Origin of the sequence: Mucilaginibacter sp., assembly GCF_028288225.1 — a bacterium.
Lineage (GTDB): Bacteria > Bacteroidota > Bacteroidia > Sphingobacteriales > Sphingobacteriaceae > Mucilaginibacter.
In genome coordinates this window covers 57,672-115,342 of record NZ_JAQBOC010000007.1, presented here as the reverse complement: position 1 = coordinate 115,342, position 57,671 = coordinate 57,672, and the positions used below count along the sequence as shown (strand labels likewise).

51 protein-coding genes and 1 pseudogene (2 of these 52 cut by a window edge) are annotated in these 57,671 nt (G+C 41.4%); 31 read left to right on the top strand and 21 right to left on the bottom strand.

Annotated features, from left to right (window positions below):
* The 3 genes in view from JWQ54_RS02300 to JWQ54_RS02290 are tightly spaced (at most 13 nt apart) and all read right to left on the bottom strand, a layout consistent with a single transcriptional unit that may run on beyond the window.
* Nucleotides 1-1,182, bottom strand: the 5' portion of a protein-coding gene (locus JWQ54_RS02300; RefSeq protein WP_299579583.1) for an ATP-binding protein. 345 nt of this gene lie to the left of the window's left edge; the window shows 1,182 of its 1,527 coding nt (coding positions 1-1,182); it begins with the start codon at nt 1,180-1,182; its stop codon lies off the left edge, out of view.
* 13 nt (nt 1,183-1,195) lie between these two features.
* Entirely contained in the window at nt 1,196-1,633 is a 438-nt protein-coding gene (locus JWQ54_RS02295; protein WP_299579580.1) for a response regulator, read from the bottom strand.
* A 3-nt stretch (nt 1,634-1,636) separates the two neighbouring features.
* Entirely contained in the window at nt 1,637-3,445 is a 1,809-nt protein-coding gene (locus JWQ54_RS02290) for an ATP-binding protein (RefSeq protein ID WP_299579577.1), read from the bottom strand.
* Between the two features lie 558 nt (nt 3,446-4,003).
* On the opposite strand from JWQ54_RS02290, the gene JWQ54_RS02285 reads away from it, so the two are divergent.
* From JWQ54_RS02285 to JWQ54_RS02275, 3 genes are all read left to right on the top strand, one after another.
* Nucleotides 4,004-4,189 (top strand): hypothetical protein, encoded by a 186-nt coding sequence (locus JWQ54_RS02285; protein ID WP_299579574.1) that lies wholly within the window; start codon nt 4,004-4,006, stop codon nt 4,187-4,189.
* Nucleotides 4,190-4,499: 310 nt separating this feature from the next.
* Nucleotides 4,500-5,906 (top strand): DUF4403 family protein, encoded by a 1,407-nt coding sequence (locus tag JWQ54_RS02280; RefSeq protein ID WP_299579570.1) that lies wholly within the window; start codon nt 4,500-4,502, stop codon nt 5,904-5,906.
* Nucleotides 5,907-6,072: 166 nt separating this feature from the next.
* On the top strand, nt 6,073-6,465 hold the full coding sequence (locus tag JWQ54_RS02275) for a hypothetical protein (RefSeq protein ID WP_299579567.1): 393 nt from the start codon (nt 6,073-6,075) through the stop codon (nt 6,463-6,465).
* 28 nt (nt 6,466-6,493) lie between these two features.
* On the opposite strand, the gene JWQ54_RS02270 is transcribed toward JWQ54_RS02275, so the two are convergent.
* From JWQ54_RS02270 to JWQ54_RS02260, 3 genes are all read right to left on the bottom strand, one after another.
* Nucleotides 6,494-7,774 (bottom strand): MFS transporter, encoded by a 1,281-nt coding sequence (locus tag JWQ54_RS02270; RefSeq protein WP_299579564.1) that lies wholly within the window; start codon nt 7,772-7,774, stop codon nt 6,494-6,496.
* A 222-nt stretch (nt 7,775-7,996) separates the two neighbouring features.
* A complete protein-coding gene (locus JWQ54_RS02265) occupies nt 7,997-8,434 on the bottom strand; it encodes a MarR family transcriptional regulator (protein ID WP_299579561.1) in 438 nt (145 codons plus the stop codon).
* Nucleotides 8,435-8,658: 224 nt separating this feature from the next.
* Nucleotides 8,659-11,196: a DUF3857 domain-containing protein gene (locus JWQ54_RS02260; RefSeq protein WP_299579558.1), complete on the bottom strand. Its 2,538-nt coding sequence runs from the start codon at nt 11,194-11,196 to the stop codon at nt 8,659-8,661.
* A gap of 310 nt (nt 11,197-11,506) precedes the next feature.
* Here JWQ54_RS02260 and JWQ54_RS02255 point away from each other — a divergent pair, with 310 nt between their 5' ends.
* The 4 genes from JWQ54_RS02255 (at nt 11,507) to JWQ54_RS02240 (ending at nt 16,402) form a co-directional block, all read left to right on the top strand.
* The gene (locus tag JWQ54_RS02255) at nt 11,507-14,851 is read left to right on the top strand and encodes a DUF4175 family protein (RefSeq protein ID WP_299579555.1); all 3,345 of its coding nucleotides are present in this window, start codon (nt 11,507-11,509) and stop codon (nt 14,849-14,851) included.
* A 1-nt stretch (nt 14,852) separates the two neighbouring features.
* A complete protein-coding gene (locus JWQ54_RS02250) occupies nt 14,853-15,275 on the top strand; it encodes an ATP-binding protein (RefSeq protein ID WP_299579552.1) in 423 nt (140 codons plus the stop codon).
* Entirely contained in the window at nt 15,275-15,706 is a 432-nt protein-coding gene (ybeY, locus tag JWQ54_RS02245; RefSeq protein ID WP_299579549.1) for an rRNA maturation RNase YbeY, read from the top strand. The genes JWQ54_RS02250 and ybeY overlap by 1 nt, the downstream gene beginning before the upstream one ends.
* A gap of 183 nt (nt 15,707-15,889) precedes the next feature.
* Nucleotides 15,890-16,402, top strand: a complete 513-nt coding sequence (locus JWQ54_RS02240; RefSeq protein WP_299579546.1) for a glutathione peroxidase — start codon at nt 15,890-15,892, stop codon at nt 16,400-16,402.
* Between the two features lie 604 nt (nt 16,403-17,006).
* Here JWQ54_RS02240 and JWQ54_RS02235 read toward each other — a convergent pair.
* The 5 genes from JWQ54_RS02235 to JWQ54_RS02215 form a co-directional block, all read right to left on the bottom strand.
* Nucleotides 17,007-17,141 carry a hypothetical protein gene (locus tag JWQ54_RS02235; protein WP_299579543.1) on the bottom strand — a complete coding sequence of 45 codons (135 nt, stop codon included), beginning with the start codon at nt 17,139-17,141 and terminating at the stop codon, nt 17,007-17,009.
* Nucleotides 17,142-17,612: 471 nt separating this feature from the next.
* Nucleotides 17,613-18,719 (bottom strand): DGQHR domain-containing protein, encoded by a 1,107-nt coding sequence (locus JWQ54_RS02230; RefSeq protein ID WP_299579540.1) that lies wholly within the window; start codon nt 18,717-18,719, stop codon nt 17,613-17,615.
* A 4-nt stretch (nt 18,720-18,723) separates the two neighbouring features.
* Complete coding sequence (locus tag JWQ54_RS02225) at nt 18,724-19,230, bottom strand: hypothetical protein (protein ID WP_299579537.1); 507 nt, start codon at nt 19,228-19,230, stop codon at nt 18,724-18,726.
* A 215-nt stretch (nt 19,231-19,445) separates the two neighbouring features.
* Nucleotides 19,446-21,746: a DGQHR domain-containing protein gene (locus JWQ54_RS02220; protein ID WP_299579534.1), complete on the bottom strand. Its 2,301-nt coding sequence runs from the start codon at nt 21,744-21,746 to the stop codon at nt 19,446-19,448.
* A complete protein-coding gene (locus JWQ54_RS02215) occupies nt 21,743-22,597 on the bottom strand; it encodes a Dam family site-specific DNA-(adenine-N6)-methyltransferase (RefSeq protein WP_299579531.1) in 855 nt (284 codons plus the stop codon). Before JWQ54_RS02215 ends, JWQ54_RS02220 begins: the two co-directional genes overlap by 4 nt.
* Nucleotides 22,598-23,481: 884 nt before the next feature.
* On the opposite strand from JWQ54_RS02215, the gene JWQ54_RS02210 reads away from it, so the two are divergent.
* The 3 genes from JWQ54_RS02210 (at nt 23,482) to JWQ54_RS02200 (ending at nt 28,730) form a co-directional block, all read left to right on the top strand.
* On the top strand, nt 23,482-24,129 hold the full coding sequence (locus tag JWQ54_RS02210; protein ID WP_299579528.1) for a hypothetical protein: 648 nt from the start codon (nt 23,482-23,484) through the stop codon (nt 24,127-24,129).
* Nucleotides 24,130-24,560: 431 nt separating this feature from the next.
* Complete coding sequence (locus tag JWQ54_RS02205; RefSeq protein ID WP_299579525.1) at nt 24,561-26,336, top strand: thiamine pyrophosphate-dependent enzyme; 1,776 nt, start codon at nt 24,561-24,563, stop codon at nt 26,334-26,336.
* A 387-nt stretch (nt 26,337-26,723) separates the two neighbouring features.
* Nucleotides 26,724-28,730 carry a hypothetical protein gene (locus JWQ54_RS02200; RefSeq protein ID WP_299579522.1) on the top strand — a complete coding sequence of 669 codons (2,007 nt, stop codon included), beginning with the start codon at nt 26,724-26,726 and terminating at the stop codon, nt 28,728-28,730.
* A gap of 163 nt (nt 28,731-28,893) precedes the next feature.
* Here JWQ54_RS02200 and JWQ54_RS02195 read toward each other — a convergent pair whose 3' ends face one another.
* The 3 genes from JWQ54_RS02195 to rsfS form a co-directional block, all read right to left on the bottom strand.
* Entirely contained in the window at nt 28,894-29,532 is a 639-nt protein-coding gene (locus JWQ54_RS02195; protein ID WP_299579519.1) for a lactate utilization protein, read from the bottom strand.
* Nucleotides 29,533-29,620: 88 nt separating this feature from the next.
* Complete coding sequence (gene ftsH, locus JWQ54_RS02190; protein WP_299579516.1) at nt 29,621-31,741, bottom strand: ATP-dependent zinc metalloprotease FtsH; 2,121 nt, start codon at nt 31,739-31,741, stop codon at nt 29,621-29,623.
* An 89-nt stretch (nt 31,742-31,830) separates the two neighbouring features.
* Complete coding sequence (gene rsfS, locus JWQ54_RS02185; RefSeq protein ID WP_299579512.1) at nt 31,831-32,205, bottom strand: ribosome silencing factor; 375 nt, start codon at nt 32,203-32,205, stop codon at nt 31,831-31,833.
* 47 nt (nt 32,206-32,252) lie between these two features.
* On the opposite strand from rsfS, the gene JWQ54_RS02180 reads away from it, so the two are divergent.
* The 4 genes from JWQ54_RS02180 (at nt 32,253) to pfkA (ending at nt 36,587) form a co-directional block, all read left to right on the top strand.
* Nucleotides 32,253-33,035 (top strand): biotin--[acetyl-CoA-carboxylase] ligase, encoded by a 783-nt coding sequence (locus JWQ54_RS02180; protein ID WP_299579509.1) that lies wholly within the window; start codon nt 32,253-32,255, stop codon nt 33,033-33,035.
* Between the two features lie 102 nt (nt 33,036-33,137).
* Entirely contained in the window at nt 33,138-33,590 is a 453-nt protein-coding gene (locus JWQ54_RS02175) for a protein-disulfide reductase DsbD N-terminal domain-containing protein (RefSeq protein WP_299579506.1), read from the top strand.
* A gap of 15 nt (nt 33,591-33,605) precedes the next feature.
* A complete protein-coding gene (locus JWQ54_RS02170) occupies nt 33,606-35,324 on the top strand; it encodes a thioredoxin family protein (RefSeq protein ID WP_299579503.1) in 1,719 nt (572 codons plus the stop codon).
* 285 nt (nt 35,325-35,609) lie between these two features.
* Nucleotides 35,610-36,587 (top strand): 6-phosphofructokinase, encoded by a 978-nt coding sequence (gene pfkA, locus JWQ54_RS02165; RefSeq protein WP_299579500.1) that lies wholly within the window; start codon nt 35,610-35,612, stop codon nt 36,585-36,587.
* Between the two features lie 181 nt (nt 36,588-36,768).
* Here pfkA and JWQ54_RS02160 read toward each other — a convergent pair whose 3' ends face one another.
* Nucleotides 36,769-37,815 (bottom strand): PAS domain S-box protein, encoded by a 1,047-nt coding sequence (locus JWQ54_RS02160; protein ID WP_299579497.1) that lies wholly within the window; start codon nt 37,813-37,815, stop codon nt 36,769-36,771.
* Nucleotides 37,816-38,191: 376 nt separating this feature from the next.
* Here JWQ54_RS02160 and JWQ54_RS02155 point away from each other — a divergent pair, with 376 nt between their 5' ends.
* The 9 genes from JWQ54_RS02155 to recQ all read left to right on the top strand — a co-directional run bounded on the left by JWQ54_RS02155 (nt 38,192) and on the right by recQ (nt 44,799).
* Nucleotides 38,192-38,737 (top strand): 30S ribosomal protein S16, encoded by a 546-nt coding sequence (locus tag JWQ54_RS02155; RefSeq protein WP_299579494.1) that lies wholly within the window; start codon nt 38,192-38,194, stop codon nt 38,735-38,737.
* A 363-nt stretch (nt 38,738-39,100) separates the two neighbouring features.
* A complete protein-coding gene (gene rimM, locus JWQ54_RS02150) occupies nt 39,101-39,625 on the top strand; it encodes a ribosome maturation factor RimM (RefSeq protein WP_299579491.1) in 525 nt (174 codons plus the stop codon).
* Nucleotides 39,626-39,689: 64 nt separating this feature from the next.
* The gene (locus JWQ54_RS02145; RefSeq protein ID WP_299579488.1) at nt 39,690-39,890 is read left to right on the top strand and encodes a hypothetical protein; all 201 of its coding nucleotides are present in this window, start codon (nt 39,690-39,692) and stop codon (nt 39,888-39,890) included.
* Nucleotides 39,891-39,953: 63 nt separating this feature from the next.
* Nucleotides 39,954-40,403, top strand: coding sequence for a hypothetical protein (locus tag JWQ54_RS02140; protein ID WP_299579485.1), 450 nt, complete (start codon nt 39,954-39,956; stop codon nt 40,401-40,403).
* The gene (locus JWQ54_RS02135; RefSeq protein ID WP_367187074.1) at nt 40,397-40,600 is read left to right on the top strand and encodes a helix-turn-helix transcriptional regulator; all 204 of its coding nucleotides are present in this window, start codon (nt 40,397-40,399) and stop codon (nt 40,598-40,600) included. Before JWQ54_RS02140 ends, JWQ54_RS02135 begins: the two co-directional genes overlap by 7 nt.
* A 55-nt stretch (nt 40,601-40,655) precedes the next feature.
* On the top strand, nt 40,656-41,081 hold the full coding sequence (locus JWQ54_RS02130) for a VOC family protein (RefSeq protein WP_299579478.1): 426 nt from the start codon (nt 40,656-40,658) through the stop codon (nt 41,079-41,081).
* Entirely contained in the window at nt 41,071-41,472 is a 402-nt protein-coding gene (locus JWQ54_RS02125) for a VOC family protein (RefSeq protein ID WP_299579475.1), read from the top strand. The genes JWQ54_RS02130 and JWQ54_RS02125 overlap by 11 nt, the downstream gene beginning before the upstream one ends.
* A 157-nt stretch (nt 41,473-41,629) precedes the next feature.
* Nucleotides 41,630-42,307 (top strand): tRNA (guanosine(37)-N1)-methyltransferase TrmD, encoded by a 678-nt coding sequence (trmD, locus tag JWQ54_RS02120; protein ID WP_299579472.1) that lies wholly within the window; start codon nt 41,630-41,632, stop codon nt 42,305-42,307.
* Between the two features lie 326 nt (nt 42,308-42,633).
* Nucleotides 42,634-44,799, top strand: coding sequence for a DNA helicase RecQ (gene recQ, locus JWQ54_RS02115; RefSeq protein WP_299579469.1), 2,166 nt, complete (start codon nt 42,634-42,636; stop codon nt 44,797-44,799).
* Between the two features lie 50 nt (nt 44,800-44,849).
* Here recQ and JWQ54_RS02110 read toward each other — a convergent pair whose 3' ends face one another.
* The 3 genes from JWQ54_RS02110 to JWQ54_RS02100 all read right to left on the bottom strand — a co-directional run bounded on the left by JWQ54_RS02110 (nt 44,850) and on the right by JWQ54_RS02100 (nt 46,773).
* Entirely contained in the window at nt 44,850-45,044 is a 195-nt protein-coding gene (locus tag JWQ54_RS02110; RefSeq protein WP_299579466.1) for a hypothetical protein, read from the bottom strand.
* A 326-nt stretch (nt 45,045-45,370) separates the two neighbouring features.
* Nucleotides 45,371-45,589: a hypothetical protein gene (locus JWQ54_RS02105; RefSeq protein ID WP_299579464.1), complete on the bottom strand. Its 219-nt coding sequence runs from the start codon at nt 45,587-45,589 to the stop codon at nt 45,371-45,373.
* Nucleotides 45,590-45,630: 41 nt separating this feature from the next.
* Nucleotides 45,631-46,773 (bottom strand): FAD-binding oxidoreductase, encoded by a 1,143-nt coding sequence (locus tag JWQ54_RS02100; protein ID WP_299579461.1) that lies wholly within the window; start codon nt 46,771-46,773, stop codon nt 45,631-45,633.
* Nucleotides 46,774-46,897: 124 nt separating this feature from the next.
* Between JWQ54_RS02100 and JWQ54_RS02095 the strand changes: the two genes are divergently transcribed.
* The 3 genes from JWQ54_RS02095 (at nt 46,898) to JWQ54_RS02085 (ending at nt 50,346) form a co-directional block, all read left to right on the top strand.
* Nucleotides 46,898-47,626, top strand: a complete 729-nt coding sequence (locus tag JWQ54_RS02095) for a zinc metallopeptidase (protein ID WP_299579458.1) — start codon at nt 46,898-46,900, stop codon at nt 47,624-47,626.
* Nucleotides 47,627-47,824: 198 nt separating this feature from the next.
* The gene (locus JWQ54_RS02090; RefSeq protein ID WP_299579455.1) at nt 47,825-48,841 is read left to right on the top strand and encodes a YXWGXW repeat-containing protein; all 1,017 of its coding nucleotides are present in this window, start codon (nt 47,825-47,827) and stop codon (nt 48,839-48,841) included.
* 440 nt (nt 48,842-49,281) lie between these two features.
* Nucleotides 49,282-50,346, top strand: a complete 1,065-nt coding sequence (locus JWQ54_RS02085; protein WP_299579452.1) for a hypothetical protein — start codon at nt 49,282-49,284, stop codon at nt 50,344-50,346.
* Between the two features lie 69 nt (nt 50,347-50,415).
* Here JWQ54_RS02085 and apaG read toward each other — a convergent pair whose 3' ends face one another.
* Nucleotides 50,416-50,802 (bottom strand): Co2+/Mg2+ efflux protein ApaG, encoded by a 387-nt coding sequence (gene apaG / locus JWQ54_RS02080; protein WP_299579450.1) that lies wholly within the window; start codon nt 50,800-50,802, stop codon nt 50,416-50,418.
* Between the two features lie 199 nt (nt 50,803-51,001).
* Nucleotides 51,002-52,009 (bottom strand): tRNA dihydrouridine synthase DusB, encoded by a 1,008-nt coding sequence (dusB, locus tag JWQ54_RS02075; protein WP_299579659.1) that lies wholly within the window; start codon nt 52,007-52,009, stop codon nt 51,002-51,004.
* A 38-nt stretch (nt 52,010-52,047) separates the two neighbouring features.
* On the opposite strand from dusB, the gene JWQ54_RS02070 reads away from it, so the two are divergent.
* The 5 genes and pseudogenes from JWQ54_RS02070 (at nt 52,048) to JWQ54_RS02050 (ending at nt 55,654) form a co-directional block, all read left to right on the top strand.
* The gene (locus JWQ54_RS02070; RefSeq protein ID WP_299579447.1) at nt 52,048-52,983 is read left to right on the top strand and encodes a type II CAAX endopeptidase family protein; all 936 of its coding nucleotides are present in this window, start codon (nt 52,048-52,050) and stop codon (nt 52,981-52,983) included.
* Nucleotides 52,983-53,195, top strand: coding sequence for a DUF2007 domain-containing protein (locus tag JWQ54_RS02065; RefSeq protein ID WP_299579444.1), 213 nt, complete (start codon nt 52,983-52,985; stop codon nt 53,193-53,195). The genes JWQ54_RS02070 and JWQ54_RS02065 overlap by 1 nt, the downstream gene beginning before the upstream one ends.
* Nucleotides 53,192-53,995 carry a phosphatidate cytidylyltransferase gene (locus JWQ54_RS02060; RefSeq protein ID WP_299579441.1) on the top strand — a complete coding sequence of 268 codons (804 nt, stop codon included), beginning with the start codon at nt 53,192-53,194 and terminating at the stop codon, nt 53,993-53,995. The genes JWQ54_RS02065 and JWQ54_RS02060 overlap by 4 nt, the downstream gene beginning before the upstream one ends.
* A 28-nt stretch (nt 53,996-54,023) precedes the next feature.
* Nucleotides 54,024-54,677: pseudogene (locus JWQ54_RS02055) on the top strand (phosphatidylserine decarboxylase family protein); the annotation flags it as partial.
* A gap of 503 nt (nt 54,678-55,180) precedes the next feature.
* Entirely contained in the window at nt 55,181-55,654 is a 474-nt protein-coding gene (locus JWQ54_RS02050; RefSeq protein ID WP_299579438.1) for a hypothetical protein, read from the top strand.
* Nucleotides 55,655-55,706: 52 nt separating this feature from the next.
* Here the strand turns inward: JWQ54_RS02050 and JWQ54_RS02045 are convergent, their stop codons facing one another.
* On the bottom strand, nt 55,707-57,671 hold the 3' portion of the coding sequence (locus tag JWQ54_RS02045) for a PAS domain S-box protein (RefSeq protein ID WP_299579435.1). 45 nt of this gene lie beyond the right edge of the window; only the last 1,965 of its 2,010 coding nucleotides appear in the window; the start codon falls outside the window, past its right edge; the stop codon is at nt 55,707-55,709.

Sequence of the window (57,671 nt, the reverse complement as noted above, 5' to 3'; positions counted from 1 at the left end):
GACCATGTTATTGGCTGCTGCAAAATCAAAAGTTATGGTAACGTTTCCTTTTTGGATCACACCATCCAGCCCCTCTATTATATCCTCAACCAGGTGTTGGAATGACACCGCTTCGTTCTTCTCATTTATTTGGGTAGTTATTTGTAAGATGTGGTTTAAGTCTATTACGGTCTGGTCTAATATACCAACAGAGGTAGCAAGCGCCGATTTAATTTCCTGTTCTTCTTCAAAACCCTCATCAGGGCTATTCAGCATATTTGAAAGCCCAATAATATTGGCCACAGGGGCTCTTAAGTTATGCGAAACGATATAAGTAAATTGTTCAAGGTCATTATTGCGCTTTACCAGGTCAATAGTGATCTTGTTCAGCTCTTCAATGTTTGTTTGGATCTCTAATTGCGCAAGCTTTGAACGGGTTATATCCTGGTTAAATCCGTTAATATATGCCGCTTCTCCCTTCGCATTCAATTCAAACTCAAACTGAGTGCGCATGTACATAATGGTACCATCTTTGTTTATTACCCGGCACTCCGCTTCTGTTGAATGCGCCGTACTAAGGGCATTTCTAAAGCATATTTCAACTTCCTTTTTATCGTCAGGGTGGATATTTCTTAAAAAATTGTCATAAGAAGGTTCAACTTCTTCCTGTTTATACCCCAGCAGCAAAAAAGTGCCTGCCGACCAATTGGTAATATTATTAGCCAGGTCAATTCGCCATGTGCCAAATTCAGCAATTAATTCCGCTTTGGTAAACAAAGCCTCGCTGGCAACTATTTTGTCCAGGTAAACTTGTTTGTCGGCTGTTGATCTGTGTTTGTCGAATGAATTGTTGATTGCAGTGGGCAAACGCTGAAGCCGGTCTTTTAAGATATAATCAGACGCGCCCTCTTTCATTACATTTACGGCAAACTCTTCTGAAATTGTAGAAGTTATAAGAATGAACGGAATATCTGCCCCGGTTTGTTTTAGGATTCTTAATGCCTCAAGCGAGTTGAACGTGGGCAAAGAATGATCAGAAAGGATAACATCCGGGTGAAATTCAGCCAGTGCGTGGATGTATTCAGCCCTGGTATCAATAACCAGCATGTCAAACACCATGCCTGCTTGTTTTAATGTTCTTTCAATCAGTTCAGCATCACTTGGAACATCCTCAATATGTAATATTTTTAACCTGTGGCTCATGTAAGTAAATTTATCAGGTAACCTGGTTGGTAATGAGCCAGTAAAACCCAAGCTCAGATACAGCTTTTGCGAACCCCTCAAATTCAACCGGCTTTACTACGTAACTATTCACGCCAAGGTTGTAGCTTGTAATAAGGTTCTGTTCTTCTTTTGAGGACGTCATAATTACCACCGGAATCGTACGCGTTGTTTCATTCGATTTTATTTGCCGTAAAACTTCAATCCCGTCTACTTTGGGCATCTTAATATCCAGCAAAATAACCCTGGGCTTATTTTCTATCTTTCTGTCAGAAAAATCTCCTTTTGCAAAAATAAAATCAAGTGCTTCGGCGCCATCCTTTACATGGATAAGCTTGTTTGCCAGGTTTACTTTTCTTAATGCCCGGATAGTCATTTCAGCATCGTGAATGTTGTCTTCAACAAGCAGGATCTCAATTGGCTGATCATTCATAATTTATTTTTTAGGTAAGCTAAAATAAAATGTTGCGCCATTACGTTCTTCGCCTTCCGCCCAAATCTCTCCTTTATGTTTATCTATTATCCGCTTAACCAGCGCAAGGCCGACACCGGTACCCTCAAACTCTTCCTGCGAATGAAGGCGCTGAAAAACGCCAAATAATTTATTTGCATAAGCCATATCAAAGCCTGCACCATTATCCTTTATATAATAGGTAATTTGGGTTTCTTCATCTTTAAACCCTATTTCTATTTCCGGGGTATCCTTTTTTGCGGAATACTTTATGGCGTTGCTTATTAAATTTAAAAACACCTGTTTTATCATAACAGCATCCGTTTCAACCGGTGGCAATGAAGTAATTATAATACGATATTTATCCTCAGGCTCATGCTGCAGCAAATCATTCACTACACTTTCGGCCATCTGTTGCATATTAATGGTGGTTAGTGTCAAATCTTTTTTACCCAAACGCGAAAAAGATAGCAGGTCATCAATCAGCTTACCCATCATTTTGGCATTTAGAATAATATTTTGAAGGATCCTGTTCCCTTCGGCATCCAGTACATCTCCATAATCTTCCTTAAACATTATTGAGTACCCGTTGATGGCACGAAGAGGGGTCCTTAGATCATGCGAAACGGAGTATGAAAAAGCTTCAAGCTCTTTATTAACATTTTCCAGCTGTGAAGTGCGCTCTATAACTTTATTTTCAAGGTCATTGTGCATTTGATAAATTTGCGCGGTCATACTGTTAAAAGCACCTGCCAGTTTTCCTATTTCATCATTCTGATTAAAATCCATAGAAACAGAAGCAGTGTAGTTCCCCTGTGTAATGGCGGTTGCTGCCTCTGTAAGTTCCTTAAGCGGCCTTATAATGTTTCCGCTCATTACCCATGCTGCAAAAATGCCAATGCCCATCAGCACTACACCAATAACAATTATCCAGTTAACAAAAGTTGTTATTCCCTTTAGTATATTTCTTTCTGAAAATGCAATTGCAATCACCCATGGGGTATTGGGTATTAATTGCGGGCTTACAATCATTGCATCGCCATTTGAGCCCGCGTAGCTTATTATTTCATTTATGCGGTTAATTTTAAAAGGCACTCCGGGCAGGGGCCTAATTAAATTTGTCCAGAGGCTTCCATCGGTATTGCCCACATAAAAATCAGCCCCTATGCCTACAACCTGCGAAAACTCTTCCACAGCTTTCGGGGTAACTAACAGCGATTTCCAGGTAATTATATAGCCAATTACTCGCTTTTTGTCACTCACAGCAGCTATAATTGGGAAATAAACGCCGTTTTTTATTTTGTAAATTTTTCCAACTTTTGCAGAATCAGTGCCAACATGCAAGGAAGATACAATGTCTTTTATATTACCGGGGATATTAATAGTGGATTTGCCGGAGCGGAGAACGGGCTGGAATTGTGCATTTATTAATTCTAATGAAACCCAGGTAGTATCCCTGGCTATCTTATCAAGCGCATCTGATGCTTCCGGACGAAATTCCTTTCCGCCAGATTTAAGGTATTGGATCACAGAAGTTTGAGCAGCAGTGCTGTTTTCGATTTTTTTAAGAGTTTGGGCCGATCGCCCAAGCGATCCATTCATTTGGCTGGTAAGTGACGTAAGGTGCTCTTTGCCAATTATTAAAGCGGCCTTCTTTAAACTATAATAGTTTGCAAGGCCATATATTACAATTGCAAACAATAATAAAATGCAGATTAAAACGGGGAGGCGCTGTTGTATAGATAGCCGGTTAAACAAGAAACGTTTCTTTTTCATCATATTGTATTTGTGCATTGTTTAGGTTCCAAAGCAGGCAACAAAACGCTTTATCATCGTTTTAAGAGAAACAAAACGTGTTTAACACAAACACCATTGTATAAGCGGATGATAAGGTTAACAGTAGTCTGCGGTATTTAAAAAATACATTCTAATGTTGTATTAGTAAATTTATGATTTTTTTGTTGGGGTACAATATAGTTTTCTTTTTATTTATTTTATTTTCTTTAAAACCGACCTGTATTTTGGATTTAATGTTTTTTATATGCTGGTTTTATGTCTTTAGCCCGGCTACCATGCCGGGATTGATCTGTTTGAAACGGCTTAAAGAATTAACTATAAATGAGGTCTTCCTGATTTTTAAAGAAGATATGCGGGCCCTCCGGCGCTATTTTGGTTTTTTACCAGATTTTCCATTTCAAACAATTGTTGAAATGTTCGTCAGTTTGTGGAGAAAGTCCACACATTGATTGTAGTGTAATGTTATATAAACAATTGATTATTAAGTAGTTAATAAGAAATTAACTTTATGGCATCAATATATATATACCTTTTATAACAAAATTGAAAAAACCCATGAAAAAACTAATTAGCATGATTGCTTTAGCAGCAATCTCATTCGGAAGTGTGTATGCACACGCTACAGTAAGCACAGTTAAATCAACCATGCAAACTGATACCACTAAGAAAAAGAAAAACAGACCAATGAAAAAAGACACAACCACCAAGAAAAAAGATTCTACGGTTGTAAAACAGAAATAAACCATCTGTTTTTGATAGAGGGCCGCCATATGTGTAAAACATATGGCGGCTTTTTTTTACGGATACGGTTTGAGATTAGCGCGGTTTGCGGTAAATACATAACACAGCGCATTGCCTTGCGCTGACGAATGTTGCCTTTTCATGGCTTGAAAAATGCCTGGAGCTGTTGTTGGTTTCAGATTAATGTGCTAACCTGATTTTTATCTTAACAAAACCAAATATATTCTGACCGGGAAACGTAAAGCTTTATTATTTTTACAGCCAAATCCACGCGACATTGGCGAAGCGAGGGCTAATTTTACCCCTAATAATGAAACTTAAACCAAACCAATTTTTTGCGGTATTAATACTGCTGTTAGTACTTACCTCTTGCGGTACACTTAAGCCCCTTGCCCCGGCCAAAACTGAAGTTGACATTCCAAAACTCATTCAGCCGGTCTCCAATGTTGAGGTGCCTGTTACAGTTGATTTGAAAAGCTATTTTACCCAGGCCGAAAATTCGGTATCACATAAATATTCAGGAAACAAACAGGCGTGCGAGGGGTTAAGCTATGCTTATACTTTCACCCGCACACCTTTCACAATCACGGGGAGTAATAATACCGTTAACTTAAAGTTTACCGGCAGCTATGGTTTCACAGCATCCTATTGTGCAAAATGTGCCGTTGTTTTTGGCCAGGGGCAACAATGTATAGTACCAACTGTAGCTGCACAATGCGGTGTGGGTAATGAGCCGCCAAGGAGGATGGAAATATCATATAGATCGGTTATAAATGTTATGCCCGATTATCATTTACAATCTAAAACCATTTTATATCCTGCCCCCAAACCGATTGACCGCTGCAACGTGTTTTTGGGAAACATTGACGTTACCGACAGGCTGATTCAGTATATAAGCGGCCCGTTAAACGACCTTGGAAAGCAGGTTGATGCTAAAATTGCGGCTTATGATATTAAACCGATGATTGCGGAAATATGGAAAAACCTTACCACCGAAACCAAAGTAGGCGATGTGGGTTATGTGTCCATCAATCCGCAGTCGGTACGGTTAAGCAGTTTTAATTTAAATGGTTCGTTACTTACATTTTCGGTGGGCTTGTCTGCAAAACCGGTTGTAACCACGGTAAGCGCTCCGCCGCTGCCAAAGCCATTACCAAATTTAACAGCTTATAAGCCTGCAAACGGCTTTAATGTTTATCTGGACTTGCTGGAGAATTACGATCATCTCACCAATATAGTAAACCAGCAAGTGGCTGGCCAGGGCTCAAAGGTTGCAGGCAATGAATTTATTGTTGATAAAACCAAGATTTATGGCATTGGTAAACAAATTGTTATGCAGGTTGATTTTAAAGGAACCAGCACGGGTACAATTTACCTGGTTGGCACACCAAATTATAATGCGGTTACTCATAAGCTGTCTTTTCCTGACCTGAGTTTTGACCTGCAAACAAAAGCCTGGATGCTTAAAGTTGCCAAATGGATGTTCAACGGTAAAATAACCGATATGATCCGCCAAAGGGCCACCTACAATTTCACACAATTTATTGCCGACAGTAAAACCAGGCTGCAAAAAGAGCTGAGCCGCGATCTTGGTAATAATACCCGCTCAGTAGTAACCATAAAGAATCTGGATATAGAGGCTATTTATCCAACTGCCGAAAAGCTAATCATCAGAACCCTGTCGGACGGGCAACTTAAGGTGAATGTGGTGATGTAAGGAAAAAGGAAAACGCCAGGCATGAAGATTTACCCGCCCGGCTGAAAGCGGAAGCGGAGAAAATTGCAATTTACTATTTTGCTGACCGCAATAAGATGGGTGTTATTACAATTCTTTTTAATTATCAGCGTTTATACATATGCCTTTAATTCACTAACTTTATTTAATGAGATCATTAGTTTTAACCCCCGTATTTATGATGCTGCTGGCATTTAGCTGTTCGGCACAAAAAAAAATTGCCGCTAAGGATGCGGCAAAACATGCCGGTGAAACAATAATGATCTGCGATAAGGTTTACAATACCGAAGTGGTTAGTGGTTCAAACACTACACTATTATACCTTGGCAGCGAAACCGGTCAGTATTTAACCGTATTGGTTAAAGGGCCCGAAAACCCGAAATTTAAATGGCATCCCGAGACCGATTTTAAAGGCCGCAACGTTTGCGTAACCGGTAAAATTGTTGATTATAATGGCAAATCTGCCATATATGTTACCCAGTCTTCACAGTTAAAGATAGACATGAGTGATAGTACTATACATCCGCCGGCCGGTAACTAAAATCAGAAAAAAAGTTTGGGTGATTTTATCAAACCGCTTGCATAGACGGCTCTTCTACCTTCAAAACCAGGCCCTGTTCATGTTTTAGTTTTTCGCGGCGTAAGTAGCGCCAGTGCAGTAAACCTATCAGCAATGCTGCAATGCCTTCAAGCATCAGTGTGTCTGCCGCTCCAATCCATTTTGAGACGATCCCGACCAGTAGGCCGCCCAATGGCTGCATCCCGAAAAAGGCCATGGCATAATAGCTGATCACCCGGCCGCGCATGTGCGGTGCTACCGTGGTTTGGATCAGTGTGTTACTCACGGTAATTTGCGACATCATGCCAAAACCGGCTACCGTCACAAAAGCCAGCGCCAGCGGATAGCTATGCTCGTGCGAGAATAAAATAAGCCCGGCGCCAAATACCATGGTATTTATAAACAGGATCTTTTTTAAGTTAGCCCCGGCTTTTTGCGATGCCAAAAATATTGCCCCTAAGAATGCGCCAAGCCCTATAAAGCTATCAATAACGCCAAAAGTGGATGCCGTTCCGTTAAAAACGTCTTTTGCATAATAAGGGATCAGGGTGCTGAAGGGCAGCACCATTAAACTAATGAGGGCCAGCATAACCAATACAAAGGCAATTGATGGTGTACGTTTTATATAGGCCATACCTTCTTTAAGCTCGCCGAATACGTTTTTAGGATGTTCTCTTCTAATGTATTTGGGCAGCTTCATCATCATCAGCGATGCTATAACCGCAATAAAACTCAGAGCATTTAATAAAAAACAAACACCATCGCCCAGGCTTTCTAAAACTATCCCGGCAATTGCCGGCCCAACAATGCGCGACAGGTTTACCATGGATGAATTTAACGCCAGCGCATTTGGCAGATCCTTTTTATCCTCGATCATTTCATAAACCAGCGATTGCCTGGCAGGCACATCAAAGGCATTAATGATCCCTAATAATACACTCAGGCTTATAATTTCCCAAACCTGGTAATGTTTTAACAATATTAAAATTGCCAGCAGCGCAGCCTGGATCAATGATGCTACCTGCGTGGTGAGCAATACCCGGTAACGGTCATACCTGTCAGACACAACACCGCCGATCAATGAAAATAAAAATGAAGGGAAAAGGCTGGCAAACAGTGTTACCCCCAGCATTAGGGTTGAATGTGTTAGCGCGTAAATTACCCAGCTAACCGCGGTCTTCTGCATCCAGGTACCAATCAGCGAAACTGATTGGCCCACAAAGTATAACCTGTAATTACGGCTTTTAAAAGCTTTAAATGTTCTGAATGTTTTTATAGTTTCTGTTGTCATTAATTAAATCTTTTTTCTGCTTCGCTGCACTTTACTTATTCTAAACCCGTCATTGCGAGGAACGAAGCAACTCTGCGAAGGACAATCACGAAGGATAAATTACCTGGTGACCTGGATCTGCCGGCTGTTTGATTGCCACATGGCTTTCCGGTTCATGATTTGCAAGTGCAGAGTTTGCTTCGTTCCTCGCAATGACGCGTGGACTGGTCTTTCAGACCAAGCTCACTTCAAATCAATCACCTTACTTAAAGCACCTATCGCTTGTTGAAGCACCTTCTTTTCTTCAGGCGTACAGGCAATTGCTATTGCATTTGCCAGCCATTCGTTGCGCTCATGCCGAAACTGCAGCAGGGTGCTTTCACCAAGCTCAGACAGGGAGATGTTTACTTTTCTTTTATCTGTGGTTGATGCTGTGCGGATAATGTAGCCAAGCTCAAACAAATGGTTCAATACCTGCGACATGGATTGATTGGTGATCATCTCTGCAGCGGCCAGTTCGCTGGGCAGCATTTTTTTATTTTGATCAAGTAAAGCCATGGTCGACCTTTCGGTTAGTGAAAGCTGTGACCCGGTTGGCGATTGCTTCCGGAGCTTCTTTATCAGCCTGGTTATTACATTTCGCAGGTCGGAAGCAAATTGAATGTCTTTATTATCGTCCATTTAAATAGTAAGGTAAACTTATAAGTTTGCCTTACAAATATACAGGCAATAGTTATTTAACGGAACGGGGAATTATCATATCGGCGTAAATATTTACTGCAAGGGGCTAATGGGAGTTTTGAACCGTGATTAGCCTGATGGAAGATTTCCTGATGCTTTGATCATGTTCATCCCTAAATCCTTTAATCATGGTTAAAAAAGTTTGGTGTGACAGACATCCTGGCTCAGACAACTTCCCCGGCCTTGTACGGCACCACAAATGTTTGTTTTACGCGGGTGGATACGTTTAAATAATATGTCCAAACGACGGCAACAACTATCGCTTTTATAATTTGCGCGACCCTATAATTTGAAAAATCATTCTGAACAAATGCGTTAAAGAAATAGTCTAAAAAAAGAAACGCAATAACAAATGCATAATACATTTTTATGTAATGCGGGGTAATATCCCTCTTCTTAAACATCAACATCACGCAAAACGTAGAAAAGCATACCATGGATATGTACCCTGTTACGTCAAATACCAGGAAAGCCTTGTGCATTTTACCGGCTATACCTGTAGTGATCAAATCCCATTGGCTAAGTGTGTAAAAGCCGTCATCTAATAAAATTTTTATAATGCCTAAAGAGGTCGATATTAACACGATCATCAGCCAGATAAGCCAGCCACCTAAAGCAGGGCCTGTTGAAATGAAATATTGCCGGTTTGTTGTTTCCCTCTTAAAGATCTTTAACCCGGCGTAAGCAAAAGCACACGTTACTATTAAAGTAATTATCAACATTAAGTAGTTTAGCCGGAACGGCACTTTTTTAATGTCGGGGATGTAATAAAAACGGTACGAAAGCTTATCGCCTTCCAAATCTTTAACATCTTTTTTAAACGCAGTTAATTCGTTTAATGGGATATAATTTTTAAAGTAAGTAAACTGGTAGCGCAAGGCCAGCTCATTTCCTGAAACTGTTTTGTCGCTAATAAATTTATAGGCATTCCGGGTTATCTCATTGTGCTCATTCTCTATATCCCACCCATTGTGCAAGTTTACCTTAATTGTATAATCCATATTATATGGATAGGTAACGGATACCGGCGTTTTTACCTGGCCATTTACATCGGGCAATTGCCTGTATATATCATCTGCGTAAAAATCAGCTGTGTATTTCCCCTTAACAGAATCGCGTTTAAAGAAATTGGTTATCTTATAACTTTCAATGGTAGTAAGCTCATTTTTTGATTGGTCATCTTTTATTATGATCGAATCTGCCGCTTCAATTTTGTTATATGTTTTTGAATAATATTCCAGGTAGCTTTTTTCCAGTTGAGCTATCCCTGTTGTCGCAATTTCATCCCTTACATCATCAGCCCTATCCAGTGAATAGGTTGAAGTAACAATGAATTTAACCGGGGCAAACTCATCCTTAATATCATATTTTTCAACAATGCTTGCCCTGCCGGTTTTTGATTGCTTAATATCCGTTAGGTTATCGCCGCCTGCTTTTAAAACCAGCCCTTTAAGATATGGCGGAAAATAAAGATCGGTTCCTTTTCCCCTTTGGTTTGACATAGTAGCATCAACCCATACTTGCTTATTATTCACTGTTGCAACAACAACAGCATGGTCAAATATTGATGGGGAAGGAATAAAATCGTCAATTTTATCAAGCAAATCAGTGTTCAGCAATGCCATGTGTGCCTCAATTCCGCCTGCATTCAGGATAGATGCCAGCAAAAGAGACTTGTCTTTACAATCACCATAGCGTTGTTTAAATACTTTATCAGGCCTATTGGCTTTGTGCGAATACGGGCCGGTTTCAATGCCCATATATCTAACCTCATCCTGCACCAGCATTACCGCAGCCCTGAAATATTTTTCCTTATCTTTTCCGTATTGCTTTTTAAGGTTGGTTACGCTATCTGCCAACTCGCCGGCAAATGAGGTTTGTATCGGGTTTATTTTTAGTCCCCAGTCAATTATCTGTTCCCAATTGTTGTATTCGCTTACCTGTGCATGCGCATATTGATTAACCCATTTTGGCTGGAATTTATTTGTGGAGATGCCGGGCACCTGGAAATCTTCCCACTCATAGCGTTTGAGCCCGCCGGTAACCGACACCTTGGGTTGCGACAACAGGTTATATGGTTTAATATTGATGCTCCTTCCGGCAGCGAACAACAGCGTTGTATATTGATGCACAATCAGATCAGATCCCTGGAAATAAATGCTCCGGGTAAATTTATCAAAAATCGGGTTTCTTCCTGTAATGGTGTATGAGTATTCAATCCTGTCGCCCTTGCGGATATCCGGCAGGATATATTTTGCTGAATATGTTCCGTTGTAAATAAATTTATCAAGTTCGTTTTCTTCGGGCAGCATTTTAAATGCCGTTAAAATTAAGCGGTTTTGCGGCTTATTATTGCGCCATACCGTTAATTCATGAAAGTCCAACCTTTCAAAAGAAGGATCGAAGCTTACAGAAACCTCGGAATTGCTTTGAACGCCCGATTCGGAAACTATGGCTGTAATAACATGATTATAAACTGCTTTTTCTTCTACATTAATCTGTTCTTCAACAAGTTCGCCATAAGCGCCATTGCGGATGTTCCGTTCTGATGGCCTTTTATCATAAGGTTTACATGCGGAGATCCATGCAGGTTTAGGGGTTTTATGAATAACTGGTGTGTTAGCCTGTGCATTGCCGCAGGTAAAAGCAACTATAAAAAGGCCAAACAGGAAATTAATTACGGGGATAAGGGGTTTTTGCATTTGGAGATGAAAGTAAAAAAAGATTGTGAATTTAAAAAACGGGGGACCATAATGCGCTTGAACATTTGCGTCCGGCATCATGTTCATCCCTAAATCCTTTAATCATGGTTCAAAAAAAGAACGCCGGGCATCATAGCAATTCTTGCACAACGCAAAAAAATCTAAAATCTGATAAATCCAAAAAACGGCGCAGCCCTCCTTGAACGCCTATGAAAAACAATCAACTTGTGAAAAATCTTAGTTTATTTTACCGCTGATATGATAAATAGCGTATTTTCGTTTAATACCTTGAAATATCCTGCGCTGCAACATGAACACTACCGATAATTATGAGCTCTTAATTGATAAGATCAACATCTTTATCCGGAAATACTATTTCAATAATTTTTTGCGGGGACTGATATTTTTAGGCGCAGGCCTATTCTCGGCCTATGTAGTTATTACCCTGAGCGAATATTTCGGCAATTTTAACATTCTTTTCCGCACGCTGCTGTTTTATCTTTTTATTGTGCTGAATGTTGGGCTGATAGCCTGGCTGATTGTGCCGTCGCTGCTGGCATGGCTTAAACTGGGCAAATCATTAACGCATGACCAGGCTGCCGAAATTATCGGCAAACATTTTAACGATGTGCATGATAAGCTGCTGAATACCCTGCAGCTTAAAAAACAGGCCGGCGAGGATGTGCAGCACCGGGCGCTTATTGAGGCCAGCATCAACCAAAAAATAGAAACTTTAAAACCGGTTAGCTTTCCATCAGCAGTAAACCTTAAGGAGAATAGTAAATATTTGAAATGGCTGCTGTTCCCGGCGGGGGTGATCTGCATTATTGCTTTTGCGGCGCCATCTATATTAACGGAAAGCACCAAAAGGCTTATCAGGCATAATGAATATTTCAGGCCCGTTGCCCCGTTTAACTTCATCATTCAAAATAAAAGCTTGTCGGTTGTGCAGGGTGATGATCTGAAGCTCGACCTGAAACTTGATGGCGATAAGCTGCCTGCCGATGTTTATGTGGAAACTGCCAACACTGCTTTTAAGCTGGATAAGGAAAACATCAGCAGGTTCCATTACCTGTTTACCAATTTGCAGCAAAACACGGTGTTTAAGCTTACGGCAAATGGTTTTACATCGACCCCGTACGAAATAAAGGTGAACCTGCGTCCGGCGCTGCTGCATTTTGACGTTGCTTTGAACTACCCGGCCTATCTGCATAAAAAAAATGAAACACTGAAAAACGCGGGTGACCTTACCGTCCCCGCCGGCACCGTTGTTACCTGGAACCTGCATACACAAAATGCTTCGGCGCTGCTGTTTAATATGAATGGCGCTGGCGGCACCGTAACATCAACCGCGCCTGATGTTTTTGAACACAGGGAAAGGATCGTCAAAAACAGCACCTACAAAATTACCCCTGTAAATACGCAGGCAAATCACAGCGACTCGGCCAGCTACCGGGTTAATGTTATTACGGACGAAATGCCATCCATCCTGGTACAGGAAAAACAGGATTCTGTGAGCCTGAAAACGCTTTATTTTAACGGCCGCATCCAGGACGACCATGGCTTTTCGGCTCTGACATTTCATTATGCGGTTGGCGCGCCAGGCGATAAAGCTAACCTGAAAAACTATACCAAACCGGTTAAAGCCGACCTGGCACAGGCGCAGGCCGACTTCTTTTATTTCTGGAACCTGAAAGACATGGGCATAAAACCCGGCGACCAGGTAACTTATTATTTTGAGGTGGCCGATAACGACGATGTGAACGGGCCAAAAAGGGTGCGGTCGACCGAGCGGACGCTGAACATCCCCGATGCAAAAGAGCTGAATGACCAGCTGAATACCGGCACGCAGGTCATCAAACAAAAAATGGAATCGGCCATTAAGTTAGCCGGGCAGATAGAAAAAGATTCGCAGAAGCTAAACCAGATGCTGCTGAATAAAAACACCCTGTCGTTTGATGAGAAAAAACAGATAGCCGATCTTTTACAAAAAAGGAAGGATCTGGAGGATTTGGTGAAGGAAGTACAGGCTGATAACAAAAAGAACCTATATAACCGGCAGGAAAACCAGCAGCAGGATAAGGACCTTACCGAAAAGCAAAAGCAAATGGAGCAGCTGCTTAACAATGTGATGGACCCTAAAATGCAGGAAATGCTGCAGCGCCTGCAGGCAATGATGGAGCAGGAGCAAAAAGAGGGAACAAGGGATGAGCTGCAGAAAATGCAGGTGGACAATAAATCGTTAAAAAAAGAACTTGACCGCATGCTGGAGCTTTATAAAAAGCTGGAGTTTGAACAAAAGCTGAATCAGAACGTAGACCAGCTGAACAAGCTTTCGGAGCAGCAGCAAAAGCTATCTGATCAGGGGCAGCAACCCAATGCCGATAAGCAGGAGCTGCAAAAAGATCAGCAAAAATTGAATAATGATTTCCAGGACATTAAAAAATCACTGGAAGACCTGAAAAAAACTAACGACCAGGCCGAGCATAAGCAGCCGTTTGAGGACTCGCAGAAGGAAGCGCAAAGCATTGAGCAGCAAATGGAAAAAAGCAGCGACGAGCTGAAAAAGGACAGCCCGAAAAAAGCATCGCAATCGCAAAAGCAGGCGGCTAAAGAAATGAAGCAGCTGGCAGATAAGATGCAGCAAAAGGAAGCGGAGGGCGAAGAGAGTGCAAATATGGTAGATGCGCAGCAATTACGCGAATTGTTAAAAAATCTCGTTAATAGCTCATTCGAACAGGAAAAAGTGATGCAGACGTTGAAGAACACCAACCCATCTGACCCGGGCTATATTAAACTGGCGCAGGACCAAAAAAACATAAAGGATAACCTCAAAACCGCCGAGGACAGCTTGTATGCCCTGAGCAGGAGGATCCCGCAGATCCAGAGTACGGTTAACACGGAGGTTACCTCGATAAATAATCATATTGAGGATGCACTTGAAAACCTGGGCGACCGGCGCACGGCCGAGGCCTCCCGCAACCAGCAATTTGCCATGACGTCAATGAATAACCTGGCCCTGCTGCTAAGCGAAGCGCTTGACCAGCTGCAGAACATGCAGAAAAAAGGGGGCAGCGGCAAGGGTAAAGGAAAGAAGCAGTCGGTATCGCAACTGGCAAAAATGCAGCAGCAGTTAAACCAAAATATGCAGAAGGCAAGGGAGCAAATGCAGCAACAGGGACAGCAGGGAAACCAGGGGAAAAGTCAAAATGGAAATAATGGAAAAATAAGCGAACAATTAGCTAAATTAGCGCGTCAGCAACAACAGATCAGGGAGGCGTTACAGCAAATAAACCGCGAGGATAACAAGGATGGCACGGGCGGTTTAGGGAATCTGGATAAAATTTCCAAAGAAATGGAACAAACTGAGCGTGATCTCGTAAACAGGAGAATAACGGAGGATGCCATTAAGCGGCAGCAGCAAATTCAGACTCGTTTATTAGAGGCTGAAAAAGCGGAACAGGAGCGGGAACAGGATCAGCAGCGCGAAAGCAAAGCGGGTAAAGATGTTCCTCCGGGATACATTAAAGCCTTGCAGGAATACCAGCAAGCCAAAGAAAAACAAACAGAACAGGTACGGACCGTTCCGCCTGAACTAAATTTTTATTATAAATTAAAAATAAAATCATACTTTGATCTACTCAACGTTAAATGACATGGACCAATCAAATGTTCAGGCAAGCAAACTGTACACGTTGCAGCTTCCTTCAAAACAAGAAAGCATAAGTTTGCTGGAAACTTTGATAGAAGAAATTGCCGACAAACACAATATAAGTGAAGACACCTTTGCTAACATGATGACATGCCTGAGCGAAGCGGCTAACAACGCTATTGTTCACGGCAACAAGCTTGACGAAAATAAAAAAGTTATTGTGAATGCTGATGTAGAAGGCAAGCGCATTATATGGACCATTACCGACGAAGGCGAGGGCTTTGATTACAATAACCTGCCCGACCCAACAGCTCCCGAAAACCTGGAAAACCTGACCGGCCGGGGTGTATTTATTCTTAAACACCTGGCAGACCAGTGCATATTTAATACCAAAGGGAACGAAGTTGAACTTCACTTTAAGATCTAATGCCTGCCATACAGTTTTTTGAAGAAGACATTACCTATAAATTAAAAAACAAAACAGCCGTAAGGCAGTGGATAACCGAAACCATACAGGCTGAAGGGTTTAAGCTAAAAGAGCTTACCTATGTTTTTTGCTCAGACAATTACCTGCTGCAAATAAACCAGCAGTACCTGGATCACGATACTTATACCGACATTATAACTTTTGATAATTCAGAGATCGCTAATACTATTGTTGGCGATATTTTTATTTCTATCGACCGCATCCGCGAGAACGCACTCAAATTCAGCACTACCGAAACGGACGAGTTACACCGCGTTATCATCCACGGCGCACTGCATTTGCTGGGCTACACCGATAAATCAGCCCCTGCCAGGAAAAAAATGACAATAAAAGAAGATTTTTATTTGAATAAGAGGAGCTTTATTGGTTAATTTTACCTTATCACTTTTGTCATTCTGAGCGGGAGCGAGCGGACACGAACACGGGACAAGGCATGAACGCAGACTTATCTACAATAGAAAATTTTTCTTTGCGTTCAAAATGACAAATAGCGAGGCAACGCATCTTTAAAAACAACCGTATATCTAATTACACTAAAACCAATTTTTAATATCATGAAAATACTTGCTTTAATTTTTGCCCTTATGTTTGTTACCGGCCCAAAATCTGTTTATGATTTTAAACTAAAATCTATCGACGGCGAAGCTTTTTCACTTGCCAAATACAAAGGGAAAAAAGTATTGGTGGTGAATACTGCATCAAAATGCGGATTTACGCCACAATACAAAGAATTACAGAAACTGGCCGACCAGTACAAAGACAAGCTGGTTGTTGTAGGTTTCCCGGCAAATAATTTTGGTCAGCAGGAACCGGGTGCGAACTCCGAGATCAAAACATTTTGCGAAAAAAATTATGGTGTTACCTTCCCGCTCAGCGAAAAAGTTAGCGTAAAGGGAGATGACATTGATCCTTTGTTTAAATACTTAACAGAGGCACCAAACCCTGATTTTACAGGCGAAATTAAATGGAACTTTGAAAAATTCCTGATCGACGAAAATGGTAATCTGATTCACCGTTTCCGCTCAGCAACTACACCGTTATCTGCGGATATTACAAAGTATTTGTAAACAGGAAAATTTTAAAATGAAAAGGCTTTCGGGAATCCGGAGGCCTTTTTTTGGTTAGTGGGGTTTGCCTTTGTTGGTGTTGTCACCAGAGGTGTTCGGAAGAATCAAAACAGGCAGTGGGTCGTGCGATTCCTTCCTTGGGGAAGGGAAGGTAGGGGTTTCGCGAACTATGGTACCACTGCTAATCAAGCGTAAAAGCTTGACGTAGAAACCCCTCCCAGCGCCCTCCCAAGGGAGGGAATCACACAGGCCCTCGCTTTTTTACAATCTTCCGAACACCTGTGGTGTTGTCACCAACAAACGATGGTGCTTATGGTATGTACCCTAAGTGCAACACTCTCCAATGCTTTTTTGCGGCTTCATCCTGCTTGTTGGTGACAACACCAACAAGGGCATCAAAGGCCTCTGTACTATGCGTGGCATGCGGTGGTGAATAGCCGGGTACACGTCGGCAAAGCGTTCCATTTTTCAGCGGAACGGGGCGGAACAAAGTGAAACATGCTGATTATCAAGCGTTTTGCAATTTTATTTATGCGCAAAAAAACTGTAAGTTGCTGATAGTCAAGCGCTATTATATTTATATTTCTGTTTATGCGCCGGTAATTTATTTATAATCAGCATGTTCCGGTTTTTGAGTTGGCCAAAATTTGTTATCCTGAACGCAGTGAAGGATCTTATCCGGCTGATAAATCGCCGCTATGCTGATTTGCGTGCGGTAGCTGCGAATGGTCTTTTTCATGCCTTTGTTGGTGTTCTTACCAATACTGTTCGGAAGATTATAAAAAGCCCGGCCCCGTGCGATTCCCTCCCTTGGGAGGGTAGGGAGGGGTTTCTACGCCAAGCTTTTACGCTTGTCAGGTTTGAATAGCAAGGGTAACACAGTTCGCAAAACCCCTGCCTTCCCGTTCCCGAGGAAGGAACCGACTTAGGGAGCTCATGAATGCCTTTAAAAACAAAATATAATATTCATAATCGCACAGGCCACTGCTTGTTTTGATTCTTCTACGCCTTTGTTAGTGTTGTCCACCAACAAAACGCGATGCTTGTGGTATGTACCTGAATGTAGTGGGCTTTTTAAATGCTTTTACATAAAGGGCTTTATCGTGTTTGTTGGTGAGAATGCCAGCAAGGGCATCGGACGGCTTTTACTACTGGGCAAAGGGATCAAGAAGACCCTTGCGGCAGTTGTGGATAAAAGATGTTATAGCAATTAATTTAAGCCGCTTTCAAGCATGAGTTCATTATAAAGTTTTGCTTGTCCGGCTGTTCCCGGTAAATAGTTTCCCCTATTAAAATCTTTATCAAGTAAATTTATTCTATTGAATATGCTTGAAAATTCTTCTATAGTTACTACTTGGCCAATTTTTCCAAAACTGATATACGCATCCTTGAAAAATTTCATAAGAGCAAGAAAACCAGTTGATTTATTTAAGATCATTTCCGGCGTTACCAAATTCCATGCATTTGGCCATTTATTCATTACCGCGTCAAAATAATTCCATAATATTTGTGCTATTATATGATCCTGTTCGTCAATAAAAATATTTCTTAATGGCCTACTTAGTAATTCAAGGTCTGTAAATTTATTGGGGGTTTTCCCACGCTTATAAATATCTCTATCTGCCATCGCATCACGGGATATATATTTTATAATGCCTTCAGCAAATGTAGCTTGTGTTATCGTTTCCTTTTCTTTGTCATTTGCAACACCTAAGATTTTAATTTTTTCATAAAACGGACTACCCTCTTTTTGGTTCAATGCTCTTACAATATTATGAGCTGTCTTTTGAGGGCTTCTATTAGTCGCAAAATCATACAAATCAGACACCAACGATTTATTAACCTTTGTTTGAGTTTTATTTATCGTCGCAAAAACTATGGCTTGATCTTCTAATTCCATTCCAATAAAAATGGTAACATTAACTTGAAATTCACTCCCTCTTTCAGGAAAGAACTCTAATCCAGCTATTCTATGTTGACCATCTAGAACCTTAGCAACGGTATCTTTGAAAGGCAAAGTCATTGTGCTGTTTTCTTCTGAATAGATTATATCCTTTTCTTCAATGTGTAAAATAACCCCTGTTGGAAAAGTTGAATCAACCATATTTACATACTTTGCGATTTCCTTTACTCGGTTAGGAGCTAACTCTCTTTGTATACCCGTATACACTTCTACCTCTCTCATTTCTGTGCCCGTTTCCAATCTTCTAATATCGGCGTATGATATTTTTATAAGATCATCATAATTCATTACACCAATATAGAATTCACCTATCGGTTGCTTACACTTCAAGCACTTGAATGTTATTTCTTGCATTTCTTTAAGTATTAAGCTTCCCCATAAGTGATTCGATTTCATTAGCGCTTTTTGTTTTAACATCAACTTTTGCATTTACTTTAATGGAATCAATGTAAACACTTCTATAAATTGAAATTAAAGCAATGATAAACAGAATTAATGAAGTTGATCTAATAAACCATTTTGCAATAGGATAGCAAGGAGGTAAATCAATTAACGATAAACAATAAATAATAGCAAAAAAAGCAGAGCAAAATATTAGGAGCCAAATAGATATAAAATCTAGAAATTTATCAAAATTAAGTTTAATTGCTGATCTGTTTTCACTGAAGATTAAGATAGCACTAGTTAGCAATCCTGCACTAAACAAAAAAAATTGACCTTGATCCAAAAAGGAATATATCATGTCTGTTTTATTGAGAATCATTATTGGAATTAATGATAAGAGGAAAGGTAAAATTATGCCCAAAACATTGTAAAAAAAGATCTTTAGAGTTTTTTGAAATCGAGGCTTATTAGTTGGATCCATTTTTATGCTTTTTAAAGAGAAACTCATTTTCTTATTTTTAAAAGATCTTTACAAAATTCCATTTATATATCTATTTCTGCGAGTCTGCTTAGCTTTACAAAGAATCAAATTGCGTATACTTTGTTAAATAATACTATTCATAAAAGGCCAATTTGAAGATGTTGAGGATGGATATAGAAACATCAGCCCCTAAATTTCTTTCCAACAAAGCATTATTAATCCTTTTCTAACAGCCACTCGTGTATTTCGCATAAAAATTCAAATTCGTCTTTTTTTACACTGTAAGAATGAAAATTTTGGTTTCTTATCCGCTCTAATTTCTGCATCCATTTCGTCTTTTCATCTTTCCCACCATTGATTTTTTCTTCTCCTGGTTTAGTATAAACCTTATCGAATATATCTTTCCAATTGCTTCCAAAAACAGCTATCCTGCGATAATCAATAATGTTGATACAATCCCAATGATCATATTCTTTTTCATTATCTTCTAATTCCCTATTTTTTTGATTTGCCATTAAAACCGAAGAATCTTGAACTTGTGGCGGAACTCCCTTTTTAAACCAGTTAGGGCCATAATGGTCTTCTAGTTTTTCCTTAAAGTTTTCTTTCAAAGACGTTTCAATATCTCTTATCATTTTGAAAGAATCCTCATTATATTGTTTTGCTTCGTCTTCCCAATATTTTAATAGACCCTCAGGATTGAAATCTTGTCTTGATTGCGCAATAACTTGTTGAAGCTTTCTCCAATACTTGGCTCTGCCAGCATCTCCGTAACTTTTCCTCAAATCAAGCCTTTCTTCAGTTGTAAGGTTTTTATAAAACGCTAAAATTGGATCGAAATAAAATTTGCTTTCTTCGATGATCTTCTCTGTTATTTCACTTTTTGCATTTATTTTTCTTTCTGCTGTTAAGTGATCAATAACATCGCTAAAAATCCTTATGAGACTGATTATTCCTGCATTAATTGTTAAGATACCATCATTCCCTTCTCCTATTTTCCACTCATCTTTTAAGTTTTCTTGAAAATATCTGAAGGCTTCCTTTAAAAATGGAAGCAACTTCCAGTAAGTGCTTTCACTGTCTCCAACAAAAAAGCTGCCTTCTTTTCTTATGGTATTTTTATTAATAACACCAAAAAAATTACTTCTATCTAATGCTGTTTTTACTGAGTCAATAGTAATACACCGTTGGTTCGTCTTTGTGTTTTCCCCTATTATTATTTTATCATATAAAGGACTATCTATGTCTTCGCCTAAATCTTGAGCCACTTGTAATTTAATCGCTTTTATTCGTTCTTCAAGATCGGAAGAATTCCAAAGCAGATCCGCATTTAAAGTATTGCGCAGATTCTTAGGTACAGCCTTTTGATTTTCATTTATTTGCATAAAAAGCCGTACTTGCTCAGTTCTATTTAAATTTATAAAAGCAACAACGGGAATCGTGTTAGTTTGTCTATATTCAGAATTAGCATATCCATATAATCGATGTTGTCCATCAATTACATAAGCTGATCGGTACGTTTTTGGGAGATGCAATATTCCAATTTTTGAAATAGATGAATCTACTTGGGTATTTGCTCTTTCAAAATGAAGGCTTTTCTCAGTTTCTATATTTATCACAAGGGAATTTGGGAAAAATCCCTTGTTTTCAATAAAATGTTGTATAGAAATCAATCTTGACTTTTTAATAAGTCTTTGATATGTTGGCATTAATTTCTTGTTAGCCTTATTTCTATGTAAAACGTATGCAATTTTTAATAGTCTTTCGGGTTCAATAGAAAAAGAATAATATGTATGTCCTCCCATTTTACCCAATATTGCTGGGATTTTGTTTTCAATTTCTGGAATTATTTGGCCCGAAAAGATATTTCCAAGTAACTGATATCTTGCTGCTAGCCCTAAATGTTTCGATAGGTCTTGATAATATTCTAAAGTTTCTTCGTCGAAATGGAGGATTTCATATTTTTGAAGAAGTCCTAAATCGGATTCTGTTAAGTAATAATTCTTAGTAGCAAGTATAAATTTAATTTTATGTTTTGAGTTTGGAAATAATTGCTTTAGGCTTTTTATTATCCCATCTTTCTTTCCGCCTATTTCTCCAATTGTCTCTTTAAAATCTCCTTTTTGAGGGTCACCAAGACAGGAGCGACACTCAACAATTAAAATTGACTCATCATCAATTGCTAGTACATCAACTTGCTGCCCAGCTGTGAAATTGTCGTTGTAAGGAATTGATAGTCGCCTGTCCTTGTTAAGTAAACTAAAACCTAGTTTTGCAAAGAGAGTCCAAATGTTATCTTCGAAAGATATTTCTATGTTTTTTTGTTTTCTGATTCTTATTCTTGTTTTATACTCCTTATCAACCTCCCACCTTAAATCAACGTATTTAGTTAGCTGGTCCGGGTTAATAGAGATTTTTTCATACTCATCCTGTCTTTTCCGAAGTTCGGCCGCAAGGGAGCCATCTTGAACCATCAATTCGTTAAATTTATCTCGAAAAAGTTCCTGTATCGTCATATGGCAAGATTGGTAAATACAAATTCATTAAAACTACCCCTTACTGCATTCGTGCCACCAATTAAACTAGCCCTGGGTAATTCATGGAGACTATCATTTTTTTCAAAGATTTCCTTCACTTTATTATGTGCAGCATTAGTTAATATATAGTAAGCATTTTGTTCTTTTATATAGGAAATTAGGTTACTTAATCTATATTGATCATCGAGTGAAAATAGTTTTTCATTATACTTAATAAATCCATTATCGTTATGTGACACGGTATAAGGGGGATCCAAGAAGACTAAATCCCCTTCCCTTATGTTATTTCTAACAATATCAAAATCTGATGCAACAAGTTCAGTTTTTCTTAAAGATGTACTGGATAGTCTTAACAATTCTTCGTCCAGGAAATTTTTATTTCTGTAGCCATAGGGTACATTATATACCCCTTTTAGATTGACTCTATATATACCATTAAAAGAAGTTTGATTCAAAAAGATAAATTTTGCAGCGCGTTCATGAATCTCTAAAAATTCTGTGTCTCTAATAATATAATATTGTTTCTCTGAGTTTTCAAAAGTCTTTAATTTATTTATAACTAAGTTAACATTGTCTCTAATCGCGATATATGTATCTATTAATTGCTCATTTAGATCAGATAAATACGAGGTTTCAGAAGGATTAATATAAAAAAAGGTCGCCCCGCCACCGAGAAAAGGCTCGTGGTAGTTATTGAATTTAAACGTCTTAACGTTATTAAGATGTTTAATAAGCCAAGTTTTTCCACCTGCCCATCTTAAAAATGGTTTAGCTTGGATGATTTTTTTTGAAGGTATTAGGTTTATATTATTGGTCATTAAATTTTTCACCAAATTATACTTTTTTTAACATTAAATACACATATGTCCCCAAAAAGGAAAATAGTTAATTTTATTTCGCTATAAGCGCTGTTGTCCATAATTTTTTACCACCTTCTCGCAAGATGCACCATTGAAGCAAACTCTAAATTAAGATTGCGGTTTGCCCCAGTTACTTCAACCTTTCGATATGACAAGTCATATAATAAAACCTAATGCTAAACCACCACTGCCACGAAATAAATCAACTAAGCTGTAATAAGGTGGATCTGCAATAACTAAGTCGATTAAAAAGTTTGTTATATACAAACTTTTTGTAAATTATTTATAAATTTGAATAAGAAACAAAAAAGCCCACGGGTCGGTACCCCGGGGCTTTTCTCTGGTCAAGCCGGACGGAATTTTACCGTCATCAATCAGATTAGTTTCCGAGAGTCTATCAAGTTTATCGGCCTTCAGAAAGTTAACAATTAAGGAGCTATTAGCTCCTTTGTTGTTTAGTCAAATATAACTATTAAAATATATCTCTTCGTTTTAGAAATAAAAATCATTTATTTTTTAGTGGTAGAATTGCCTACAATAAATTTTCATTTTGAAAGCAAAACATACGTGTTTCTTTAAATAATATGTTATAACTTTTCGATTAAATCTTATTCTGGCTCAGGTTAATTAAAAGAAGTGGCTCCGTGTTCCAAATCATTCCCCATCCCCCCAAATTCTTCCCCATCCCCCTTTTTATTTACCAGATTTATTTTAACTTTATACTAAACTTTATCGCGCATGTACTCACCTTATTTTGCACGTGCTTATTTTATGTGTTCCGGCGGCTTTGTTATAGGGCGGGGGAATGCTTGTTTGCTGTAAAATCAATTTTAAACCTAAAACCAATATTTATCATGTATTACTTAATTCTTGCCGTAATTTCAATAATTGTAATAGTAGTTGCAATTAAATCGTCGATGCTGCGCAACGTAGTGTTTAACAATGACAATTTTGGTATGCTGGCCGAAACGGATGGCAAAACTAAACCGCGGGCCGCTTTTAGTCTTGGCCGGAGTCAGCTGGCTTTTTGGACGGTGATCATCATCAGCTCGTTTATTTATGTGTACCTCAATGCATCGCCGCAGGAATATGCGGCGCCGGTGCTGGCTGTCGTAAACTTAACGCTGCTGGGCATTGCCGCGGGCACTACGATAGCGTCAAAGGTGATTGATAACAGCCAGAAGGATACCCAGGGTACCAGCATCCCGCAGCAGGATTATCCGTCGGAAGGGTTTTTGATCGATATTATATCCGACGAGAAGGGCGTGAGCATCTACCGCCTGCAAAGCGTGATCTGGACGCTTATTATTGGCGCCATCTACATAGCCTACGTTTCGGGCAAGAGCAAAATGCCGGACGACACCGTTATTACGTCGCAATTACTGATCCTGATGGGCATCAGCAGCAGCACCTATGTTGGGTTGAAGACCACGGAGAATACTTCGGCCCCGGTTAGCCCGGCTACTACTAATTTGGTGCCGCCGACGGGTGGGGGTAAATAAAAATATCCTGCTTTTTTCAGCACCCCACATGCCAGGTTTACGCTATACAAGCGGGTTACCTGTCCTGTGGGGTGCCGATCCGACCAGCTCGGACGGCATGACGTGATGGTGTGCGGTATTATGAAGTTAAACTGAAAATACAAAAATAGTTCTCCCCAACAGCTTGGTAGCCCCCTCTAAATCTCCCCCGGTTGGGGAGACTTTGGCTTCGCTCTTTCTAAGCCCTCCCTTCCGGGGAGGGTTGGGTGGGGCTACAATGCTTTTGGGGAGAATTACATTTGTGTTTTGCCTTTACTTAATGACATTTTCCGCCCGCCTAAAATTTAACTGTCAGCTAACATTAAAATAATAGTTAAAAAATCGCTTTTTAAAATGAAAAGAATATTATAGCTTTATACTAATATTTACGTCAAACCTATACGCTTATCGTTATGTCGAACCAAAATCTGCGGTTTCATGAAAGTCCAATTACCGCTAAAGCCTTAAATAAAAATCAAGCCCAGCCATTTACCGTTGCCGATTACCTTTTAACCCGACTAAAACAACTTAATGTTACCGAAGTATTTCAAATCCCCGGCGATTATGTTAAACATTTTACGCAGGCCCTTGAATATTTCGACGGTGTTACTGCCATTGGCGCCGTTAACGAACTTGATGCTGCCTATGCCGCTGATGCTTACGGGCGTACGCGCGGCCTCGCGGCTGTTTCCCTGCAATATGGAGTAAGCACATTCAGCGCGCTCAATGCTATTGCCGGGGCGCTTGTTGAATTGAGTCCTGTCGTGGTTATCAGCGCCTGCCCGGGTGCTGATGCCCGGCAGATCGGTAAAATGTACGATGTGCTTTACCACCACTCAACCGGCAACCTGCAGGCCGACCAGGAAGTATATTCGCATGTAACTGTTGCCGCCATAACGCTAAGCACTTCTGTTGGTGCGGCGGCGGCAATTGATAATTTACTGATAGCAGCTATCACCCATAAAAAACCGGTTTACATTGCCTGTTATAAAGAAGTTTGGGGGGAGCCCTGCCCGCAGCCACCGAAAGAACCATTAAAGCCGCTGGTGATAAAGAGTGATCCGCTGGCGCTTGAAAATGCGGTGGCGCAGGCCTGGGCGCAGCTCACAGCCGCTAAAAATCCGATGATATTTGCCGGGGTAGAAGTGCTTCGGCACGGCCTGGCAGATCTGCTGCAGCAGCTCATAGATGCAAGCGGCTTTTTATATACTACCACCAGCCTGGGTAAAACCGTGCTTGATGAAGGAGGCAGCAAATTTATTGGCACCTACGCTGATGCTGCATCTATTAAGAGTGTAACTGACCTGGTTACCGCCGCCGATTGCTTCCTTACCCTTGGAACCATAATTACCGACGATTACCTGGTGTTTATTGAAAGCAAGTATGCCGACATGGTGCTGGCCACGACTAAGCAGATCCGCGCCGGGTACTTTATTTATGAAAATGTTACCATGAAGGATTTTATGGAAGCATTGCTGCACTTGTTTAAAACCACCAAAGGCTACCCGCTGGCAACAATAGCGCCCACGCAGCCTAAATACCCGGAGCCATGGCTCTCCAACTCAGATCCGCATTGGAATGACAAGCCGGATACCATTACCTATAACCGGTTTTTCCAGCACTCCATGAAATTTTTGACCGATAACAACATGCTGAAGGATATCGTGATGACGTATGGGGTTAGCTCGTCGCTTTATGTGGCTACCAATGCTTACGGGTTAAAGCAAAACAGCTTTATCTCGTCGGCCGCCTGGCAGTGTATCGGCTACGAAACCGGGGCAGCATCAGGTGCACAGCTTGGCAGCGGCAAACGGGCCTGGACCGTAGCCGGCGACGGCGGCTTTATGATGGTTTGCCAGTCGCTTTCAACCCTGGCGCGCAACAACCTTAATGCTGTAATATTTGTGATGAGCAACGGCGTGTATGCCATTGAGCAGGTTTATGTCGATATGAGTTCGTTCGAGCCCGGTCCGCAGCATAAGTTTGATGCGTTTGATATCCTGCCAAAATGGGATTACCTGGCCCTTGCCAAAGCTTTCGGCGCAGAAGGCCACACCGTTAAAACCGTAAAGGAGCTGGATGCGGTGCTTGAAAAATTAAAAACAAAAACCAATAAGCCTACGCTGGTGCAGGTAGTGATCCCCGAAAAGGACCTGCCGGGACAAATGCGCAGGCTGGGGCTGGAGTAAGCGCCTCACTTAAATCCTCTCTTAAGGAAAGGATTTAGCTTCGCTCTCACAGAACTTTTTCGCCCTCTTTCCGCGCAGCGAAGAGAGGGCAGGTCCAGCGAAGCGTCGACCGGGTGAGTAAAATCTGCGGGCGATATTAACGCCAATGCATTGGCGCAAACGCATGGCGGATTGATTTTTTCACCCTCTTTCCGCGCAGCAGCGAAGAGAGGGCAAGTCCAGTGACGCGTCGACCGGGTGAGTAAAATATACGAGCGATATTGACGCCAATGCATTGGTGCGAATGCATGGCTGATCGACTCACCCGGTCGATGCTTAGCGGTAAGGAAAGAATAACAGTTATATACTAATAAAAAAATAAATCAACCATACATAACCTAAATCCATATGAAAAATAAAACGTATTCTATTTTTGGCGCAGGTGCCTCCGGGCTTTATACGGCCTGGCGTCTGCTGAACGGCGAAGCCAACATTGAACAGGATCAATCAAAGCTGCTTAACAAGGGCGATACCCTTGAACTGTATGACTGGGGCCAGTACGATTTCTCGAAAGAGCACCAGGGGACCCGCGCTGCCGGTGCCCGTGTTTGTACCTGGCATTATGAAAACGATAAAACAAAATCATACCTGGAGCTGGGCGGCATGCGCTACTCGGAGTGGGACGGAAATAATGGGGCTATGAGCGGCGGGCACCGCCTGGTTACCACCGTTATTAAAGAGCTTGACCTCGATAAATATTCGGTGCCGTTTAATGAGTCTACCAACCCGCTTTATTATTTGCGCACCAAAAACATGTATTATAATGATATTAGCAAAACAAACCCGGCCCCGTATAACGTAAAGAACGATGGCGCAAGTCAGCCGCCCGATAATGGCTTTAACATAGTTGAAAAATTGGCTGTCACCGCGCATACCGGCCCGCAAACCCGTGCCGAATGGTGCCAATTTTACCAGGATGGGCGCATCACCGCTGATACGCCGGAATCATCTGTTTTTCAAAAAGGCGACCTGTTAAAAAATATAGGCTACTGGAACCTGATGTTTGATCAGCTGGGGTCTGAAGGGTATAACTACACCAATGATGGCAATGGCTATACCTCGAACGTTATCAACTGGAATTCAGCCGTTGCTTTCCAGGCCAATAACGAGTTTACGCCTGGTACAGAATACAAAACGCTTACGCACGGCTATTCGAGCATGTTCAATGCCCTGTTTAATGCCATTGTGAAGCTGGCAAAACATAAAGGCGTCAATTTTGAGTATCACCCAAACACCCGCCTGCATTCCATTTTGGAAATTGATAATGTAATTCATTACAGCATTGCAAAACGTGATAAGCCGGATAAAAAAGCAGCCACAAAAACCACCTCGGCAGCATGGCTGGCTATGCCCCGCGGTCCGTTAGACCTTGTGGCACAGGCTACCCGTTACGGAGATCATAAAGGGCTGGATGTGCTTAATCACCGCAAAGTGCAATTGTACCTGGAGTCGGCAGTGCTGCAGCCTTCGTATAAGGTTGGAATGTTTTTTGATTCGCCGTGGTGGATGGCAAATGCCACCAATCCGCCGGCCTATCCGGCGCCTATCATTAGCTACGAAGTAACAACTGACGTACTGAAAGCGCTGGCTGCGGAAGGCTTTCCAAAGCAGTACCTGGTTGAGATTGAAAAAAGTAAAAATCCGGTGATTATGGAAACACCATTCGCCGCCGCCGGAGACCTGGTAAGTAATGTTGAAAAATGTATTGGTGCACCGCTTACGCCTGCGCAAAAAACACAGCTGCTTACTGCTGCCCAACGCAACACCATTGGGCCAAGCGTTACGGATACTCCCATAAGGCAGGTGGTTTACTTCGGCAATAATGCACTTGATAAAAACGCTAAGCCCATATACGGCATCCTTGCCAGCTATGATGATGAGCAATTCACCAGCTTTTGGGAAGAATTGGAGTATTCGACAGATTCCGTTGAGAAAACCGCATTTTCAGAAAATTATCAGCCTTTGATAGGGCCGCGCAAAGCACCTGATGTAATGGTAAAAATGCTGCGCCAGCAATTGGCGGCCGTACATTTTGGCCCGGATGCCGATTATAGCGTTGTGCCCGAACCATTGGAAACCCGGTATATGGATTGGTCGCTGCCGCCGTTTAATGCGGGCTACCATGCCTATGCGGCGCATTATGATATTTGCGACGTGCAGCAGAAGATCCGCAAGCCATCTCAATTGATAAAAGGTGCCGATGCCAACATTTTTATTGTCGGCGAAGCTTACTCAAACGACCAGGCATGGGTTGAAGGCGCCTTCTGCACCGCTGAATCTGTGCTGAATGATTTCTTCGGCGTAAAGCCAATTATTGATAATACGGAATATCCTTTTATATGTCCGTGCGTTTGAATTTAAAATGGTGCTGACTGATTGTAAAAAGCGGGAGTTATTGGTTACCCCGCTTTTTTTATGGGGTTTTCGCCGATAGAGGGTAGTACCTTGCGCTTAAGACGTGAAGCATCGCGTCTCTACACTAATTCGTCCTAAAATAAGTTGACCCTAAAACTTTTCATTATCCATCCAGTAAAAACACAAAAAGCTCTTTCGGCCCATGTGCGCCTAAAACCAGTGTTTTCTCAATATCAGCTGTACGGCTTGGGCCTGTAACATTGCTGATCATTGATGGGAGATTGTTTTCGTATTTGCTTTTTATCAGCTTAAACCCGTCCTTTAGGTCGAGCACCAATTGTGAGGTATAGGCTAATACAATGTGTACCGGCGGATAAATGCTTAACCGGCGGCCTGCCATATTGCCGTTTGAAAGTAAAATGCTGCCGTTACGTGCAATTAATGCTTCGCAAAGTGTAAAGCCAACATCGGCTTGTTCAAAATCTTTATCGGTTTTGTAAAACGGATATTCAAATTTTGTTAAAATCTCCTGCAGCGCCGGTTCCCAGCAATAGATCTTGTGCCATTTGCGTTCTTCGGCCAGTTCCAGTAAATTTTCAATGAATTGTACTTCGTCTTCACAAAAAACAAACTGCCCGGATATGGAAGTAAATTGTTCGGCAAACAACACCTCGTTTAATTCTTCAGACGGGGGGTAGTGCGGCAGATCCTCAAGGTTAGGATATGGATTATCCCTTTTCTCTAAAAGCGCCTTACGGATCTTTTTAAGCAGTTTTTCTCTCGGTGTAGTTATATCCCTCATTTTTAGTCCTGAGTCTTAAGTAAAAAGTCTTAAGTCCTGAGTAAAAGATGACTTTCGACTCAAGGCTTAAGACTATAGACTTTCAAAATTATTCCTTACCTGTGCTTGCTTCTTTTTCTTCAGGGTTTCTTTCAAAAGTGCCTGAATGATCGGCAACACCTTCTGGTATCAAAGCTTTAGCTGCAGGTGTTTGGTCAGCTTCCGGTCCGTTTACAAATTCATCATATGTAGTACGGTTTTCAAACGGACGCTTGCCCAAGATCTCTTCAAGGTCTGATTGGAAAAGGATTTCTTTTTCTAAAAGCTTATCAGCTAATTTTATCAGGCCTTCTCTTTTATCAAGAAGCAGCTTTTTGGTCATCTCGTAAACCTCAGCAATTTGAAGGCGTACTTCCTGATCAATCAGTTCAGACGTTTTTTCTGAATATGGTTTATTAAACTGGTATTCGCCCTGGGTATCGTTAAATGATACATTGCCCACTTTTGCATTCATACCATAAATGGTAACCATGGCATAAGCAAGCTTGGTAATGCGCTCCAGGTCATTTTGGGCACCGGTTGAGATCTTACCGAATGTAATATCTTCGGCCACGCGGCCACCCAGTGTCATACACATCCCGTCGATTAATTGCTCGGTAGTATATAAAAATTGTTCTTTTGGCAGATACTGGGCATAGCCCAAAGCAGCAACACCACGCGGAACAATAGATACTTTAACAAGCGGATCGGCATGCTCCAAAAACCAGCCGGCAATTGCGTGCCCGGCTTCGTGGTAAGCAACAATGCGTTTTTCTTCGGGAGATATAATCTTGTTCTTTTTCTCCAAGCCACCAATAACACGGTCAATGGCATCCTGGAAATCCTGCATATCAACAGCTTCTTTATTTTTTCGTGCGGCTATCAGCGCAGCTTCGTTACATACGTTGGCAATTTCGGCGCCTGCAAAGCCTGGTGTTTGTGCTGATAATTTTTTAGCATCAACGCCTTCGGCAAGCTTAACCGGTTTTAAGTGAACCTTAAAGATCTGCTCGCGACCGATCAAATCGGGTTTATCAATTGATACTTGCCTGTCAAACCTTCCCGGGCGTAATAAAGCCGAATCCAATACATCAGGACGGTTGGTTGCAGCAAGGATGATAATGCCTGAATCGGTACCGAAGCCATCCATTTCAACCAATAATTGGTTTAATGTGTTTTCGCGCTCATCATTACCGCCAACAATATTGTTTTTACCACGGGCACGGCCAATAGCATCAATTTCGTCAATAAATATAATACATGGGGCTTTGTCTTTCGCCTGGCGGAAAAGGTCACGAACACGTGAAGCACCCACACCAACAAACATTTCAACAAAGTCTGATCCTGATAAGGAGAAGAAAGGCACCTGCGCCTCGCCGGCAACTGCTTTAGCCAGCAAGGTTTTACCTGTACCCGGCGCACCTATTAATAAGGCACCTTTAGGGATCTTACCACCCAGGTTAGTATATTTTTTGGGATTTTTAAGAAAATCCACAATTTCCATTACTTCCTGTTTTGCTTCTTCCAAACCGGCCACATCATTAAATGTTACCGATACCTGGGCCTCTTTATCAAACAAGGTAGCTTTTGATTTACCTATGTTAAAGATCTGCCCGCCCGGGCCGCCACCGGCACCGCCACTCATGCGGCGCATAATAAATAACCACACTGCTACCAGCAATACAGCCATTATTATACATTGTACAAACCAGTTTGATAAAAGGCTCTCATGCCCTGGTTCAATACTAACGGGAATTTTCTGGTCTTCTGTAAAACCAAAGTCCTTTTCGGCATTGTTTATGGACTGCTTTATCCCCTCGTAAGTAGCATCCGAAAAGGTGTATTGAGGGCCTTCGGCATTACCCATGCTTAGTGGGCGGGTTTCTTTTTTGGCATCGGCATATTCCGGCTTATTTAAGCTTTCTTTTTTAATATACACCTCGGCTACAAAAAGATCGCCGCTGCGGTAGGCCACAACTTTTTCTACATCATGCTGCTTAAGCATTTCACCAAACTTTTGAAAGGGTATGGGATTTGAAGTAGTAGTATTTAATAACGTAGCTACAACCAGCAATACCACCACAATAATGGCATAAAACCACATAATGTTTGGTTTTGGTGGTTTTGGAGTGATTTTTTTATTCGGTATTTTCCGGATCGGTTTTGGATTTTCCAATTTATTATCTTTCATTTCTTTACAAACTCAAACTTACAATCTTTAATTTAATATTTTATGGTATGATGTGATGACGCGTATTTAAACGCAATTGTTGCGGATGCTTAAGCGCTTTTATACATTTTAATTTCAGCATCGCCCCACAGATCTTCCATGCCATAATATTCCCGTTTATCGGTCCTGAAAACGTGAACGACTACATCTACATAATCCAGCAGTATCCATTCGCCATATTGAAGCCCTTCCTTTCGCCAGGGTTCCTGTTGCGTGGCTTTAAAAATTTCCTCTTCTATACTATTTGCTATGGCTTTTACCTGTGTGGTTGAATCGGCATGGCATATCACAAAATAATCAGCCACCGAACTAAATATATTACGAAGGTCTAACCTGATAATATCATTTCCTTTTTTTTCCTGGATGCCGTGTATGGCTAACTCAGAAATATAAGCAGATTCACTTAACGCTTTGTTTTTTACCATCAAAAAGAATTAGTTTTGAACGATTTAGTATTTTAAATTATTATACTTTGCAAAATAACATATTTTCGGGGTTATTTGTTGGACAAAATTTTATAACAATTAAACAAGTTGACTCAACAAACAATTTTCTTAAAGAATTAGTGTCAAATTCCAAGCCATTGATTGAAGGAACAGTCATTATGGCAGAAAACCAGTATGCAGGCAGAGGACAGCAACAGAACGGATGGCATGCCGAGCCGGGTAAAAATTTAACATTCAGCATTTTATTAAAACCCGCTTTTTTACCAATTACTGATCAGTTTGACCTTGTACGCGCTGTAAGTTTAGGTGTTTTTGATGCTTTAATGCCACTGCTCGGCGATAAATTAAAAATAAAATGGCCCAATGATATCTATTACGCCGACTATAAACTTGGCGGCATGTTAATTGAAAATATGATACAGGGCGGACAAATAAAAAACGCCATTGTTGGCATTGGCCTAAATATAAATCAGGAAAATTTCCCGGCTCACCTGCCAAATGCCATTTCTTTGAAGCAAATCTTACACCAGGATTATGATTTAAATGGTTTATTATCCGACATTTGTCGCCACATTGAGGCATACTATTTGAATTTAAAGGCCGGAAAAATTTCTTTTGTAAGGGAATCTTATTTAAAACGACTATACTGGTTAAACGAAAATAAAACATTCAGGTCGAAAGAAGGAATGTTTAATGGTGTGATTGAAAATGTAAAGGACAACGGCATATTGCTTGTTAAAAATAATAAGGGCGAAGAATTAGAGTTTAGCCTGAAGGAAATTGAGTTTTTAACTAATGGGGCTCAATAATTTAACATTTTTTACATTCAGCTTCATAAAGAAAACAATATTCCCTGTTACCTTAGCAGGCATTGTTGAATAAAATAGAAACGTACTAATACTATAAATGGAATGAAAAGAATTTTGTTAGCAGTAATTGCATTGGCCTTAAGCTTTGGCGCTAAGGCCCAGATCGAATCGCACGTAAAATGGTCGTATGCGGCTAAAAGAATAAGCCCTACTGAAGCTGTGGTGTTTTTAAAAGCTACAATTGATGATAAATGGCATATTTACGGACTTGACGTAAAAGATGGCGGCCCTATAAAAACCTCGTTTACTTTTGCCCCTTCAAAAGAATATAGCCTGGTTGGCAAGCCTATACAGCCAACTCCAATCAAAAAATATGAGTCCACGTTTAAAATGGACGTTACCTATTTTGAAAAATCAGTAGTGTTTCAGCAAAAAATAAAGCTGAAATCAGCAAATGCAGCAACTGTTAAGGGCCAATTGGAATACATGACCTGTAACGACCAAAAATGCCTTCCGCCGGAAGATGTTGATTTTACAATTCCATTAGGTAAATAATTGCGGAAACAGAAAATGAAATCATTCAAAGGCCGTTCTGCAAAAAGCGGATTGTTTTTATTATTTACAGTTATTGCAATTTTTATAGCAGGATTAAATCCGGTTAAAGCGCTGCAAAACAAAAAAGCTGACACCGCAGTATCAACAAGCGACGTTCAGTTTACTGATATCCCTACGGCGGCGGATAGCGCAGCGGCCGCCAAAAAGAAACAGCAACAAGTTGCAAAGGTGCAGCCAGGTTCAAAAAATGCAGCTAAAAGCAGTAGAGAAATACCGAAAACATTGTGGCAGATCTTTATTGCCGGCTTTTTAGGCGGCTTTGCCGCATTTTTAATGCCTTGTATTTACCCTATGTTGCCCTTAACGGTTAGTTTTTTTACAAAACGGGGCGGCAGCCGCAGTAAGGCAATATTGCAGTCATTGCTTTATGGCCTTTCAATAATTGTAATTTATGTTTCCCTTGGCTTTATTATAACCTTGTTATTCGGGCCATCGGCTTTAAACGCATTGGCTACCAATGGCATATTTAACTTCTTTTTCTTTTTATTGCTGATAGTGTTCGGTATCTCGTTTTTAGGGGCATTTGAAATTACGCTTCCCAGCTCATTAGCTAATAAGCTTGATGAAAACTCTGATAAAGGTGGCCTTGCAGGCATCTTCTTTATGGCATCAACCCTGGTGGTGGTGTCCTTTTCATGTACCGGTCCTATAATAGGTTCGGTGCTTGTTGAGGCAGCTACCAAAGGTGAGCGGCTTGGCCCTGCGGTTGGTATGTTTGGCTTTTCATTAGCGCTTGCATTGCCTTTTACATTGTTTGCCTTGTTCCCATCAGCATTAAAAAGCCTGCCAAAATCAGGTGGCTGGCTTAACAGCGTGAAGGTGATATTAGGATTTATAGAAATTGCATTTGCGCTTAAATTTTTATCAAACGTTGACCTTGCCTATCATTGGGACTGGTTTGACCGGGAAGTGTTTTTATCATTATGGATAGCAATTGGCATTTTAATGGGCTTATATTTGATTGGCAAAATCAAGTTTTCACATGATAGTGAGGTTACGCACCTTTCAGTTCCGCGTACTTTTATATCTATCATTGTTTTTGCCTTTGTTGTTTATATGATCCCCGGTTTGTGGGGAGCACCGCTAAAATCCATCAGCGCTTTCCTGCCTCCGCTGAGCACACAGGATTTTGACCTTTCATCTGGACTGGGATCAGGTACTGCCGCTGCCGCCGTTAATAAATCATCCATAAAAATAAAAAAATACGAAGAGATCTTTAGGCGGATGCCGAAAGTAAAAGGCATTGATGAATGGTATGATTATGACCAGGCCATTGCGGTAGCTAAGGAGCTGCACAAACCAGTACTTATCGATTTTACCGGCTGGAATTGTGTTAACTGCCGAAAAATGGAATCGAATGTGATGCCAAATCCTGAAGTTTTAAAACGCCTTCAAAATGATTTTGTAATGCTGCAGTTGGTTATTGATGATAAAACGGAAATTCCTGCTTCAGAGCAAACAAAATCGTCCTATAACGGAAAAACGATAAATACATTAGGCGGTAAATGGCTTGACCTGGAAATAACCAAATATAACTCAAACGCTCAACCTTACTATGTAATGGTAAATGAAAATGGCGAAGCCCTTGTACCGCCGCAGGGTGCTATATTTGATATTCCTGGTTTTATTGCCTATTTAGATAGCGGTATAGCGGCTTTTAAAAACCAAAAATAGGAAAATAGAAAAGAGTCAGGATACAAGAATCAAGAGAGCGCCAGTAATTTGTTTACTGTATTGTTTTCTATCTTTAACTCTTGTATCCTGACTCTTGATTCTTGTATCTTAATCTCTTGATTCTTCTCTCCCCATCTCCCGTTTTACAAAAACGCTCGGCTCTCACGAAAAAAAAGTGTAAATTCGCGGAACTTTTAAAAGAGGAACGGTTTTTTACCGTTCTATCTTAATAAAAGCATTAATTCAGATACTTTTTACAGAGCGAAACAGCGCCAATTCATAAAAATGACGCAAATAAAAAATATAGGACTTCTTACATCAGGCGGGGATTCGCCGGGGATGAATGCTGCCATACGGGCGGTAGTGCGATCAGCTATTTATTATGGTATTGAAGTAACAGGCATTCGCCGTGGCTATGATGGTATGATAAAAGGTGATATGTTCCCGATGGACCGTAAATCCGTTTCAAATATCATTCAGCGCGGCGGTACTATCCTGAAAACGGCGCGCAGCGAGCAGTTCAGAACCGCCGAAGGCCGCAAAATGGGGTATGATCAGTTAAAAAAGCATAATGTTGATGCCCTGGTGGCCATAGGCGGCGACGGAACCTTTAGAGGTGCAAGGGCTTTTAGTGAAGAATTCGACATCCCGGTTGTTGGCCTTCCCGGAACCATCGACAACGATCTTTGTGGCACTGATTTTACTATCGGATATGATACCGCAATTAATACCGTAATTGATGCCGTTGATAAAATAAGAGATACGGCAGAATCGCACGACAGGTTATTTATTGTTGAAGTGATGGGGCGCGACTCTGGTTTAATAGCTTTGCGCACGGGCATTGCTGCCGGTGCCGAAACTATATTGATCCCCGAAAGCCCAACCGACATTAACGCAGTATTTGATAAACTGGAAAAAGGCCGTAAAGACAAAACATCAAAAATAATTATGCTTGCCGAAAACGGTGAAGCAGGTGACGCTTTTGAAGTAGGACGGCAGATAAAAGAAAAATTCCCTAATTATGATACCCGGGTATCGGTATTGGGTCACATTCAGCGTGGCGGAAGGCCCTCATGTATGGACCGCGTGCTGGCGAGCCGGGTTGGTGTTGCTGCAGTTGAAGCTTTAATGGCCGGCCACCGTAACGAAATGGTAGGGCTGATCCACAATGAGATTGCCTATACCCCGTTTGAACACGCCACCAAACACATTGCCGAAATTAACCCCGACTTTTTAAAGATCGTAGAGATATTGGCAATATAGTTAGTAACTTATTGGTAAATAATATTGAGGCCGGGATCCGGCCTTTTTTATTTGTCGCCAGTTTATATTGAGTTCAAAAAATGCGGCTCGTTATTTTGAAATCCCAAATAAACATACTAATTTGGGATTCTAATCACCCCAATAACATATTAATTGGTATTTAATATTTGTTTATGCCCAATCATGGCGCCTGGTATTTATCAGGCGAATTATCATGATTGATAAAGGTTTTATCAACTATTAAGCGGATCACCTCATCAATTTCATTGCCTACGGTTAACAGGTGTTCAATAATTTCTTTGTTATCCGGGTTAAAGAAATTCACCCTGTCCATTATGGCGATTAATCCCAGCATACTCGCCACCGGGCGGCGCAGCTCGTGCGATGTTAGTGAAGCAATATGGCGCAGGCGCTCGTTTTGATCAATAATAGCTTTTTCGCTTTTAAGCCGTTGGGTAATATTACGGGCAAAGCATCCTATGCCGGTAATTTCGCCTTTTTCGTTATAAATGGGATTAAAGCTTATTTCGAATGATAACAGATCTTGTGTATCAGGATCAACGCTTTCATTTATAATAGAATATATTTCGCCTTTAAGCGCCCGGCTGTAATAGTTGGTCCACGTATTAATTATCTCGTTATTGTAGCCGGTATGTTGGTATGAATAATCACCTGCTTTGGGTTCAACACCAGTTAATTGAGCAATTTTATTGCGGTAAGCCTGGTTCATGTAAACATAACGGATTTCTTTATCAACCGACCAGATCTGATCCTCAGTATTATTTATCAGCGCTTCAAGGCTGTTTTTGATCCAAACCAGTTCCTGCTCCCTAAGTTTAGCCTCTTCCTGGTATCGTATTTTTTCGCTTACATCGGCAGCAACTACAATGCGGCAGGCAAGATGGTTAAACGTTATATCGTGACTGTTAATTTCAGCGTAAATAAGGCTGCCATTTTTGCTTCTATGTTTCCAAATACCTGCATGAGCAATCCCTTTTAAGTCGCTGATGTTCTTTTGGCCAAGGTAATCATCAAGAACTTTAAATTCAGTGGATTCGCGTAAATCACGGATGGTAAGGGCTAAAAACTCCTCATCAGTGTAGCCATAGCTGGCAGTAGCCGCTTTATTTACCTTTAATATCCGTAAAGATGATATTTCATAAACCCACATTGGGTTAGGGTTATCATCAAAAAAGAACCCAAGTCCGTTAAGTGGCAGATCCTGCATATTTTAAATTAAGCGCCCTGGCGTAACAAAAGTTAACTATTATTTTAATAAAATGCGTTTGCTGCAAAGTTAGCTGTAAACTTAGCACTTATTATTTTGCGATAGTACTTATATCTGTTGATTTTTTAAAGAAAAGTTTGAATTTAGTGATTAGAGGTTAGAGATCAGAGGTTAGTTGGGGATAGAGATTAGAGGGAGTGACTAGAGATTAGTTAATCTGGGAGTTTGAATATTTATCTGACTGAACCTAATCTCTGATCTCTAACCTCTAATCAACTAAATGATGAAATCATTTTACATTAATAAATAAAATACCTACCTTTGCATCCCCGCAGAAAGGACTCCGGGGACAATGTTGAATACATAAAATAAAAAAATGGCAACTAAAATCAGATTGCAAAGACACGGTAAAAAAGGAAAACCTTTTTATTATATCGTAGTAGCAGACGCACGCGCTCCACGTGATGGACGTTTTATTGAGCGTTTAGGTTCATACAACCCAAACACTAACCCTGCAACAATTGACATCAATTTCGACAAAACCCTTGATTGGGTTAACAGTGGTGCACAACCGACAGATACCTGCCGTGCTATCCTGTCGTACAAAGGTGTTTTATACAAAAAACATTTACAGGGCGGTCTTAAAAAAGGTGCTTTAACCGAAGAGCAGGTTGAAGCAAAATTCCAGGAATGGCTTGACACCAAAGACGGAAAGATCACGGGTAAGAAAACTACCTTAGTATCTGCAAAAGACGAAGCACGTAAAGCTGCTTTGGCTGCTGAAGCTAAAAAGAAAGAAGCAAAAGCTGCTGCAATTGTTGCTAAAAACACACCTGCAGTTGAAGAAGTTGAAGCCCCTGCTGAAGAAGAAGTATCTGAAGCGCCGGAAGCATCAGCTGACGAAACACCTGCTGCTGAATAATTATTGTAACAGAACAAGAAGCATTGCTTCTTTTATTTAAATAATATAATGGCGAAGATCCTAACAGGTTCTTCGCCATTGTTATTTTGTAACCACCTTTACAATAGCGATGAGTTTAAACCTTGAATGTTCGAAACATTATCAATCAGGCAGGCCTTCGACCTGCGCTATTGTATGTCGCCCACTTCAAGGCTTTGAATATTGTGGTTTTCATGGCCCTGAAAGGGCCTAATATATCAGCGCAGGTCGAAGGCCTGCGTTAAATACGGGCGAACCGGGGACATAATCGATCATGAGGACATATTTCGAACACTCAAGGTTTTAAATCCATCGCTATTAATAAAAGAAATCAAATATCACACCATGACAACCGAAGATTGTTTCAGAATAGGCAGCACTATAAAAACCAAAGGTCTAAAAGGCGAACTGCATATTTATACCGATTTTGAAGGCCTGGAAGATGTTAAGTTCAATACCCTGTTTATTGAAACTGCCGGCAAACTGGTGCCCTATTTTGTGAGCTCGATAAAATATCTGCAAAAAAATGCCGCATACCTGGTTCTGGAGGATGTGGATACCATTGAAAAAGCCTCATTGCTTGCAAAAAAGGACTTGTACCTGCCTAATAAACTAAAGCCAAAAAAGAAGAAGCAGGAGTTTACCCTGATGGATTTGAAAGGGTTTACCGCAGTTGATGACAATGAAGGGGAATTAGGCATAATAACCGATATACACGAGTACCCGCAGCAATTAATAGCCACCCTTACCTATAAAAATTGCGAAGTGCTTTTCCCGCTGAATGAAGAGGTAATTAAAGGCATTGATGTGGTAAAGGAAATTGTAAGGGTTGACCTGCCGGATGGGTTATTGGATATTTATTTGGATTGAGTGCAAGCATAGTATCATAAACGGGTTATACTTCATAACTACACATAAATAGTAAATTAGAAAAATGGAAAATTTCGATCAGGAAATTAAGCAAATACAGTTAAACAACCCAAGTGAAATAAATGGAGACTTAAAGAACTATTTCTCTGTTATTACCCGGGCCGACGGAAGATACAAGGTTATTTGGGGGAAACCCATTTCAACGCACATCCGGCATAAAGTTGAGGCATTGGTTAAAAAGCATTTTGTTCCTGCTCTAAAATAGCTCCTTTTTATTTGACAATTTGTAAAGTTTATTTTACATTTGGTAAATTAAACTTTACAAACAATGAAAACGCGCTTTCTATTTCCGCATTGGAGCAGGTATATAGGCTGGGGCCTGATCTTTATTCATATCCCCATAATGGCCATCATGAAGATACATGCCGGTAATAATTTCAAAGGGTACAATCAGGGCTTAGATGCATCCGGGTTGTTTACGCCCGATCATGTTTTTTTTATTGGAACCGCCTTGCTCATGGCAGCCGGCTTATTCCTGGTAGCATTCTCGAAGGAAAAAATTGAAGACGAGCAAATTTCGCAATTGCGCTTAGATTCTTTGCAATGGGCGATATATCTCAACTATTTTGTATTATTTACCACACTGGTTTTTACTAACGACAAAGGCCATATCCTATATTTAAATTTATGGATCCCGCTTGTGTTTTTTATCATCCGTTTCAGATGGATGATCTTCAGGCTTAACCGTTCGGTAAAGGAGGACATTCAGCCATCATGAAAAATAATATCCGCGTTGAACGCGCTATAAAAAATATAACCCAGGCCGATCTTGCCGAAGCCGTGGGTGTATCGAGGCAAACTATCAATACAATCGAAAGTAATAAATACGTACCTTCAACTGTATTAGCATTAAAAATTTCAAAAGTGTTTAACAAACCGCTCGAAGAAGTGTTTATGCTGGAAGAAGAAGATTAGAGTCAGGAATCAGGACAGCAAGAATCAAAAAAAAAGAAATTAATTATACATTCAAATGGAAACCAAAACAACCTTTGCACCGCAGCTAGTTATTCCCAGTGGTGTAGCTGATATAAGCTTTTACAAAAAAGCATTTAATGCAGTTGAATTGTGGCGCCTTAACAATGATGATGGGTCTGTACATGTGGCAGGATTTACAATTGACGATGCGTTGTTTCACCTTCATGAACAAACGCCGCATTCCAAAGCGTTTAGTCCTGACATGCATAACGGCACAACTGTAACTGTTGGATTAATGGTTGATGACGTGCATGCCGTAATAGCACAAGCTGCGCAGGCAGGCGCCCGGATCACTTCGCCGGTGCAGGACTATGACTATGGCTACCGGCAGGGCGAAATAGTGGATCCCTTTGGGCACCATTGGCTTATTGAAAAAATAACTAACCCGGATGTATTAATGAAAGGAGACTATGGAAAATAAACCAGGAGATGATTTTGAAACAGCTATAAGGCCAACCCTTTCAGTAAGTAATGGCATTGCGGCAGTTGAGTTTTATAAAAAGGCTTTTAACGCAGCCGAACTGATGCGGGTTGAGGCTCCGGATGGGGCAATTGTGGCCGAGCTCTCAATTAATGGCGCACGCTTTTTTGTTGCTGATGGACCGGAAGCAGAATATTCTGCGCTAGAAAAAGCGGGCTCAATTCCCATCAGGATGGGCTTGATAGTAGCCAATCCCGATGCTTTTGCGGCAAGCGCAATAGCTGCCGGTGCTACGGAAGTTTATCCCGTCGCCGACCAGGATTACGGCTATCGCCTGGGCCACATTATTGACCCCTACGGGCATCATTGGGAAATTTGCAGGCCGCTGTAAAAGATGCAAGAAGTCAAGAGTCAAGAAGTCAAGAGTCGAGAGTCAAGATAAGGAGCCGTTTAGCACTGCATTTTTAATTTCTAATCCCCTCTTGAATCTGACTTCCTGATTCTTGACTCCATTTCCTCCCTTAACTCTATTCCCCTATCTTTGCCCCATGCGTTTTGATATCATTTCCGTTTTGCCAAACCTGCTCGAGAGTCCTTTTGCACATTCTATATTGCAGCGTGCGCAAAAAAAGGGGATCGCAGAAATTGTTGTGCATAACCTGCGCGATTACTCAACAGGGAAGCAAAAAAGTGTTGATGATTATCCCTATGGCGGCGGCAGCGGCATGGTGATGACCATACAGCCATTTGCGGCCTGCATTGAAAAACTGAAGGCCGAGCGCGATTATGATGAAGTGATCTTTATGTCGCCAGACGGAGAGACACTGAACCAGCAGATAGCCAACCAGCTTTCTATAAAAAAGAACATTATTATTTTATGCGGCCACTACAAAGGGATTGACCAGCGCATCCGCGATATTTTTGTTACCCGCGAAATTTCTATTGGCGATTATGTTTTATCAGGCGGCGAGCTGCCTGCTGCAGTTTTGGTTGATGCTGTGGTAAGATTGATCCCCGGTGTATTATCTGATGAAACCTCTGCACTGTCTGATTCTTTCCAGGATGGCCTGCTTGACGCCCCGGTTTATACCCGCCCGGCCGACTGGAACGGCCATAAAGTACCTGATATCCTGTTAAGCGGGAATACCCCCGAAGTTGAAAAATGGCGCTTTGACCAGGCCGTAGAGCGCACAAGGCTGAGAAGGCCGGATTTGCTGGATGAATAATTGATATAGCATCGCAAACCTGCTGGTTTTTGGCTAAAGCCCTTAACTCTTATTTTGTCCTTATCCCCCCATAAAATGGGACGGCAATGAAGTTGTCTGCTATTTTTTTCATTCATTGCCGTTGTGCTTCAGCCAAGGGATAATGGGTCATCAAAAATAGGGCTTTAGCCAAATTCTGCAAGATTTCTGTAATCAAAGCAGATGCTTAATGATTGAGTTATAGCTATTGGCGACAATTTGAATTCCCCCCTGCTTTTTGGTTTACCAAAAAAATTAGCATATTTGCATATGAGCACATCTGCACATCAATAAATCTAAACAACACAATGACACCCATACAGGCCCTGCAAAAATATTTCGGATACAGCGCTTTCAGACACCAGCAGGGCGCCATTATTCAGCATATTTTAGATAAAAAGGATGTGCTTACGCTAATGCCTACAGGCGGTGGTAAATCCTTATGTTACCAGCTGCCCGCAGTACTGCTGGACGGTTTAACCATAGTTATCTCGCCGCTTATTGCGTTGATGAAGGACCAGGTTGATGCCCTGAATGTTAACGGCATCCCGGCGGCTTTTATTAATTCAAGCCAATCTACACAGGAGCAAATAGAAATAAGCACCCGCCTGAAAAACAACCAGATAAAGCTGCTATACCTTGCACCAGAACGTTTGTTTGGGAAAGAAAGTAAGCTGATGGCCTTTTTAAAGTCGCTGCCTGTTGCGCTTATTGCTATTGACGAAGCACACTGTATTTCGCACTGGGGGCATGATTTCAGGCCGGAATACCTGGCGCTGGCCGGGTTAAAGGTGGAGTTTCCCAATATTCCGGTTATTGCTCTTACCGCCACCGCCGATAAGCTGACCAAAAAAGACATCCTTGAAAAACTGAACCTTAAAGATCCGGAAGTATTTATTTCATCATTTAACCGGGAGAATATAACATACCGCGTTGTCCCCAAAAAGAACAGCTTTAACCAGTTGCTTGCTTTTTTAGATGAACGGAAAGAGGAATCGGGCATAATTTACTGCCTGTCGCGTAAATCAACCGAGAGCCTGGCAGCCGACTTGAAAGAGGAGGGTTTTTTGGCTGAGGCTTATCATGCCGGTTTAGATAACGCTGTTAAGGCCCGTACCCAGGAAGCTTTTTTGCGCGATGAGGTGCGGATAATAGTAGCCACTATAGCCTTTGGCATGGGCATCAATAAATCGAACGTGCGCTATGTAGTCCACATGGATCTGCCTAAAAACATTGAAGGCTATTACCAGGAAACCGGCCGTGCCGGCAGGGACGGGCTACCATCGGATGCTATGCTGCTATTCTCGCCTGGCGATGCCATAAAGCTGAAACAGTTTGCTATGGTTGAGGATAACCCGGAACAAAGCCGCATAATGCTGAAAAAGCTGGATGACATGGTTAACTACTGCCAGCTGCACGCTTGCCGCCGGCAATTTTTGTTAAAATATTTTGATGAAGATTTTCCGCCAGGTTGCGGCTCTTGCGATTTTTGCTTAACCGAGTTCCCCAGGTTTGATGCTACATTGATTGCTCAAAAAGCGCTATCGGCAGTGGCCCGGCTTAAAGAACGTTTTGGCGGTGCTTATGTGGTAGATTTTTTACGCGGCTCAAAAAGTGAAAAGATCCGTGAGGAACATAAGCAGCTTAAAACTTATGGCATAGGGGCAGATATCAGCAAACCCGAATGGCAGCGATACCTGCGCGAGTTAACCGCAATGGGTTATTTGCAGGTAACCGATGATATGTACCCTGTTTTAAAGCTTACACAAAAAAGCGAAGCCGTATTAAAAGGACTTGAAAAAGTTGAGCTGGTAGCCTCCCAAATTATTGAAGAACATCAGCCTGCTACGGAGGCATTGCCTTTTGAAGCTGCGCTGTTGGCCGAGCTAAGGAATATAAGGCGGGATATTGCACAACATGAAAATGTGCCGCCCTATGTTATTCTTTCGGATGCCGGTTTGCAGGAAATGGCAACCTATTTGCCTCAAAGCCTGGATGAGCTAAGGCTGATCTCTGGCTTTGGTGATATAAAATTGGCCCGTTATGGCCGCGAGTTTTTGCTGCCGGTTAAAAATTACAGCGCTAAAAATGGCTTATCATCTAAAATAAAACACAAAGTACCCAAACGTGAGCGGAAAGCGAAAACTGAAAGGGCAGCAGGCAACATCAGATCATCAGATACTGCAAAGGAAAGCTTTACATTGTACCGGTCGGGCAAACCAATTAGCGAAATTGCCGCCCAGCGCAAACTGGCCCCTACCACTATTGAAGGCCATTTAAGCTTTTACATATATAAAGGCGAAATGGAGGTAACCGAATTGGTAATACAGGAAAAAATACCCACTATTAAAGATGCCGTCGAAAACTATGGGGCCGAAAAGCTGGCTCCATTAAAAGAAATTTTGGGCGATAATTATAGCTACGGTGAAATCAAGGCCGTGGTAGCCTGGATGCGGAAGAATGGGGATATTTAATATTTTCATATCGATGGCTTTTATGCATCGGCATGAAAGTTATTTTGAAATTAAAGCGCTGCCTTTATTTCGTTCATTACGGCTTCGTGCGAGCTTACGCGACCACTTTTTATGTCTTCCAGGTTTTCCTGGATAGCTTCCTTCAAATCAAGATCGCATTGTAATTCAAATAATGCGTTTTGAAGTTGGGTCCTTTCCGTTTTATTTAAATTTGGAAGATGGGCTATTATATCGTGGATATTCATTTTTTCTGACTTATTTACTTAGCCGAACATACGATTTTATTTTTAAAAAAAAGATAATGGGTTATGTTTTGAAAATGTATATCGGTACCTTACAATTTTATTTTTTTAGGACCTCTTCTTGCGGCCCAAAATGTAAGCATCTGAATTGTCTTTTCTTCGATTGATATTTTATATACTAATATTACCGTTGCATGTAAAACTTGCCTTATTTGTGGGTCGTTTTTATACTGTTGAACAGATAAGGATTATCCGATATTGTTTTTATGACTGATTCTGTTCGAGAAATAAAATGATGTATTTCTCTCTTAGTCCACTTAATACTTAAATTAGTTATACTTGGTTTTTATTTCACTCATTACTGATTCATGGGTACTGACTCTCCCATTTTTTACATCATTAAGCCCTTCATCAATTGCGACCTGGAGCTCCAAATTATTTTTAAGCTCAAATAATGCAGCCTGGAGTTTTTCTATTTCTGAATTATCAAAATCAGAGAGGGATGCAATGATATCTTCAACACTTAGTTTTACCTGTAACGTTACCATAATCCTGATTTACGAATGTTTATTCTTTTCATCAATCTAAATTAAAAACCCAACACCAGCTCAGCCACTTCCTCTCCTACCAAACTCCCCATTGCAACCCCCATCCCGTTACATCTTACTGCACAGAAAACATTGGGTTCAACCTGTTTAACTATGGGGCTTAGCGCTTCGCCAAAACCCATTATACCGCTCCACCAGTAGTCGACCTCAAAATTTTGGCCCGGGAGGATCACTTCTTTTAAATAGGTAACCAGTTTGTTTTTCACCGTTTCCGTATGGCCGAAATCCCATGTTTCTTCAGCAGCATAATCAAGGTTCCGGCCGCCTCCAAACAGCACCCTGCCATCAATGTTCCTGAAATAATAATAGCCCTCGTTAAAATGATAGGTGCCTTTTAGTTTTAAACCGGCAATGGGTTTTGTTACCAGCACTTGTCCGCGGCCGGGAATAACCCTAAGTTCAGGGAATAGTTGGTTTGCAAAAGCGTTAGTGGCCAGTATTACTTTGCCGGTTTTAAAATTTCCCTGCGATGTTGTAAGGGATACGTGAGCGCCTTCGTTTTCAATTTTTTTGATCTCGCAGTCATTCAAAACCATTACCCCCAGGTTGGATACTTTATTTAATAAAGTGCGCATCATTTTACCGGTATGCAGCTGCCCCTCATAGGGGTTATAGATCATCTGGCTAACCCTGGTAAATCCAAAATCTGCTATTTTAGCATTAGCAACTGAATAAATGTCAGATTTGCCTATGGCTTGCTTTAGCAAATTGTTAAAATAAGTTAATTTTTCAATGCTTTCCTCAGCCTTGCCAGGTTCATCATCCATAAATAACTCGTACCCGCCGTTTTGCTGGTAATCTATATTTTCATCACCCAGGTTTTGCCGAAGGCGCTGCAGGCCCCGCCATTTATAATCAACCATTCGCAGAACTTCCGCTTCTGATGATTTTTTAAGGTAGTCCATTTGCTCGGAAACAGTGCCAAAGCAAGCAAAACCCGCATTTTTTGTGCTTGCTCCCGTTGGTAAAAAGCCGCGTTCAAGTACAAGCACCTTTAAAGCCGGTGCCTGTTTTTTTAAATGCAACGCAGCGCTTAAACCAACAATGCCGCTGCCAATGATAATTATATCGGCATTGTCAATAAATGCAGTTCGCTCCCAATATGAAAATGTATTTGCTCCCAATGCGTTATTATATTTTACGGAATACTTTTTGTTTTATATCTCTGGTCAAGAGTCATTAGTCAAAAATATAGAAAATTTACCGCTTTGGCTTAAGACCTTAATTACACATTTAAGACTAATAAATATGAATCATATACTATTTATCACCGGATTTATAAGCTATAGTTCAGCCTGGTTTTTGATGATCGTAATAGCAATAATAAGCTTTATTGTTCAATGGCGGTTCAAAAGCAAATTTAAACAGTACGCAGAGATCCCGCTACTATCGGGCCTGTCGGGCCAGGAAGTAGCCGAAAGGATGCTGCACGATAATGGCATTTATGATGTGCAGGTAATATCTGTTGAAGGGCAGCTTACCGACCATTATAATCCTGAAACCAAAACCGTAAATTTAAGTCCGGATGTATTTTACAGCCGGAGTGTGGCTTCAGCGGCCGTGGCCGCTCATGAGTGCGGCCATGCGGTTCAGCATGCCAGGGCTTACAGCTGGCTGAGTTTCCGTACGGCAATGGTTCCGGTTATTAACATAGCATCAACCTTAACCCAGTGGACCTTATTTATAGGTGTTATGCTGTTGTTTTTTATCCATAACCCCTATGTGCTGGCTGTTGGCGTTGTTGCGCTGGCACTGGTTACTACTTTTAGTTTTATAACACTGCCGGTTGAGTTTGATGCCAGCAACAGGGCATTGGCCTGGCTAAATAACAACTACACCGTAATGCAAACCCGCGAAGAACACGAACAGGCAAAAGATGCCTTATGGTGGGCTGCTATGACGTATGTGGTAGCCGCATTAAGTGCATTGGCTACATTGCTTTATTATGCTTCGTTTTTATTTAACAGGCGAAACTAATTCAATATAAAAAGCAATTATTTATAGCTAAAAAAGGATGTGATGTGCCCACATCCTTTTTTTTGCAGGTAAAGTAATTACGCTTTTTTATGGAGATTAGAACCACATTAAAATTACCTGCTAAACTCTAATCGAAATCTAATGTGCTGGTAGTTAACTTATAGCGAATTTTGAGGTCTTATATCTAAATAAAAAACCATGAAAAAGACACTCAAATACTTTGCGGTCGCAATAGCGATCCTGGTAAGTTCACCCAAATTATTTGCGCAGATCAGTATTGGTGTATCTGTACATATTAATCCACCGGCATTGCCGGTTTATTCACAGCCGGCATGCCCTGCAGACGGCTATTTATGGGTGCCGGGTTATTGGGCCTGGTCTGATACCAACAATGATTATTATTGGGTACCCGGTGTATGGGTAAGCCCTCCGCAACCCGGCTATTTATGGACGCCCGGCTATTGGGGATATGACGGTAATGTATACGTCTTCCATCAGGGTTACTGGGGCCGGCATATCGGATTTTATGGCGGGGTAAATTATGGTTATGGCTATGGCGGCAGCGGTTTCCACGGCGGCAGATGGGAAGGCAGCACATTCAGGTATAATACCGCTGTAGTAAATGTAAACAATACCGTGGTTCATAATACTTATATAGACCGTACAGTTATAGTTAATAATACTACAGTAAACAATCATAACAGCTTTAACGGACCGGGCGGAGTAACAGCCAAACCGCGGCCGGAAGAAGTTAAAGCAATGAATGAGCCGCATGTGCAGGCTACCAGCGAACAGCAATCACATGAAAAGGTAGCAAGGAGCAACCCCAGCCAGTTTGCTAAAGCAAACAATGGAAAACCTGCAACTACAGCAATGAACAAGGTTAACGGGCATAAATTTAATAGCGCAGGGCATAATGCCAAAGCATCACCGGCTATTGATGCAAATAATAAAACTGCAGATAAATCAACTACTAAAAAACCAACTGATGATAATGCTAATATCAATGCAGATAATAGCAAAACTACTAAACAGGAAAGACCTGATAAAAAACATTCAGAACAGCCGGGTGAAGATCTTAATGCTGCCAAACCCGCGGATCATGCAAAAACAAATAAACAGTCAGCACATAACGGAACGCCTGCTGCACATAAACCATCCGGGCACCATAAAGCAAAGCCAGGCGAAAAGCCCGAAGAAAAGCATCGGGGATAAATTTAATTTAGTAATAAGAGGCTGTATCAAAAGACTCAAAGCTAAAAAACATTCAAAATAATATTTGGTCTCTGTGATCTCCGTGCCTCCTTTGTGATCTCTGCGGTAAAAAATCATTAACCACAAAATACGCAAAGGAGACACAGAGAGGCACGGAGTTTTTTATTACCCAAAATTTAATTTTGTTCAGTATCTTATAACTTTACTTTTGATATGGCCTGTTGTTGTTAATGCCAGCCTGGCAGACCAGTATTAGTTCTGTTATAGGAATAATACTGTTTTCCTAAGTGACAGAGTTACCCAAACAACTTCCTGAATAGTTTATCATCCGGGTTACAACACCAATTTCATCAAACATTATTAGCTGCTAATTGTCATATAACATGCAATGCTGTAATTAATTGATATTGCGTTAAACAATAAGTTAATGATTTACCCCTATGAAAAAGATAGTTAAAGTGTTCATTTTATTGTGTGCGATAGGTTTTGCCATACCCAAAACATACGGACAGGTTAGTTTAAGTATAACGGTAGGGACACCACCTCCGCCGTTACGGGTTTATGAACAGCCCGAATGCCCGGTTGACGGCTATATATGGCAGCCCGGTTATTGGGCTTATGATAGTAACGAGGGTGGCTACTACTGGGTGCCCGGTGTTTGGGTGGCCCCGCCAAATCCGGGAGTTTACTGGACGCCTGCTTACTGGGGTTATGATGGTGGTGTTTATGGATTCCATTCCGGCTATTGGGGGCCTCATGTAGGCTTTTATGGCGGTATTAATTATGGCTATGGCTATAGCGGCTATGGGTATGGCGGCGGCAGGTGGGATGGAAACCGTTTCCGGTATAACACCGCAGTAGTACGCGTAAACAGAACAGTAGTTCATAATACCTATATTGACCGTACAGTGGTACGAACCAATAACACCAATCGGGCAAGCTTTAACGGCAGGGGCGGTGTAACCGCAAGGCCAAGGCCACAGGAAAGGGCAGCCATGAAAGAGCGCCACATTCAGCCAACATCAACCCAAATTTCGCACCAGGAAGCAGCACATAAAAGCAGGATCTCGTTTGTAAAAGCCGACCGTGCCCGGCCCGCAGCAACCCCGGCCGCATCCAACCGGGCTAATTCAAAGCCTAATGCTGCGAGGCCAAATAGCAGAACATCGGTTGTGAAGCCCAATGCGGCCCGTCCGGATCGTAATCAACGCCCGGAACAAAGGCGCGCTGCACAACCGCAACATGCGCCCCGGCAACATGCTGCTCAGCCGCGTGTACAACCGCAACGTGCGCCCCAGCAACGTGCTGTGCAACAGCAAAGAGCAGCGCCACAACAACATGCACCACAACCGCAGAGAGCGCCGCAACAACGTGCTGTGCAACCGCAAAGGGCTCCACAACAACATGCACCGCAACCACAGAGAGCACCGCAACAACGTGCACCACAACCGCAGAGAGCAGCGCAACAGCCGCATAATGTGCCGCGGCCAGAGCGTCACCGGTAAAATATTTATCAAACAAAAACCCCGACTGTGCATAGCCGGGGTTTTTGTTTTACTTATATTGAGTGAAAATTAATTCATTCTGTATGGCGCTATCAGGTAAAATTCAGGAATAAGCACATTAAAAAGCATGTTATCCATCGTACGCGACATCTGGTATTCGCCTTTCATGCTGCCCATATCGGTTTTTAAATTACAGCCCGAAACGTATTCATGTGCCTGGCCCGGCTCTATAACAGGTTGCTGCCCAACCACACCTTCGCCTTCAACTTCACGTTTTGCGCCGTTTGAATCAAAAATATACCAATGCCGGCCCAAAAGTCTTACCGCGTAAGTACCCATATTCTCTATCCTAACCTTGTAAGCAAACATAAAATGGTCATTCGCAGGGTTAGAATATTCAGGCTGATAAATTGTCTCTACCGAAACCTTAACGCCGTCTGTAATAGTAGTAACCATATAACAAGTCCTCTTTAAATTCAAATATATATTATCCAGTCAAATATCAAGCCATATTTAAAAAAAATTATAATATACCTGCAATGTTTTATAGCCAACAATGCGGGCCTTGTTTTTCGTTATATGACTCTATGCAACAAGGGCGTATGCAATACGCCCCCTACGCTTTTCTCCGTTTGTACGGCGTATAGCATACTCCTTATTCCAGGCTCATAATTTCATCTGCGTACCGCGGATTCACGCTCACTTCATTCAAAATTTCCATTACTTCATCTAATGTACCTGCAGTAACCAGGCGCATGCGATATTCCTTAAAATTCTCAATGCCTTTAAAATAATTACTGTAATGCCTGCGCATTTCAAAGATTCCTGTTTTAGGACCTTTCCATTCCATGGACTTTTGCAGGTGAATTGTACAGGCATCGATACGTTCTGCAATTGTGGGCTTATCCAGGTATTCACCAGTTTTAAAGTAATGTTTTATTTCCCTGAAGATCCACGGATAACCAATCGCCGCCCTGCCTATCATCATCCCATCAACACCAAATTCCATACGCCATTCAGCCGCCTTTTGGGGCGAATCAATATCACCATTCCCAAAAATGGGGATTTCAATCCTCGGATTCTTTTTTATTTCGCGGATCAGCGCCCAGTCGGCAACGCCTTTGTACATCTGCGAGCGGGTGCGCCCGTGGATGGTGAGCGCTTTTATACCTACATCCTGCAGGCGCTCGGCAACTTCATATACGTTTTTGGTGTTATCGTCCCAGCCGAGCCTGGTTTTTACAGTAACCGGCAAGTGCGTGGCCTCAACTACCGCTTTGGTCATAGCCACCATTTTGTCAATATCCTGCAACAAGCTTGCACCTGCGCCGCGGCATGCTACCTGTTTTACGGGGCAGCCATAGTTAATATCCATCAGGTCGGGCCCGGCAAGTGTGGCTATTTCTGTAGCCTCGCGCATGTGGTCAATATCACTGCCGAAGATCTGGATGCCTATCGGGCGCTCATATTCAAAAATATCCAGCTTTTGACGGCTTTTGGCCGCATCACGGATCAGCCCTTCGGATGAAATAAACTCCGTGTACATCATATCAGCTCCATTTTGCTTACACACGTAACGGAAAGGAGGATCGCTCACATCTTCCATCGGCGCCAGCAAAAGCGGGAATTCACCTAAATCAATATTTCCTATTTGTACAGACATCCAGTATATTCGCTGCAAAAATACGTATTTTAAGCCGGATGATAATAATTCCATATAAATGGTTAACTAACAATGACAATCAGCTGTATCCAGCAGCACAGTTCCTGGTTTTTATTTTTATTTTTTTACTTGTTTTATTTATTGGGAATGTAATTGGGATTGGAATTGTAGCGGCGCTGTACGGTTTAAATACAATAATGGCATTGGGCACCGTAACAGTTACAGCCCCTCACTTTGTTACAGCCCTCTGGATAGTACAAATAACGGGCACTACTATCCCGATTTTTCTCGCGCCATTACTGTTTGCCAAATTTTTCACCAATGATCCGGATGATTATGTAAAACCTGGTTTCCGTTTTCCGTGGGTATTACTGGTGGTCATCTTCGCACTTATGTTCTTATCCAACCCGCTTATTGAGCTTTTGTCAAACATTAACCAAAAAATGGTTTTGCCACCGTGGTTAAAGTGGATGCGTGAAAGCGAAGACAGTGCACAAAAAGTGATGGATGCCATACTGAAAATGAACAGTATGTGGGATGTAATAATTGCTGTGCTGATGGTTGGTTTATTAACTGCAATTGTTGAGGAATTTATGTTCCGCGGGGTTATACAAACTATATTTGTACGCTGGACAAAAAACACCCATGTCGCAGTTTGGATCACAGCTATTTTGTTCAGCGCTTTCCACATGGAGTTTTTTGGCTTTTTGCCACGTTTATTGCTTGGCGTTTTCTTTGGCTATTTTGTGGCATGGAGCGGCAGCATCTGGACGGGGGTTTGGGCGCATTTTTTAAACAATAGCACCGTAGTTATTATAACCTATCTTTTCCAGAAAAAAATCATTAGCGGCGATCCTAACGATCAGCACATGTTTAACAATGCGGGTTATGCCATAAGCTTTATAATTGTGGGGGCTTTACTTTTTGTTTATAAACGGATAACTACCGTAAAAGATCAAATCCCGGTTGAGTAATGGAGAAGAACTGGGTAAAGATATATGCATCTTCTAATTTTTATCAATCAGAAATGGTAAAGCAAGCACTTGCAGGCAATCATATAGAAACCGTATTGCTAAACAAGCAGGACTCATCACACAAGTCATTTGGCGACATTGAAGTATATGTGCACCAAAGCGATTTTAGCGATGCAATTGAAATTTTAATTCTGAATCAAATTAACACATGAAAACACGCGCCATAACCGGTTTCTTTTTTGTTATTGTTATGTTGGCCTCCGTACTGTTGGGCCAATATGTTTTCAGCGCATTTTACCTGCTGGTAAGTATTTTATGCCTGCATGAGTTTTATAAGCTGATGGCCAAAAGTGGTGTAAGGCCCAATATGCAGGCGGGTATGCTCAATGGCGTGCTTGTTTTTGTGTTTATTGCGCTGCAGTTTTACACAACCGAAGCCCGTTTCCTGTTGGTTTTGCTCACTTTTAGCATGGCCCTTATTTTCATCCAGGAACTTTATAAGCCTTCGCCGGCGCCATTTACCAATATTGCTTTTACTTTTTTGGGGATAATATTTGCCGTTGTTCCATTTAGCTTTTTCCATGCCCTGGCATTTGTAAACGGCCATTATAACTTTCATTTTCCGCTTGCCTTTTTATTGATGCTGTGGACCAATGATACCGGGGCTTATCTTTCGGGCAGGTTTTTAGGGCGGCATAAGCTTTTTGAACGGCATTCGCCCAAAAAAACATGGGAAGGTTTTATTGGCGGTGTATTGCTTACTATTGGCACAGCAACTATTCTTTCGCATTACTTTAATGATGTATACTGGAAGCAATGGGCATCAATGGCTATATACATAAGCCTGGTTGGCACCTTTGGCGATTTGGTTGAATCAATGTTTAAGCGCAGTATCAACATTAAAGACTCCGGCGGCATATTGCCCGGCCATGGCGGGCTTTTAGACCGCTTTGATGGTCTATTACTTTCAGCTCCTCTTGTATTTACCTTTTTATATCTGTTTTTTACCTAATTTTGCAACAAACAACATTACCCCAATGATGACTTTTCATAAAGAAGGATATACCTCCTTAGCCATTTGCATATTGTTCATATTTGTATTGAATGCATTTATATCATTCTATTTTCCTGAAGCACATGTTGTAAAATGGATAGCTTATATAATTTCGTTTTTGCTATTTGTTATTATAGTGCAGTTTTTTCGAAGCCCGAAGGTCAGCGTTGATCCGCATGATAGGCATGTGCTTTGCCCTGCGGATGGAAAAGTGGTGGTAATTGAAGAAACAGTTGAGACTGAGTTTTTAAAGGATAAAAGGATCCAGCTTTCGGTTTTCATGTCGCCAATAAATGTGCACATTAACCGCAACCCTATAGCCGGGGTTGTAAAATATTTTAAATATAACCCGGGTAAATATTTGGTAGCCTGGCACCCAAAATCATCAACCGAAAACGAGCGCACCACCATAGCCATTGAAAACAGTGATGGGATAACCGTATTGTTCCGCCAGATTGCAGGTGCGCTTGCCCGCCGCATTGTATGGTACGTAAAAGAGGGCGATGTGGTTGAACAGGGAGCGCAGTTTGGCTTTATAAAATTCGGCTCGCGCGTTGACGTGTTTTTACCACTGGGCACCGAGATAAAAGTTGAGCTTGGCCAGGTAGTAAAAGGCGGAAAGACCATATTAGCCGAGCTGGCCGAAAAACCGGTTGCGATTAAAACCGAGCCCGCCAAAACTAAAACAAAGGCCGAAGCGGAGGATGCCTTTGAAACAGTGAAAGCGGCAAGGCCGATTAAGAATACCGTGAAAAAGAAGGCGTAAGGGTTATATTTGGCCTATATCCTAAATAATAGCTTTTACAAACCAGAGCGCAGGGTCCTCTGCGAGTAACAACCCGTGATTTTGTGGGTTAACTTAAATCTGCGAGAGACCCTTAATGCTAGTAAGTTAAGGGAAAACACAAAAATAGTTCTTCTCTCATAGCATTCTAGCCCCACCCACCCCCCCGGAAGGGAGGGCTTTAAAAAAGAGCGAAGCTAAAGTCTCCCCTACCGGGGGAGATTTAGAGGGCGCTTTAATTATCAGGGTTGGCGTAACTTATGACATTGGAGCGCCCCCGCGGAAACAGAAACAGAAAAAATATATTCTAAATTTTCACGATATTTATATTGTTCTTTTACACCTGATTATATTGCATCATGAAAAATATTTTGCACCTGATTATCTGTTTGGCAATTTGTTTTATTGCATTTACATCGATCTCAAAGCCTGTCCGGAGCAGCTTAACCAGCCAGCTTATTGGCGAATGGCGGAATGTGTACGTAAAAATTATCATCCATAATAAAACCAAACCGGTTTCAACTATGGAGGCCGACAGCACTAACTGGGAGGCACGCCTTGGTATTAAACCAATCCGCACACACTTTATGGAAGATGGCAGCTATTATTCGGAGTACAGAAATGCAAAAGACAGTTTAATAAGGCGGCCATCAGGAATATGGAACATAAAAGATGACTCACTCACCATGATGCAGCTAAAACCGGATAAATATGTATTAAAGGTACACGTGAAAATTGAAAATGATCATGCTACATTCAGCGGCCTGATTGATTTTGACGGCGAGGGAATATGGAATGATGAATATCTCGGGATTCAGAAGAAATTTAGATAGCGACTGGATTTTTATCAAGCAGTTGCATTCGCACATCAATAATTAAATCTTATCAAACCGGGATCTCAAAAAAGAAAACAGAGCCTTTGCCTTGCCCGCTCTCAACCCAGATCCTGCCGTTATGCCGTTTAATAATCTCTTTGCTGATGAACAGACCGATACCAAGACCAGAGATACCGGCTCCCAGATCTTCAACCCTGTAAAACCTGGTAAAAATACGTTCCTGTTGCTCATGTGTTATACCCAAACCAAAATCCTGTACTGAAACCAGTGCTTTATTATCCGCTACAGATACCGAAATATTTACCAGGCTGGCCCCTGGTGAATATTTGATGGCATTTGAAAACAAATTGATAATTACCTGTTCCATTCTTTGCCTGTCGGCAGTAACCAGCAACTCATCAAGGTTGGTATTCAGTACTAAACGGTGTGTCTTTGTCGAATACTGCATTGCCTCTATAACTTCATGCACCAGCTGCAACAGATCAAACACGGTGAAAGTAAATGGTAGCTGCCCTGTTTCAATTTTTGATATATCAAGAAGATCTGCTATAAGAGAGGTAAGCTTATTTATTTGCGACAGTGCTTTTTCGATAAAAGCCTTATTTGCATCATCAGCCGGCAGGCGGTGGTTAATTATCTGCAAATAACCACTCAGACTTGTTATAGGGGTCTTTAACTCATGGCTGGCAAGCCCTATAAACTCATCTTTTTTGGCATTCAGCTTTTGGATCTCTTCATATAGCTTTGCGTTTTCTAACGCCATTGCCGTTTGTGTAGCAACGCTTTCAACCAGGCTTTCATGGTATTCAGTAAATTTTCCGGCCTCAGGGTGACCATAAAACAGCCCACCTATCACAGTTCCCGATTTAGAAATTACCGGCACGGCCAGGTAGCTTACTACCGGTAAATGACCCTGGGGCTTTCCATAATGCGGCGGATTTTTACCATAGCGCGGGTCCTTGGTTATATCATCAGTCCTTACTATACATTCGCCGCTAAATGTTGGATGAAACACGGCAGTATTACGGGGCATCCCAAATTTTTCAAACGCTTCTTTTGATGCACCCGATAAGGTGTATAACGTATACGATTCGCCATGTTCATCCAGCTTATTATAAAAGAATGCGCCAAAGGCGGCACCGGTAACTTTCGTAGTAACATCCGTAACCTGTTGCAATATTTCCTCTACATCTAAATGTTCAGAAACCAGTTTACCCACGGTATTTAGTGTTTCAAGGTTGCTGGCATAATGCTGCAGGCTTTCTTCTGCAGCTTTTTGCCGCGAAATGTTACGCGCAATTTTTGAAGCGCCTATAACCTGTCCCTTTGAATTCCTGATTGGTGATATGGTTAATGAAACCGGGATCTCTATGCCATGTTTTGTTAAACGATAGGTTTCATAATGCTCAACTTTTTCACCGCTCGCTATTTTCTCCAATATCACATCTTCTTCCTGCCAGCGTGTTTTTGGTATTATCTGCCTAATTGAATTTCCCACCATTTCCTGTTCGTTATACCCAAACATTTTTTCGGCCGAGATATTCCACGAGGTTATTGTTCCATTCAGCGTTTTACTCACTATGGCATCTTCTGATGATTCAATTATTGATGCAAGCATGGCCTGTTTGGCTTCGCTGTATCTTTGTTCAGTTACATCTATCAGTGTATTTACTGCGCCAACCAATTCGCCGTCTGCATTATAGGTAGGAACAGGGTATGGCAACACGTTGATCCTTGTACCATCGGGCCGCTGTATTATGATCTCTTCTCCTTCAATAGCAATGCCCTCCTTTAAAGTAAGGGCCATAGGGCAGCTGTCAAGTTTAAGGGGTTCACCATCGGGATGAAATATCTTCCATGAGCCGCACCAAAGGTCCTCTCCAATTACAGGTGTTCTGCCCCACAGTTTTACTGCAGCCTGGTTAAAGGAAGTAATATAGCCTTGCTTGTCGCAGGTATAAACTGCAATTGGTAAATTATCAAAAAGCTGCCCTGAGAGTTGGTTATGTGCTCC

Excerpts from the sequence above, each read along its gene's own strand:
- pfkA (WP_299579500.1), top strand. The coding sequence starts at position 35,610 with ATGACGCAAATAAAAAATATAGGACTTCTTACATCAGGCGGGGATTCG.
- JWQ54_RS02065 (WP_299579444.1), top strand. The coding sequence starts at position 52,983 with ATGGAGAAGAACTGGGTAAAGATATATGCATCTTCTAATTTTTATCAA.
- JWQ54_RS02240 (WP_299579546.1), top strand. The coding sequence starts at position 15,890 with ATGAAAATACTTGCTTTAATTTTTGCCCTTATGTTTGTTACCGGCCCA.
- JWQ54_RS02160 (WP_299579497.1), bottom strand. The coding sequence starts at position 37,815 with ATGCAGGATCTGCCACTTAACGGACTTGGGTTCTTTTTTGATGATAAC.
- JWQ54_RS02220 (WP_299579534.1), bottom strand. The coding sequence starts at position 21,746 with ATGACGATACAGGAACTTTTTCGAGATAAATTTAACGAATTGATGGTT.
- JWQ54_RS02130 (WP_299579478.1), top strand. The coding sequence starts at position 40,656 with ATGGAAACCAAAACAACCTTTGCACCGCAGCTAGTTATTCCCAGTGGT.
- JWQ54_RS02170 (WP_299579503.1), top strand. The coding sequence starts at position 33,606 with ATGAAATCATTCAAAGGCCGTTCTGCAAAAAGCGGATTGTTTTTATTA.
- JWQ54_RS02295 (WP_299579580.1), bottom strand. The coding sequence starts at position 1,633 with ATGAATGATCAGCCAATTGAGATCCTGCTTGTTGAAGACAACATTCAC.
- JWQ54_RS02230 (WP_299579540.1), bottom strand. The coding sequence starts at position 18,719 with ATGCAAGAAATAACATTCAAGTGCTTGAAGTGTAAGCAACCGATAGGT.
- JWQ54_RS02125 (WP_299579475.1), top strand. The coding sequence starts at position 41,071 with ATGGAAAATAAACCAGGAGATGATTTTGAAACAGCTATAAGGCCAACC.
- JWQ54_RS02285 (WP_299579574.1), top strand. The coding sequence starts at position 4,004 with ATGAAAAAACTAATTAGCATGATTGCTTTAGCAGCAATCTCATTCGGA.
- ftsH (WP_299579516.1), bottom strand. The coding sequence starts at position 31,741 with ATGAAAGATAATAAATTGGAAAATCCAAAACCGATCCGGAAAATACCG.
- JWQ54_RS02050 (WP_299579438.1), top strand. The coding sequence starts at position 55,181 with ATGAAAAATATTTTGCACCTGATTATCTGTTTGGCAATTTGTTTTATT.
- JWQ54_RS02235 (WP_299579543.1), bottom strand. The coding sequence starts at position 17,141 with ATGAAAAAGACCATTCGCAGCTACCGCACGCAAATCAGCATAGCGGCG.
- JWQ54_RS02260 (WP_299579558.1), bottom strand. The coding sequence starts at position 11,196 with ATGCAAAAACCCCTTATCCCCGTAATTAATTTCCTGTTTGGCCTTTTT.
- rsfS (WP_299579512.1), bottom strand. The coding sequence starts at position 32,205 with ATGGTAAAAAACAAAGCGTTAAGTGAATCTGCTTATATTTCTGAGTTA.
- JWQ54_RS02205 (WP_299579525.1), top strand. The coding sequence starts at position 24,561 with ATGTCGAACCAAAATCTGCGGTTTCATGAAAGTCCAATTACCGCTAAA.
- JWQ54_RS02225 (WP_299579537.1), bottom strand. The coding sequence starts at position 19,230 with ATGGATCCAACTAATAAGCCTCGATTTCAAAAAACTCTAAAGATCTTT.
- JWQ54_RS02270 (WP_299579564.1), bottom strand. The coding sequence starts at position 7,774 with ATGACAACAGAAACTATAAAAACATTCAGAACATTTAAAGCTTTTAAA.
- JWQ54_RS02210 (WP_299579528.1), top strand. The coding sequence starts at position 23,482 with ATGTATTACTTAATTCTTGCCGTAATTTCAATAATTGTAATAGTAGTT.
- apaG (WP_299579450.1), bottom strand. The coding sequence starts at position 50,802 with ATGGTTACTACTATTACAGACGGCGTTAAGGTTTCGGTAGAGACAATT.
- JWQ54_RS02195 (WP_299579519.1), bottom strand. The coding sequence starts at position 29,532 with ATGAGGGATATAACTACACCGAGAGAAAAACTGCTTAAAAAGATCCGT.
- JWQ54_RS02155 (WP_299579494.1), top strand. The coding sequence starts at position 38,192 with ATGGCAACTAAAATCAGATTGCAAAGACACGGTAAAAAAGGAAAACCT.
- ybeY (WP_299579549.1), top strand. The coding sequence starts at position 15,275 with ATGCCTGCCATACAGTTTTTTGAAGAAGACATTACCTATAAATTAAAA.
- JWQ54_RS02250 (WP_299579552.1), top strand. The coding sequence starts at position 14,853 with ATGGACCAATCAAATGTTCAGGCAAGCAAACTGTACACGTTGCAGCTT.
- JWQ54_RS02085 (WP_299579452.1), top strand. The coding sequence starts at position 49,282 with ATGAAAAAGATAGTTAAAGTGTTCATTTTATTGTGTGCGATAGGTTTT.
- JWQ54_RS02095 (WP_299579458.1), top strand. The coding sequence starts at position 46,898 with ATGAATCATATACTATTTATCACCGGATTTATAAGCTATAGTTCAGCC.
- trmD (WP_299579472.1), top strand. The coding sequence starts at position 41,630 with ATGCGTTTTGATATCATTTCCGTTTTGCCAAACCTGCTCGAGAGTCCT.
- JWQ54_RS02145 (WP_299579488.1), top strand. The coding sequence starts at position 39,690 with ATGGAAAATTTCGATCAGGAAATTAAGCAAATACAGTTAAACAACCCA.
- JWQ54_RS02280 (WP_299579570.1), top strand. The coding sequence starts at position 4,500 with ATGAAACTTAAACCAAACCAATTTTTTGCGGTATTAATACTGCTGTTA.
- JWQ54_RS02060 (WP_299579441.1), top strand. The coding sequence starts at position 53,192 with ATGAAAACACGCGCCATAACCGGTTTCTTTTTTGTTATTGTTATGTTG.
- JWQ54_RS02110 (WP_299579466.1), bottom strand. The coding sequence starts at position 45,044 with ATGAATATCCACGATATAATAGCCCATCTTCCAAATTTAAATAAAACG.
- dusB (WP_299579659.1), bottom strand. The coding sequence starts at position 52,009 with ATGTCTGTACAAATAGGAAATATTGATTTAGGTGAATTCCCGCTTTTG.
- JWQ54_RS02275 (WP_299579567.1), top strand. The coding sequence starts at position 6,073 with ATGAGATCATTAGTTTTAACCCCCGTATTTATGATGCTGCTGGCATTT.
- JWQ54_RS02140 (WP_299579485.1), top strand. The coding sequence starts at position 39,954 with ATGAAAACGCGCTTTCTATTTCCGCATTGGAGCAGGTATATAGGCTGG.
- JWQ54_RS02255 (WP_299579555.1), top strand. The coding sequence starts at position 11,507 with ATGAACACTACCGATAATTATGAGCTCTTAATTGATAAGATCAACATC.
- JWQ54_RS02070 (WP_299579447.1), top strand. The coding sequence starts at position 52,048 with ATGATAATAATTCCATATAAATGGTTAACTAACAATGACAATCAGCTG.
- JWQ54_RS02265 (WP_299579561.1), bottom strand. The coding sequence starts at position 8,434 with ATGGACGATAATAAAGACATTCAATTTGCTTCCGACCTGCGAAATGTA.
- JWQ54_RS02090 (WP_299579455.1), top strand. The coding sequence starts at position 47,825 with ATGAAAAAGACACTCAAATACTTTGCGGTCGCAATAGCGATCCTGGTA.
- rimM (WP_299579491.1), top strand. The coding sequence starts at position 39,101 with ATGACAACCGAAGATTGTTTCAGAATAGGCAGCACTATAAAAACCAAA.
- JWQ54_RS02200 (WP_299579522.1), top strand. The coding sequence starts at position 26,724 with ATGAAAAATAAAACGTATTCTATTTTTGGCGCAGGTGCCTCCGGGCTT.
- JWQ54_RS02105 (WP_299579464.1), bottom strand. The coding sequence starts at position 45,589 with ATGGTAACGTTACAGGTAAAACTAAGTGTTGAAGATATCATTGCATCC.
- JWQ54_RS02290 (WP_299579577.1), bottom strand. The coding sequence starts at position 3,445 with ATGCACAAATACAATATGATGAAAAAGAAACGTTTCTTGTTTAACCGG.
- JWQ54_RS02175 (WP_299579506.1), top strand. The coding sequence starts at position 33,138 with ATGAAAAGAATTTTGTTAGCAGTAATTGCATTGGCCTTAAGCTTTGGC.
- recQ (WP_299579469.1), top strand. The coding sequence starts at position 42,634 with ATGACACCCATACAGGCCCTGCAAAAATATTTCGGATACAGCGCTTTC.